This window comes from Pseudomonas sp. BW16M2, assembly GCF_014268865.1.
GTDB lineage: Bacteria > Pseudomonadota > Gammaproteobacteria > Pseudomonadales > Pseudomonadaceae > Aquipseudomonas > Aquipseudomonas peradeniyensis.
On record NZ_JABWRI010000006.1, the window covers coordinates 115,344 to 170,658 of the forward strand.

Annotated in this window: 54 protein-coding genes and 1 tRNA gene (2 of these 55 only partly in view); 32 read left to right on the plus strand and 23 right to left on the minus strand. The window is 65.7% G+C overall.

From position 1 onward, the window contains the following. Nucleotides 1–53: the beginning of a protein YgfX gene (locus HU735_RS08130; RefSeq protein WP_186713081.1), read on the minus strand. It extends 400 nt beyond the left edge of the window; the window shows 53 of its 453 coding nt (coding positions 1–53); its start codon is at nt 51–53; the stop codon falls past the left edge of the window. Beyond that, on the minus strand, nt 37–291 hold the full coding sequence (locus HU735_RS08135; RefSeq protein ID WP_186713082.1) for a succinate dehydrogenase assembly factor 2: 255 nt from the start codon (nt 289–291) through the stop codon (nt 37–39). The genes HU735_RS08130 and HU735_RS08135 overlap by 17 nt, the downstream gene beginning before the upstream one ends. 133 nt (nt 292–424) lie before the next feature. Here HU735_RS08135 and HU735_RS08140 point away from each other — a divergent pair, with 133 nt between their 5' ends. After that, nucleotides 425–1,366 (plus strand): folate-binding protein YgfZ, encoded by a 942-nt coding sequence (locus HU735_RS08140; RefSeq protein ID WP_186713083.1) that lies wholly within the window; start codon nt 425–427, stop codon nt 1,364–1,366. A gap of 55 nt (nt 1,367–1,421) precedes the next feature. Further along, on the plus strand, nt 1,422–2,228 hold the full coding sequence (locus HU735_RS08145; RefSeq protein ID WP_050703963.1) for an HDOD domain-containing protein: 807 nt from the start codon (nt 1,422–1,424) through the stop codon (nt 2,226–2,228). A gap of 65 nt (nt 2,229–2,293) precedes the next feature. On the opposite strand, the gene HU735_RS08150 is transcribed toward HU735_RS08145, so the two are convergent. Both HU735_RS08150 and HU735_RS08155 read right to left on the minus strand, forming a co-directional pair. Continuing rightward, on the minus strand, nt 2,294–3,673 hold the full coding sequence (locus HU735_RS08150; RefSeq protein WP_096048587.1) for a sensor histidine kinase: 1,380 nt from the start codon (nt 3,671–3,673) through the stop codon (nt 2,294–2,296). Further along, nucleotides 3,666–4,337, minus strand: a complete 672-nt coding sequence (locus tag HU735_RS08155) for a response regulator (RefSeq protein WP_028690163.1) — start codon at nt 4,335–4,337, stop codon at nt 3,666–3,668. The genes HU735_RS08150 and HU735_RS08155 overlap by 8 nt, the downstream gene beginning before the upstream one ends. A gap of 199 nt (nt 4,338–4,536) precedes the next feature. Between HU735_RS08155 and HU735_RS08160 the strand changes: the two genes are divergently transcribed. From HU735_RS08160 to HU735_RS08180, 5 genes are all read left to right on the plus strand, one after another. Continuing rightward, nucleotides 4,537–5,826 (plus strand): OprD family porin, encoded by a 1,290-nt coding sequence (locus HU735_RS08160; protein WP_186713084.1) that lies wholly within the window; start codon nt 4,537–4,539, stop codon nt 5,824–5,826. Between the two features lie 31 nt (nt 5,827–5,857). After that, complete coding sequence (locus tag HU735_RS08165; protein ID WP_028690165.1) at nt 5,858–6,838, plus strand: tripartite tricarboxylate transporter substrate binding protein; 981 nt, start codon at nt 5,858–5,860, stop codon at nt 6,836–6,838. A 176-nt stretch (nt 6,839–7,014) separates the two neighbouring features. Next, nucleotides 7,015–7,473, plus strand: coding sequence for a tripartite tricarboxylate transporter TctB family protein (locus HU735_RS08170; protein WP_186713085.1), 459 nt, complete (start codon nt 7,015–7,017; stop codon nt 7,471–7,473). 3 nt (nt 7,474–7,476) lie between these two features. Further along, nucleotides 7,477–8,991: a tripartite tricarboxylate transporter permease gene (locus HU735_RS08175; protein WP_186713086.1), complete on the plus strand. Its 1,515-nt coding sequence runs from the start codon at nt 7,477–7,479 to the stop codon at nt 8,989–8,991. Then, entirely contained in the window at nt 8,984–10,009 is a 1,026-nt protein-coding gene (locus tag HU735_RS08180; RefSeq protein WP_186713087.1) for an AbrB family transcriptional regulator, read from the plus strand. Before HU735_RS08175 ends, HU735_RS08180 begins: the two co-directional genes overlap by 8 nt. Nucleotides 10,010–10,045: 36 nt before the next feature. Here HU735_RS08180 and ung read toward each other — a convergent pair whose 3' ends face one another. Further along, nucleotides 10,046–10,738: a uracil-DNA glycosylase gene (ung, locus tag HU735_RS08185; protein WP_050703957.1), complete on the minus strand. Its 693-nt coding sequence runs from the start codon at nt 10,736–10,738 to the stop codon at nt 10,046–10,048. A 128-nt stretch (nt 10,739–10,866) separates the two neighbouring features. Between ung and HU735_RS08190 the strand changes: the two genes are divergently transcribed. Continuing rightward, nucleotides 10,867–11,973 (plus strand): enoyl-CoA hydratase/isomerase family protein, encoded by a 1,107-nt coding sequence (locus HU735_RS08190; protein WP_186713088.1) that lies wholly within the window; start codon nt 10,867–10,869, stop codon nt 11,971–11,973. A gap of 13 nt (nt 11,974–11,986) precedes the next feature. Here HU735_RS08190 and HU735_RS08195 read toward each other — a convergent pair whose 3' ends face one another. Further along, on the minus strand, nt 11,987–12,424 hold the full coding sequence (locus tag HU735_RS08195; RefSeq protein ID WP_186713089.1) for a hypothetical protein: 438 nt from the start codon (nt 12,422–12,424) through the stop codon (nt 11,987–11,989). Nucleotides 12,425–12,636: 212 nt separating this feature from the next. Here HU735_RS08195 and HU735_RS08200 point away from each other — a divergent pair, with 212 nt between their 5' ends. From HU735_RS08200 to nadS, 8 genes are all read left to right on the plus strand, one after another. Next, nucleotides 12,637–14,127 carry a diguanylate cyclase gene (locus tag HU735_RS08200; RefSeq protein ID WP_186713090.1) on the plus strand — a complete coding sequence of 497 codons (1,491 nt, stop codon included), beginning with the start codon at nt 12,637–12,639 and terminating at the stop codon, nt 14,125–14,127. After that, nucleotides 14,120–14,341, plus strand: coding sequence for a cysteine-rich CWC family protein (locus tag HU735_RS08205; protein ID WP_186713091.1), 222 nt, complete (start codon nt 14,120–14,122; stop codon nt 14,339–14,341). The genes HU735_RS08200 and HU735_RS08205 overlap by 8 nt, the downstream gene beginning before the upstream one ends. Before the next feature lie 34 nt (nt 14,342–14,375). Further along, a complete protein-coding gene (locus HU735_RS08210) occupies nt 14,376–15,068 on the plus strand; it encodes a pseudouridine synthase (protein ID WP_186713092.1) in 693 nt (230 codons plus the stop codon). 379 nt (nt 15,069–15,447) lie between these two features. After that, on the plus strand, nt 15,448–16,332 hold the full coding sequence (locus HU735_RS08215) for an alpha/beta hydrolase (protein WP_186713093.1): 885 nt from the start codon (nt 15,448–15,450) through the stop codon (nt 16,330–16,332). Nucleotides 16,333–16,447: 115 nt separating this feature from the next. After that, a tRNA-Gly gene (locus tag HU735_RS08220) sits at nt 16,448–16,521 on the plus strand. Nucleotides 16,522–16,709: 188 nt separating this feature from the next. Further along, nucleotides 16,710–18,410, plus strand: a complete 1,701-nt coding sequence (locus HU735_RS08225) for a SulP family inorganic anion transporter (RefSeq protein ID WP_186713094.1) — start codon at nt 16,710–16,712, stop codon at nt 18,408–18,410. A gap of 131 nt (nt 18,411–18,541) precedes the next feature. Next, on the plus strand, nt 18,542–18,862 hold the full coding sequence (locus HU735_RS08230; protein ID WP_186713095.1) for a type II toxin-antitoxin system RelE/ParE family toxin: 321 nt from the start codon (nt 18,542–18,544) through the stop codon (nt 18,860–18,862). Continuing rightward, on the plus strand, nt 18,859–19,146 hold the full coding sequence (nadS, locus tag HU735_RS08235) for a NadS family protein (RefSeq protein WP_186713096.1): 288 nt from the start codon (nt 18,859–18,861) through the stop codon (nt 19,144–19,146). Before HU735_RS08230 ends, nadS begins: the two co-directional genes overlap by 4 nt. A gap of 38 nt (nt 19,147–19,184) precedes the next feature. Here nadS and HU735_RS08240 read toward each other — a convergent pair whose 3' ends face one another. The 5 genes from HU735_RS08240 to HU735_RS08260 form a co-directional block, all read right to left on the minus strand. Further along, the gene (locus HU735_RS08240) at nt 19,185–20,780 is read right to left on the minus strand and encodes an alpha/beta hydrolase-fold protein (RefSeq protein WP_186713097.1); all 1,596 of its coding nucleotides are present in this window, start codon (nt 20,778–20,780) and stop codon (nt 19,185–19,187) included. 7 nt (nt 20,781–20,787) lie between these two features. Next, nucleotides 20,788–23,151, minus strand: a complete 2,364-nt coding sequence (locus tag HU735_RS08245; RefSeq protein ID WP_186713098.1) for a TonB-dependent receptor — start codon at nt 23,149–23,151, stop codon at nt 20,788–20,790. A gap of 79 nt (nt 23,152–23,230) precedes the next feature. Beyond that, on the minus strand, nt 23,231–24,193 hold the full coding sequence (locus tag HU735_RS08250) for a FecR domain-containing protein (protein WP_186713099.1): 963 nt from the start codon (nt 24,191–24,193) through the stop codon (nt 23,231–23,233). Further along, entirely contained in the window at nt 24,186–24,722 is a 537-nt protein-coding gene (locus HU735_RS08255) for an RNA polymerase sigma factor (protein ID WP_186713100.1), read from the minus strand. The genes HU735_RS08250 and HU735_RS08255 overlap by 8 nt, the downstream gene beginning before the upstream one ends. A 245-nt stretch (nt 24,723–24,967) precedes the next feature. After that, nucleotides 24,968–26,026, minus strand: a complete 1,059-nt coding sequence (locus tag HU735_RS08260; RefSeq protein ID WP_186713101.1) for a glycerophosphodiester phosphodiesterase family protein — start codon at nt 26,024–26,026, stop codon at nt 24,968–24,970. 142 nt (nt 26,027–26,168) lie between these two features. On the opposite strand from HU735_RS08260, the gene HU735_RS08265 reads away from it, so the two are divergent. The 4 genes from HU735_RS08265 to HU735_RS08280 all read left to right on the plus strand — a co-directional run bounded on the left by HU735_RS08265 (nt 26,169) and on the right by HU735_RS08280 (nt 31,399). Then, nucleotides 26,169–27,185, plus strand: a complete 1,017-nt coding sequence (locus HU735_RS08265; RefSeq protein WP_186713102.1) for a DUF4917 family protein — start codon at nt 26,169–26,171, stop codon at nt 27,183–27,185. A gap of 76 nt (nt 27,186–27,261) precedes the next feature. Further along, a complete protein-coding gene (locus tag HU735_RS08270; protein ID WP_050703944.1) occupies nt 27,262–27,783 on the plus strand; it encodes an RNA polymerase sigma factor in 522 nt (173 codons plus the stop codon). Next, nucleotides 27,780–28,727: a FecR domain-containing protein gene (locus HU735_RS08275; protein WP_186713103.1), complete on the plus strand. Its 948-nt coding sequence runs from the start codon at nt 27,780–27,782 to the stop codon at nt 28,725–28,727. Before HU735_RS08270 ends, HU735_RS08275 begins: the two co-directional genes overlap by 4 nt. A 119-nt stretch (nt 28,728–28,846) precedes the next feature. Beyond that, the gene (locus HU735_RS08280) at nt 28,847–31,399 is read left to right on the plus strand and encodes a TonB-dependent receptor (RefSeq protein WP_186713104.1); all 2,553 of its coding nucleotides are present in this window, start codon (nt 28,847–28,849) and stop codon (nt 31,397–31,399) included. Nucleotides 31,400–31,432: 33 nt separating this feature from the next. On the opposite strand, the gene HU735_RS08285 is transcribed toward HU735_RS08280, so the two are convergent. The 4 genes from HU735_RS08285 to HU735_RS08300 form a co-directional block, all read right to left on the minus strand. Further along, nucleotides 31,433–31,927: a DNA-binding protein gene (locus tag HU735_RS08285; RefSeq protein WP_186713105.1), complete on the minus strand. Its 495-nt coding sequence runs from the start codon at nt 31,925–31,927 to the stop codon at nt 31,433–31,435. Next, nucleotides 31,927–32,199, minus strand: a complete 273-nt coding sequence (locus HU735_RS08290) for a hypothetical protein (RefSeq protein WP_028690183.1) — start codon at nt 32,197–32,199, stop codon at nt 31,927–31,929. Before HU735_RS08290 ends, HU735_RS08285 begins: the two co-directional genes overlap by 1 nt. Nucleotides 32,200–32,367: 168 nt before the next feature. Beyond that, the gene (locus HU735_RS08295) at nt 32,368–33,594 is read right to left on the minus strand and encodes an SAM-dependent methyltransferase (RefSeq protein WP_186713106.1); all 1,227 of its coding nucleotides are present in this window, start codon (nt 33,592–33,594) and stop codon (nt 32,368–32,370) included. 196 nt (nt 33,595–33,790) lie between these two features. Beyond that, nucleotides 33,791–34,399: a TPM domain-containing protein gene (locus HU735_RS08300; protein WP_186713107.1), complete on the minus strand. Its 609-nt coding sequence runs from the start codon at nt 34,397–34,399 to the stop codon at nt 33,791–33,793. A 203-nt stretch (nt 34,400–34,602) separates the two neighbouring features. Between HU735_RS08300 and bglX the strand changes: the two genes are divergently transcribed. From bglX to HU735_RS08325, 5 genes are all read left to right on the plus strand, one after another. Further along, the gene (gene bglX, locus HU735_RS08305; RefSeq protein ID WP_186713108.1) at nt 34,603–36,894 is read left to right on the plus strand and encodes a beta-glucosidase BglX; all 2,292 of its coding nucleotides are present in this window, start codon (nt 34,603–34,605) and stop codon (nt 36,892–36,894) included. Between the two features lie 118 nt (nt 36,895–37,012). Next, the gene (locus tag HU735_RS08310) at nt 37,013–38,770 is read left to right on the plus strand and encodes an ATP-binding protein (RefSeq protein WP_186713109.1); all 1,758 of its coding nucleotides are present in this window, start codon (nt 37,013–37,015) and stop codon (nt 38,768–38,770) included. Next, nucleotides 38,764–40,098 (plus strand): sigma-54 dependent transcriptional regulator, encoded by a 1,335-nt coding sequence (locus HU735_RS08315; protein WP_186713110.1) that lies wholly within the window; start codon nt 38,764–38,766, stop codon nt 40,096–40,098. Before HU735_RS08310 ends, HU735_RS08315 begins: the two co-directional genes overlap by 7 nt. Before the next feature lie 278 nt (nt 40,099–40,376). Beyond that, on the plus strand, nt 40,377–41,678 hold the full coding sequence (locus tag HU735_RS08320; protein ID WP_177330821.1) for an MFS transporter: 1,302 nt from the start codon (nt 40,377–40,379) through the stop codon (nt 41,676–41,678). A 125-nt stretch (nt 41,679–41,803) separates the two neighbouring features. Further along, the gene (locus HU735_RS08325; protein WP_186713111.1) at nt 41,804–42,955 is read left to right on the plus strand and encodes a Fic family protein; all 1,152 of its coding nucleotides are present in this window, start codon (nt 41,804–41,806) and stop codon (nt 42,953–42,955) included. Between the two features lie 10 nt (nt 42,956–42,965). Here HU735_RS08325 and HU735_RS08330 read toward each other — a convergent pair whose 3' ends face one another. Then, on the minus strand, nt 42,966–43,718 hold the full coding sequence (locus tag HU735_RS08330) for a hypothetical protein (RefSeq protein ID WP_186713112.1): 753 nt from the start codon (nt 43,716–43,718) through the stop codon (nt 42,966–42,968). Between the two features lie 344 nt (nt 43,719–44,062). Here HU735_RS08330 and HU735_RS08335 point away from each other — a divergent pair, with 344 nt between their 5' ends. Both HU735_RS08335 and HU735_RS08340 read left to right on the plus strand, forming a co-directional pair. Then, the gene (locus HU735_RS08335; protein WP_186713113.1) at nt 44,063–44,389 is read left to right on the plus strand and encodes a hypothetical protein; all 327 of its coding nucleotides are present in this window, start codon (nt 44,063–44,065) and stop codon (nt 44,387–44,389) included. A gap of 118 nt (nt 44,390–44,507) precedes the next feature. After that, entirely contained in the window at nt 44,508–45,113 is a 606-nt protein-coding gene (locus HU735_RS08340) for a flavin reductase family protein (RefSeq protein WP_186713114.1), read from the plus strand. Here the strand turns inward: HU735_RS08340 and HU735_RS08345 are convergent, their stop codons facing one another. Continuing rightward, entirely contained in the window at nt 45,114–45,347 is a 234-nt protein-coding gene (locus HU735_RS08345) for a hypothetical protein (protein WP_186713115.1), read from the minus strand. It abuts the gene before it with no gap. Between the two features lie 42 nt (nt 45,348–45,389). Next, nucleotides 45,390–45,683 carry an antibiotic biosynthesis monooxygenase family protein gene (locus HU735_RS08350; protein ID WP_050703928.1) on the minus strand — a complete coding sequence of 98 codons (294 nt, stop codon included), beginning with the start codon at nt 45,681–45,683 and terminating at the stop codon, nt 45,390–45,392. Nucleotides 45,684–45,885: 202 nt separating this feature from the next. Here HU735_RS08350 and HU735_RS08355 point away from each other — a divergent pair, with 202 nt between their 5' ends. Further along, nucleotides 45,886–46,806: an AraC family transcriptional regulator gene (locus tag HU735_RS08355; protein ID WP_050703927.1), complete on the plus strand. Its 921-nt coding sequence runs from the start codon at nt 45,886–45,888 to the stop codon at nt 46,804–46,806. 72 nt (nt 46,807–46,878) lie between these two features. Here HU735_RS08355 and HU735_RS08360 read toward each other — a convergent pair whose 3' ends face one another. Next, nucleotides 46,879–48,516, minus strand: a complete 1,638-nt coding sequence (locus HU735_RS08360) for a 5-guanidino-2-oxopentanoate decarboxylase (RefSeq protein WP_186713161.1) — start codon at nt 48,514–48,516, stop codon at nt 46,879–46,881. Nucleotides 48,517–48,628: 112 nt separating this feature from the next. Here HU735_RS08360 and HU735_RS08365 point away from each other — a divergent pair, with 112 nt between their 5' ends. Then, nucleotides 48,629–49,510: a LysR substrate-binding domain-containing protein gene (locus HU735_RS08365; RefSeq protein WP_186713116.1), complete on the plus strand. Its 882-nt coding sequence runs from the start codon at nt 48,629–48,631 to the stop codon at nt 49,508–49,510. Nucleotides 49,511–49,635: 125 nt separating this feature from the next. On the opposite strand, the gene HU735_RS08370 is transcribed toward HU735_RS08365, so the two are convergent. Both HU735_RS08370 and HU735_RS08375 read right to left on the minus strand, forming a co-directional pair. Beyond that, nucleotides 49,636–50,250, minus strand: a complete 615-nt coding sequence (locus tag HU735_RS08370; protein ID WP_186713117.1) for an NAD(P)-dependent oxidoreductase — start codon at nt 50,248–50,250, stop codon at nt 49,636–49,638. Nucleotides 50,251–50,278: 28 nt separating this feature from the next. After that, entirely contained in the window at nt 50,279–51,154 is an 876-nt protein-coding gene (locus HU735_RS08375; RefSeq protein ID WP_186713118.1) for an MBL fold metallo-hydrolase, read from the minus strand. Nucleotides 51,155–51,257: 103 nt separating this feature from the next. Between HU735_RS08375 and HU735_RS08380 the strand changes: the two genes are divergently transcribed. Together HU735_RS08380 and HU735_RS08385 are read left to right on the plus strand one after the other, a co-directional pair. Further along, nucleotides 51,258–52,166: a LysR family transcriptional regulator gene (locus tag HU735_RS08380; RefSeq protein WP_186713119.1), complete on the plus strand. Its 909-nt coding sequence runs from the start codon at nt 51,258–51,260 to the stop codon at nt 52,164–52,166. Between the two features lie 76 nt (nt 52,167–52,242). Continuing rightward, a complete protein-coding gene (locus HU735_RS08385; protein ID WP_177330819.1) occupies nt 52,243–52,416 on the plus strand; it encodes a hypothetical protein in 174 nt (57 codons plus the stop codon). Between the two features lie 6 nt (nt 52,417–52,422). Here HU735_RS08385 and HU735_RS08390 read toward each other — a convergent pair whose 3' ends face one another. Beyond that, nucleotides 52,423–53,292, minus strand: coding sequence for an oxaloacetate decarboxylase (locus HU735_RS08390; protein ID WP_023630223.1), 870 nt, complete (start codon nt 53,290–53,292; stop codon nt 52,423–52,425). 363 nt (nt 53,293–53,655) lie between these two features. Between HU735_RS08390 and HU735_RS08395 the strand changes: the two genes are divergently transcribed. Next, nucleotides 53,656–55,149, plus strand: a complete 1,494-nt coding sequence (locus HU735_RS08395) for an MDR family MFS transporter (RefSeq protein WP_186713120.1) — start codon at nt 53,656–53,658, stop codon at nt 55,147–55,149. A 92-nt stretch (nt 55,150–55,241) separates the two neighbouring features. On the opposite strand, the gene ttgR is transcribed toward HU735_RS08395, so the two are convergent. Continuing rightward, nucleotides 55,242–55,315, minus strand: partial view of an efflux transport transcriptional regulator TtgR gene (ttgR, locus tag HU735_RS08400; RefSeq protein WP_186713121.1) — the final stretch only. Its footprint extends 559 nt past the window's final position; only the last 74 of its 633 coding nucleotides appear in the window; its start codon lies off the right edge, out of view — the gene reads right to left on this strand; its stop codon occupies nt 55,242–55,244.

Below are 55,315 nucleotides of genomic sequence, written 5' to 3' on the forward strand. Positions count from 1 at the left end.
AGCAGGCGCGAGCCTTGCCAACGGCACTCGAAGCATTCACTTGGGCTGGACACGGTCCAGGATGATGCGGACCATGCGCTGCAGCTCCGGGTCTTCGGACTCGCTACGCTCCATGAACCAGCCGAACATGTCCTGATCCTCGCAGGTCAGCAGGCGACGATACAGCTCGCGGTCCGCTTCGCTCAGGCTCGGGTAGACATCCTGGGTGAAAGGTACCAGCAGCACGTCCAGTTCCAGCATGCCGCGGCGGCTGTGCCAGAAAAGCCGGTTGAGTTCAGTTTGTTCGACCATGGGGCCCTCCTCGAGTGGTCGCGCAGTATACCGCGCAGCGAACGAAGCGGCACAAGGCGTTGGTCTAGTCACCTACCTATTTTGTTACCGGCGTTCTATGATGGCCGCCAGTCTTTAGCTACCGCGATGACCCATGGCCGATTCCGCTTTCTTCTGTACCCTCTCCCATGAGGGCATCCTCGCCGTCCGCGGCTCCGACGCCGGCAAGTTCCTGCAAGGTCAACTGACCTGCAACATCGGTTACCTCAGTGACCAGCATGCGAGCCTTGGCGCCCGCTGCATGGTCAAGGGCCGCATGCAGTCGAGCTTCCGTATCCTGCCCGAGGGCAATGGCTACCTGCTGGCCATGGCCAGCGAGCTGCTCGAGGCGCAACTGGCCGACCTGAAGAAGTACGCGGTGTTCTCCAAGGCCACGCTGAGCGACGACAGCGCCGCCTGGACGCGCTTCGGCCTGCAGCAGGGCGACGCCACCCTGCAGGCGCTCGGCCTGTCCGTGGCGGACGAGGCCGGCGCGACCGCCCGTCATGATGGCCTGATCGCCGTCCGCGCTTCGGCCGGCCGGGTCGAACTGTGGGTACCCGCCGATCAGGCTGGCGCCATTCGCGAAAAACTCGCCGCCACACTGCCCGAGGGCACGCTCAACGACTGGCTGCTGGGCCAGGTCCGCGCCGGCATCGGCCAGGTCATGGGCCCGACCCGCGAGCTGTTCATCCCGCAGATGATCAACCTGCAGGCCGTCGATGGCGTGAGCTTCAAGAAAGGCTGCTACACCGGCCAGGAAATCGTCGCCCGCATGCAGTACCTCGGCAAGCTCAAGCGCCGCCAATATCGCCTGGCGCTGGCCGAGACAGCGGTACCCCAGCCGGGTGCCGAGATCTTCTCGCCGACCCACGGCTCGTCGGTCGGCGAAGTGGTGATCGGGGCCAGCACCGGCAGCGCCGTCGAACTGCTGGCCGTGCTCAGCGCCGAGGCGGTGGCGGACGACAACCTGCACCTGGGCAGCCTGGAAGGCCCGCGCCTGACGCTGCTCGACCTGCCTTACGAACTGGACCGCGACCGGGAAATCCAGCGCTGACCAGCCCGCCCCGGCGGCATGCCGGGGCTGCACCACCTTTGCCGTAGAGAAGTCCATGAACAAGCTGGCCGAGAAGGTCCAAGCGCAACTGCTCGCCGCCATCGACCGGGACGACCTGGTCCTGCCGACGCTGCCGGAAGTCGCCCTGAGCATCCGCGAAGCCGCCGAAGACAGCGAGATCAGCGTTTCCGCCCTGAGCAAGGTGATCGGCCGCGACGCCGCGCTGTCGGCCCGCCTGATCAAGGTGGTCAACAGCCCGCTGATGCGCGCCGCCGTCGAAGTCACCGACCTGCACACCGCCATCACCCGCCTGGGCATCAACTACAGCTGCAACCTGGCCATCGGCCTGGTGATCGAGCAGATCTTCCATGCCCGCGCACCGGCGGTGGAACACAAGCTGCGGGATATCTGGGCCAACAGTCTGGAAGTCGCGGGCATCAGCTATGAACTGTGCCGACGCTACACCCAGCTCAAGCCCGACCAGGCCACCCTCGGCGGCCTGGTGCACCAGATCGGCGCCTTGCCGGTACTGATCTATGCCGAGGAGCACAATGAGCTGCTGTCCGATCCGATCTGCCTGCATTTCGTGATCGAGCAGATCCAGCCGGTGCTGGGCGACAAGATCCTCAGCGCCTGGGAATTCCCCGAGCAGTTGGTCAACGTGCCCAGCCAGGTGCAGGACCTGGACCGGCGCACCGACCAGATCGACTACATCGACATCGTGCAGATCGCCCGCTGCATCAGCCAGCGCGAGCGCAGCCGGCCCTTGGCCGCCCTGCCCGCCTACCGCCACCTGGGGCTGCCCTATGGCACCGAGCTGGATATCGCCGAGCTGCTGGATGCGCGGAGCATGCTGCGCTGATCAAGCCCCGTCTGCGCCGCCCCCTTCGCGGGTTTACCCGCGAATAGGGCTGTAGGGACAACCCGTCAATCCGCGATAAAACTTACCCGCACCTTCAGCCCGCCCCGCTCGCCGTCGTGCAGGCTGATCTGCGCCAGGTGCGCCCGGCAGATCTCGCCGACGATGGCCAGCCCCAGCCCACTGCCCTGGGCGCTGCGTCGGTAGAAACGCTCGAACACCCGCTCACGCTCGTCCTCGGGAATCCCCGGCCCGTCGTCCTCGACTTCGAGCACGGCCGGCGCCAGTACCCGCAGGACCACATCGCCACCGGGCGGGGTGTGCGCCAGGGCGTTGTCCACCAGGTTGCTGAGCAGCTCGTTGAGCAGGGTCGGCTCGCCCTTGAGCCACACCGGCGCCTCGGCCTCCAGCGCCAGGGCGACACCGCGGGCATGGGCCAGGGGCGCCATGGCCATGCCCAGTTCACGGGCCAGCTGGCTCAGGTCCAGGCGCTGGGCACCGCCCTCGGCGATGGCGCGGGCGCCGTTCTCCACCCGCGCCAACGACAGCAGCTGATTGGCCAGGTGGGTCAGCCGGTCGGTGCCCTGGGCCGCTGCCTCCAAGGTCTTGCGCCATTCATCCGGCTCCCGTGAGCGCAGCCCCAGTTCGACACGTGCCTTGAGCGCCGCCAGCGGCGTGCGCAGCTCGTGGGCGGCGTCGGCGATGAACTGCGCCTGGCGCTCAAACTGCCCCCGCAAGCGCTCGGTGAAGTGATTGAGGCCGCGCACCAGCGGCCCCAGCTCGCGCTGCACCTGGACCACCGGCAGGGCGCGCAGGTCGTCCGGCTGGCGCTCCTCCACCGCCGTGCGCAAGCGCTCCAGCGGGCGCAGCGCGGCACTCACCGCGAACCACACCATCACCAGTGCGCCAAAGGCCAGCATGCCCAGGCGCAGCAGGGTGTCGGCCATCAGCCCGCGGGCCATGCGCACCCGTGCCTCCTCGGTCTCGGCCACGCGGATCTCGGCCATGCCGTTCATGTTCGGTTCACTCACTGCCTTGAGCAGGCTGACCACACGCACGTCCTGGCCCAGGTAGGTGGCGTTGTAGAAGCGCGCCAGCGCCGGATAATCGTCGGTGCGCGGCGTGCCCGGTGGCGGGGGCGGCAGGTTCTCGTAGCCGGAAATCAGCTTCTGGTGGATGTCCAGCACCTGGTAGTAGATGCGCCCGGCGCTGTCGTAGGCAAAGGTGTCCAGGGCCACGTAGGGCACATCGGCGCTGAGGGTGCCGTCGCGCTGTGACAGGCCGGCGGCGATGGTCCGCGCCGACGCCAGCAGGGTCCGGTCATAGGCGGTGTCGGCGGCTTCGCGACCGTTCCAGTAGGCGCTCAGGCCGCTGGCCAGCATCAGCACCACCAGCAGCAGCGCCAGGTTGCCCAGCAAGCGCCCGCGCAGGCTGCCGTTGTCACGCATCACGGTGCTCGAGCAGGTAGCCCAGGCCACGGAAGGTGACGATGGCCACCGGGTGGCCGTCGAGCTTCTTGCGCAGGCGGTGGATGTAGATCTCGATGGCGTCGGGGCTGGCTTCCTCGTCGAGGCCGAACACCTGGGCCGCCAGTTGCTCCTTGCTCATCACCCGGCCGGGACGGGCGATCAGTGCCTCGAGCACGCTCTGCTCGCGCTGGGTCAGGGTCAGCGGTTCGCTGCCCAGGCTGAAGCGCCGGGTATCCAGGTCGTAGACCAGCGGGCCGCAGCGCTGCTGGCGCTCGCCACCGAGCACGCTGCGGCGCAGCAGGGCCTTGACCCGCGCCTCCAGCTCGGTCAGCTCGAAGGGCTTGGCCAGGTAGTCGTCGGCGCCCAGGTTCAGGCCATGCACGCGGTCCTTCACATCACTGCGGGCGGTGAGCATCAGCACCGGCAGGGTCTTGCCGCGCCCGCGCAGGCGCGCCAGCACCTCGAAGCCGTCCAGCCGCGGCAGGCCGACATCCAGCACCGCCACGGCGTAGTCCTCGCTGGCCAGGGCCAGGTCGGCGGCCACGCCGTCATGCAGCACGTCCACGGTCAGGCCCTGGCTCTTGAGGGCCTGGGCCACGCTTTCGGCCAGTTGCAGATGGTCTTCGACCAGCAGCACACGCATCGGATTCTCCCTGTTCGGCTGGGCTTTTTGCGCGGAGTGTAACGCCGTGGCGGGAGCTGTGAAGCCCTCGCCGGAAACCTTTCACGCTGAAAGGTTAGCGAAAGGTTGGTTGCCTAGCATCGCACCACGGTCGCCCCGCGCGCCGCAAAAAGCACCAGCAAGGTGCAACACATAAGAACAATAATTGGAGTCACCGACGATGCTGTCCATGCAGCCGCAGGCGTTCGCGCCTACCCGTTCGTTCGCCGCCAGACCTTCCGCCCTCGCCAGCGCCTTCGCCCTTGCCGGTGTCGCGCCCATGAGCCAGGCCGCCTTCTTCGAAGACAGCACGGCCACCTTCGAAACCCGCAACATGTACTTCAACCGCGACTTCCGCGACGGCACCAGCGCGCAGCAATCCAAGCGCGACGAATGGGCCCAGGGGTTCATGCTCAATTTCGAGTCCGGCTACACCGAGGGCACCGTGGGCTTCGGCCTGGACGCGCTGGGCATGGTCGGGGTCAAGCTCGACTCCAGCAAGGACCGCACGGGCACCGGCCTGCTGCCCACCCACGACAACGGCAAGGCAGCCGACGAGTACTCCAAGCTGGGCCTCACCGGCAAGGTCAAGGTCTCGCAGACCGAGCTGAAGATCGGCACGCTGATCCCCGAATTGCCCACCTTGCAGCCCAACGACGGGCGCATCCTGCCGCAGACCTTCGAAGGCGGCCTGGTCACCTCGAAGGAGATCAAGGGCCTGACCTTCACCGGCGGGCGCCTGGAAAAGGCCAAGGACCGCGACGACAGCAACTGGGAAGACCTGGCCCTGAACAACAAGAACGGCCGCTTCGGCGGCACCTTCAGCGCCGACAACTTCGACATGGGCGGCCTGGATTACCAGTTCACCGACCGCATCACCGGCAGCTACCACTTCGCCCAGCTCGACGACATCTACCGCCAGCACTTCATCGGCCTGCTCGCCACCCAGCCCTGGGGCCCGGGCACCTTCGGCGCCGACCTGCGCCTGGCGATCAGCGACGACGCCGGCGCGGCCAAGGCCGGCAAGATCGACAACACCACCGTCAACGGCATGCTCAGCTACACCCTGGGCGGGCACAAGGTCAGCGGCGCCTGGCAGCAGTTGTCCGGCGACAGCGCCTTCCCCTACGTCGATGGCGCCGACCCGTACCTGGTCAACTTCGTCCAGATCAACGACTTCGCAGGCGCCGACGAACGCTCCTGGCAGGCACGCTACGACTACAACTTCGCCGCCCTCGGCATCCCCGGCCTGACCTTCATGACCCGCTACATCAGCGGCGACAACGTCAGCCGCGCCGCCGGTGGCGAGGGCAAGGAGTGGGAACGCAACACCGAACTGAAGTACGTGGTACAAAGCGGCCCGTTGAAGAACGTCGCCGTGCGCCTGCGCAACGCCACCTTCCGCTCCAACTTCACCCGCGACGCGGACGAGGTGCGGCTGCTGGTGAGCTACAGCGTGGCTCTGTGGTAACCCATAACAACAACGCTCACGGAGATAGACGATGACCTTTTCACTGCGCCGCCTCGTCCTGGCCACCGGTTGCCTGCTGCTGGCCGGCAACGCCCTGGCCGCCGAACCGAAACGCCCCGAATGCATCGCCCCGGCCTCGCCCGGCGGCGGTTTCGACCTGACCTGCAAGCTGGTGCAGAGCGCCCTGGTCAACGAGAAGATCCTCAGCAAGCCCATGCGCGTGACCTACATGCCCGGCGGCGTCGGCGCGGTGGCCTACAACGCCGTGGTCGCCCAGCGCCCGGCCGACGCCGGCACGCTGGTGGCCTGGTCCAGCGGCTCGCTGCTGAACCTGGCCCAGGGCAAGTTCGGCCGCTTCGACGAGAACGCGGTGAAGTGGCTGGCGGCGGTCGGCACCAGTTATGGCGCCATCGCGGTGAAGAGCGACTCGCCCTACAAGACCCTCGACGACCTGGTCGCGGCGTTGAAGAAAGACCCGAGCAAGGTGGTGATCGGCTCCGGCGGCACCGTCGGCAGCCAGGACTGGATGCAGACCGCGCTGATCGCCAAGGCCGCCGGGATCAACCCGCGCGACCTGCGCTACGTGGCACTCGAGGGCGGCGGCGAGATCGCCACCGCGCTGCTGGGCGGGCACATCCAGGTCGGCTCCACCGATATTTCCGACTCCATGCCGCACATCCAGAGCGGCAACATGCGCATCCTCGCGGTGTTCTCCGACAAGCGCCTGGACGAGCCGGAGATGAAGGACATCCCCACCGCCAAGGAACAGGGCTACGACATCGTCTGGCCGGTGGTGCGCGGCTTCTACCTGGGGCCAAAGGTCAGCGACGAGGACTATGCCTGGTGGAAGGCTTCGTTCGACAAGCTGCTGGCCTCGGAAGACTTCGCCAAGCTGCGTGACCAGCGCGAGCTGTTCCCGTTCGCCATGACCGGCGAGGAGCTGGACGGCTATGTGAAGAAGCAGGTGGCGGACTACAAGGCGCTGGCCCGTGAGTTCGGGCTGATCCAGTAAGCCACTCACACAGCTCCCTCTGGAGGAGCGGCCTTGTGCCGCGAAAGGGCTGCGAAGCGGCCCCAGGTTCTGAGCGTCAACGCATGAATCGCTGGGGCTGCTGCGCAGCCCTTTCGCGGCACAAGGCCGCTCCTACAAGGGGCCGCGCCGTGTCGAACATTACCGAGGATTCTCCCATGATCCTGCAACGCCTCTTCGCCCTGGCCCTGCTGGCGCTGTGCGCCGTGCTGGCCGTGATGGCCTGGCCCTACCAGGCCGCCTTCTCCTATGAACCGGTGGGCCCGCGCGCCTACCCGCTGCTGATGCTCGGCCTGATGAGCCTGGGCCTGCTGTACCTGGCGATCCGCCCCACGCCCATCGTGCGCAAGGACGACGAACCGGAACTGGACCGTGAAAGCCTGATCAAGATCGTCGCCTGCGTCGGCCTGCTGCTCGTCTTCGCCAGCACCTTCGAAGCCCTGGGCTTCATCCTCAGCGCCATCCTGGTCGGCGTGCCCATGGCCCGCCTGTACGGTGGCCGCTGGCTGCACAGCGCCCTGGTGGTGGTGGGCATGAGCCTGTTCCTCTACTGGCTGTTCGACCGCGTGATGGACGTGCCCCTGCCCCTCGGCCTGCTCGACGTACTGGAGAACTGACACATGGATACCTTGAGCTACCTGGGCCAGGGCTTCGGCGTCGCCCTGAGCCCATACAACCTGGTCACCGCCCTGACCGGCACCCTGATCGGCACCGTGGTCGGCCTGCTGCCGGGCCTGGGCCCGATCAACGGCGTGGCCCTGCTGATCCCCATCGCCTTCGCCCTCGGCCTGCCGCCTGAGTCGGCGCTGATCCTGCTGGCCGCGGTATACCTGGGCTGCGAATACGGCGGGCGGATCAGCTCGATCCTGCTGAACATCCCCGGCGAGGCCTCCACCGTGATGACCACCCTCGACGGCTACCCCATGGCTCGCCAGGGCCTGGCCGGCGTGGCCCTGTCGCTGTCGGCCTGGAGTTCGTTCATCGGCGCCTTCATCGCCACCTGCGGCATGGTGCTGTTCGCCCCGTTGCTGGCGAAATGGGCGATTGCCTTCGGGCCGGCGGAGTACTTCGTGCTGATGGTGTTCGCCATCGTCGCCCTCGGCGGCATGGCCGGCGACAAGCCACTGAAGACCTTCATCGCGGCGCTGATCGGCCTGTTCCTCTCGGCGGTGGGCATCGACGCCAACAGCGGCGTATACCGCTTCACCGGTGACAGCGTGCACCTGGCAGACGGCATCCAGTTCGTGGTGCTGGTGCTGGGCCTGTTCTCCATCAGCGAGATCCTCTTGCTGCTGGAAAAGACCCACCACGGTCACGTGGCGGTCAAGGCCACCGGACGCATGCTGTTCAACTTCAAGGAAGCGGCCTCGGTGTTCTTCGTCAACATCCGTTGCGGCCTGCTGGGCTTCTTCATGGGCGTATTGCCGGGTGCCGGCGCGACCCTGGCCAGTGCCGTGGCCTACATGACCGAAAAACGCATCGCCGGCGACAAAGGCAAGTTCGGCAAGGGCGACGCTCGTGGCCTGGCCGCGCCGGAAACCGCCATCGGCGCCTCCTGCTGCGGCGCCCTGGTACCGATGCTGACCCTCGGCGTGCCAGGCTCGGGCACCACCGCGGTGATGATCGGCGCGCTGACCCTGTACAACATCACCCCCGGCCCGCTGCTGTTCGAACAACAGCCGGACATCGTCTGGGGCCTGATCGCCTCGCTGTTCATCGCCAACCTGATGCTGATCATCCTCAACGTGCCGATGATCCGTGTCTTCACCCGCATCCTCGCCGTGCCGAACTGGGCGCTGGTGCCGGTGATCGCGATCATCACCGCGATCGGCGTGTACGCGGTGCATGCCACCACCTTCGACCTGTTCCTGATGGTCGGCATCGGCATCATGGGCTACATCCTGCGCAAGCTGGACTTCCCGCTGTCGCCGATCCTGCTGGGATTCATCCTCGGCGGGCTGATGGAACAGAACCTGCGCCGCGCGCTGTCGATCTCCAACGGTGAACTGGGCATCCTCTGGTCGAGCCCGATCAGCATGGGCGTGTGGGTGCTGGTGGTGTGCATGCTGAGCCTGCCGCTGCTGCGCATCTGGCGCAAACGTGCCCTGCAGCGCCGGGCCATGGCCGATGCCTGATCGGTCGTTGCCTCTGTTCTGGGCCACCGGGCTGGTCGGTCTTGCCGGCGGATTTCTCGCCAGCAAGGTCGGCTGGCCCTTGCCGTGGATGGTCGGCTCGTTGCTGGCGATCATCCTGGTGCGCTGCCTGACCCCCTGGCAGCTCAGCGAAATCCCCAATGGTCGCAAATGCGGGCAATGGATCATCGGCATCGGCATCGGCCTGCACTTCACCCCGGCGGTGATCGAGCAGGTGGCCAGCCACTTCGCGCTGATCTTCTTCGGCGCGCTGTTCACCACCCTCTCCAGCGTGATCAGCGTGTGGCTACTGCGGCGCACCGGTGAAGATCGCGCCACGGCGTTCTTCGCCAGCATGCCGGGCGGCTCGGGCGAGATGGTCAATCTTGGCGCGCGCAACGGCGCGGTGCTCAGCCAGGTGGCCGCGGCGCAGAGCCTGCGGGTGCTGGCGGTGGTGCTGTGCGTGCCGGCGCTGTTCAAGTTCTTGCTCGGCGATGGCGTGCCGCTGAACCATGCCGGCAGCGTGAGCTGGGGCTGGCTGGCGTTGATCGCGCCGCTGGGGGTGCTGGTGGCGCTGCTCTGGCAGCGCCTGCGCCAGCCCAATCCCTGGTTGTTCGGGCCGTTGCTGGTGGCAGCCAGCGTGAGCCTGGTGGGCAACCTGCAGATCGGCTTGCCCAATGGCGCCAGCCAGATCGGCCAGTGGCTGATCGGTAGCGGCCTGGCCTGTCACTTCAATCGTGCGTTCTTCCGCCGGGCGCCGTCGTTCCTTGGCCGGACCTTGCTCGCCACGGCACTGTGCATGCTGATCGCGGCAGGCGCGGCCTGGGCGTTGAGCCTGCTGACGCACCTGGACCTGCGCTCGCTGACGCTGGGGATGATGCCCGGGGGCATCGCCGAGATGAGCCTGACGGCGGAGACCTTGCAACTGTCCGTGCCGCTGGTGACGGCGTTGCAGGTGATGAGGCTGTTGTTCGTGCTGTTCCTGGCCGAGCCGTTGTTCAGGCGCTGGGCGAGGTCATGAAATCAAAGGGCCGCGAAGCGGCCCTTTGATTTCATATCACAACGGTGGCAACGCCCAATCGATCGGCGCCATCCCGCGTTGCTCCAGGAAGCTGTTGGTACGGCTGAAATGCCCGCAACCAAAGAACCCACGGTAGGCCGACAGCGGTGACGGATGCACCGATTTGAGCACCAGGTGCTTGCTGGCATCGATCAGCTTCTGCTTGCTCTGCGCATGGGCGCCCCACAGCAGGAACACCACGTTCGGGCACTGCTCGCTGACCACCTGGATGATCCGGTCGGTGAAGAACTCCCAGCCTTTCTTCGCGTGGGACGCGGCATTGGCGCGCTCCACGGTCATGGTGGTGTTGAGCAGCAGCACGCCCTGCTCGGCCCAGCTCTGCAGGTAGCCATGCGCGGGGATCGGCAGGTTGAGGTCGCGCTGCAGCTCCTTGTAGATATTGACCAGCGACGGCGGCGTGGGGATGCCCGGCTGCACCGAGAAGCACAGGCCATGGGCCTGGCCCGGACCGTGGTACGGGTCCTGGCCAAGGATGACCACCTTGACCTGCTCCAGCGGCGTGGAATTCAGGGCGTTGAAGATCAGCGGCCCAGGTGGGTAGATCTCCTTGCCGGCGGCGTACTCCGCACGCAGGAACTCGCGCAGCTGCTGCATGTAGGGCTGGTCGAACTCGGCGCGCAGCGCGGCTTTCCAGCTGGGTTCGAGTTTGATGCGATCGTCGTCGGTCATGGGGGCATCCAAAAGCAAAGTGCCGCGACACTAGGAAAGCCGGGCCGGCTTGTCAATCGATCCGACCGACGACCGGCAGCTTCGCCGCGGCAGGCCATACTGAGGGGATGACCTGCGCGAGGTAGTCCATGTCCATTCAATGCGAGGTACTGACCGGCGCCGACGGCGCCCGTATCGGCATCGCCACCCTGGACGCGCCCAAGGCGCTCAACGCCCTGACGCTGCCCATGATCGAAGTGCTCGACGAACGGCTGCACGCCTGGGCCAGCGACCCCGGGATCGTCTGCGTGCTGCTGCGCGGCAATGGGCCGAAGGCCTTCTGTGCCGGCGGCGATGTCCGCGCCCTGGTCGAGGCCTGCCGCGAACATCCCGGTAGTGTGCCACCGCTGGCCGCTACCTTCTTCGCCAGCGAGTACCGCCTCGACCATCGCCTGCACACCTACCCCAAACCCTTGCTGTGCTGGGGCCACGGCCATGTACTGGGCGGCGGCATGGGCCTGCTGCAAGGCGCCGCAGTACGCATCGTCACCCCCAGCAGCCGCCTGGCGATGCCGGAAATCAGCATCGGCCTGTACCCGGATGTCGGCGCCAGCTGGTTCCTCGCCCGCCTGCCGGGCAAGCTCGGCCTGTTCCTGGGGCTGACCGGGGCCCCGCTCAACGCCCGCGACGCGCTGGACCTGGACTTGGCCGATCGTTTCCTGGGCGAGCACCAGCAGGAGGCGCTGATCGAAGAACTGCTGCAATTGAACTGGCAGGAGCAGACCGCCCTGCAGCTCAACAGCCTGCTCAAGGCCGAGCAGCACCGCGCCTGCGCCGAACTGCCGCAAGGCCAGTGGCTGGCGCGCCGTGCGGTGATCGACGAAGTGCTCGACGTGGCCGATCCGGTGGCGGCCTGGCGGGCCCTGGCCGGTCTGGCCACGCACGCCGATCCCTTGCTGGCGGCGGCGGGCCAGCGCCTGCACGAGGGCTGCCCGCTGACCGCGCACCTGGTGTGGGAGCAGATCCGTCGGGCGCGGCACCTTTCGCTGGCGCAGGTATTCCAGATGGAATACACCCTGAGCCTGAACTGCTGCCGTCACCCGGAGTTCAGCGAAGGGGTGCGCGCCCGCCTGCTGGACAAGGACAACACTCCCCGCTGGCACTGGCCGGATGTGGCGCAGGTGCCAGCGGCGGTGGTGGAGGCGCACTTCAGCAAGGTCTGGGAGGGGCGGCATCCGTTGGCGGAACTGGGATGACGTCAGTGCCCTGTCACCGCGACCAGCCCCGCTCGCCACCCCGGCCCCCATCGGGTCGACGGTCACGGTTGCCCTGCCCGTTGGAATGCCAGCGATCGCCCCGGCGATCGTCATTGCGGTAGTCGTGGCGGTCGCGATCCCGACCGTAGTCGTAGCGCTGGCGGTTGCCATAGTCGTAACGCGGATTCCCGTGCCAGCGCGGTTGCATGCCGGGCGCCGGATAAGGTCGGTACTGCGGCACCGGCGCCGGCCTGTAGTAACGCGGCGCAGGCTGGTAGTAGTAACGGGTCTGCGGCACTACATAGTAGCGGTCCTGACGGTAGTAGCCTGGGTAAACGTAGCGATCGCTGGTGTAGTAGTCGCTGCGGTAGTAGCCGCCGCTTTCGTAGTAAGGCGCGCAGCCGGAAATGAGCAGTCCAAGCAGGACGACGAGCAGGATTCGTGGGTACATGGCGGCCTCCTGGACCGCAGGGGTGCCCGGCACAGCGGCGCTGGCGGGCGTCGACGACAAGCTGTTGGTCGACACTGGATAAGACCGTCGCGACAGGGTTCAGTGCCATTTGCGCAACAAATTGAAACAGGTCCTATACCCCTGAAAAACATGCAGTCATTTTTCAGTCATCTCACTAGAATGTGGCCACCGGCACACCTCACGGGACGATCATGCCCTCGCCTTCCGCCCTGTTCTCGCAACGCTCGCTGATCTTCGCCCTGCTGCTGTTGCTGGCCGGCGGCTTCCTGGCCACCTCGTTGCTCGGCTACTACGCCTCGCGCGGGGCGATCCGCGACGGCATCATCAATACCGAGCTGCCGCTGACCTCCGACAGCGTCTACTCGGAAATCCAGAAGGACCTGATCCGCCCGGTGCTGATCGCCTCGATGATGGCCCAGGACACCTTCCTGCGCGACTGGGTGCTGGCCGGCGAGCAGGACACCGGGCGCATCACCCGCTACCTGGGCGCGGTGATGGGCAGCCAGGCCACCTGTACCAGCTTCTTCGTCTCCGACCGCAGCCTCACCTACTACCAGGCCAAGGGCGTGCTCAAGCAGGTGCGGGCCGACGCCTGGCGCGACGCCTGGTACTTTCGCTTGCGCCAGTCGAGCAAGCCCTACGAGATCAACGTCGACCTGGACATGGCCAACCAGGACAAGCTCACCGTGTTCATCAACCACCGCGTGCTCGACTACCAGCAGCGTTTCATCGGCGCCGCCGGCGTGGGCTTGAGCGTGGAATCGGTGGTCCGCCTGATCGACGACTACCAACGGCGCTACCAGCGCTCGGTGCTGTTCACCGACGCCCGGGGCAAGGTCCTGCTGACCGGCTCCGACGGCGGCCCTCATGGCCTGCGCGCCGGACAGCAACTGGCCGACAGCAGCCAGTGGCAGGACCTGCTGGCACGCATGCCGACACCGGCCAGCGGCAGCCACGAGTACACCGACAACGACGGCCACAGCCATTTCCTCAATGTGCGTCTGCTGCCGGAACTGGACTGGTACCTGCTGGTGGACAAGCGCGAAACCGGCGCCCTGGACCGCATCCGCCAGTCGCTGTACCTGAACCTGGTGATCTGCGCCATGATCACCCTGGTGGTCCTGTCGCTGCTCAATGCCATGATCAAGCGGCACCAGGACAACGCCGAGGCACTGGCCACCCTCGACAGCCTCACCGGCCTGCCCAATCGACGCAGTTTCGACCTGCTGGCCGGCCAGGCGCTCATCGAAGCCCAGCGCGACAGCGCGCCGCTGGTCGCCCTGCTGATCGACCTCGACCACTTCAAGACCCTCAACGACACCCATGGCCACCTGGCCGGCGACGAAGTGCTGCGCCAGTTCGCCAATGTGCTGCAGAGCAGCCTGCGCCAGTCCGATATACTCTGCCGCTGGGGTGGCGAGGAGTTCGTCGTGCTGCTGCGCGAAGCCGAAGGCCGCCAGGCCATCGAGGTGGCGGAAAAGATCCGCCGGCGCACCGAGCAACTGACCTTCAGCCATGCCGACCAGCCACTGCGCCTGACCGTGAGCATCGGTCTATCCGCCCTGCAGCGCGACGACAGCCTGCACAGCCTGCTGACCCGCGCCGACCACGCGCTCTATCGTGCCAAACAAGGCGGACGCAACCGCGTCTGCAGCGAAATGCCCGGACCCGACCATGCCTGATCCTCAATGCTGCCCCGCCTGCGGCGCCCTCAACCAGTGCGGCCTGGCCGACCCGCGCAACGCCGCGCAAGGCTGCTGGTGCTTCGAAGTGGCCATCGACCCGGCGCTGATCGAGGCCCTGCCTGCCGAGCTGCGCGACAAGGCCTGCCTGTGCCCGCGCTGCGCGCAGGTCGATGAGCAGCTCAAGGCAGCACCAGCGCGTACGATCCGCTAGACTGCGCGCCGATTTCCCGCAAGCGACCCGTCCCATGCGCCTCGACCGATTCCTCGGCAACCTGCCCTGCTACAACCGCCAGCAAGTGCGCCTGCTGCTGGCGCAGCGGCGCGTGCGCGTGGATGGCCTGCCGACCGGCGACCCGCTGCTGGAGGTGCGCGAGTTCAACCGCGTCGAGGTCGACGAGCAGCTGCACCAGGCCGGGCGTCCGGCGCGCTACCTGATGCTGCACAAGCCCGCCGGGTGCGTCAGCGCCACCCAGGACCCGCAGCACCGCACCGTGCTCGACCTGCTGCCGGCGGAGCTGCGCGATGACCTGCACATCGCCGGGCGCCTGGACTACAACACCACCGGGCTGATGATCCTGACCAACGATGGCCAGTGGTCGCGGCGTCTGACCCAGCCACGGACCAAGCAGCCCAAGACCTATCTGGTGCACACCGAGGACGAAATCGGTGCACATTACATCGATCGGTTCCGCGAAGGGTTCTACTTCGCCTTCGAAGATCTCACCACCCTGCCCGCGCAGCTGGACATCCTCGGCCCGCGCAGCGCGCGCCTGGCCATCGTCGAGGGCCGCTATCACCAAGTGAAACGGATGTTCGGACACTTCCAGAACAAGGTGGTGGGACTGCACCGGGAAAGCATGGGGTCGATCACACTGGACCCGATATTGCATCCGGGAGCGTTCAGGGCGCTGACCGCCGAGGAAATCGCCTCGGTCTGAGCGGACCCGCCATTCGGCGGTTTCCCACGAAAGATTGCCTGAACGGCACTTGCGCGATCCCGCCCTCCCTGCTTGACTGCTAACTCGTCGGTCTGCATGTGACTTATCAGTCACAAGCGCAGTCCAAGACGCCCTTTACCGGCCACCCGGGGTCTCGATGCCCAGGGGCACGGTAATCGCCCGCACAACAATACCGTCGTCTACAAGCGTCAAGGATCGACACAAGGGCCCACCGGTTTCAGTTCCAGGCGAATGCCTACCTGTCATAAAGCACGTGCACCCTAATGGCCTGTCCGGTCGATTCGGCGCCCAACCCGCCTGCCGATCGCACACGCCACCAGGTGACGCGAATACCCTTTTTGCGCCAGGAGTCGATGACATGAGGCCAGAAATCGCTGTACTTGATATCCAAGGGCAGTACCGGGTTTACACGGAGTTCCATCGCGCGGAAGGCGCCGAGAAGACGATCATCCTGATCAATGGCTCATTGGCCACCACGGCGTCCTTTGCACAGACAGTGCGCAACCTGCACCCACAGTTCAACGTGGTGCTGTACGACCAGCCGTACGCCGGCAAGTCCAAACCCCACAACCGCCATGAACGGCTGCTGACCAAGGAAGCCGAGGCACACATCCTGCTCGAGCTGATCGAACACTTCCGTGCCGATCACGTGATGTCGTTCTCCTGGGGCGGCGCCTGCACCTTGCTGGCGCTGGCGCACCAGCCGCGGCTGGTGAAGAAGGCCATCGTCAGCTCGTTCTCGCCGGTGATCAACGAACCGATGCGCGACTACCTGGAGCGCGGTTGCCAGTACCTGGCCGCCTGCGACCGCTACCAGGTGGGCAACCTGGTCAACGACACCATCGGCAAGCACCTGCCGTCGCTGTTCAAGCGCTTCAACTACCGGCATGTCAGCAGCCTGGACAGCCACGAGTACGCGCAGATGCATTTCCACATCAACCAGGTGCTAGAGCATGACCTGGAGCGGGCGCTGAAGGCCGCGCGCAACATCGACATCCCGGTGCTGTTCATCAACGGCGACCGCGACGAGTACACCACCGTCGAGGATGCCCGCCAGTTCAGCCGCCATGTCGGACGCAGCCAGTTCAGTGTGATCCGTGACGCCGGCCACTTCCTCGACATGGAGCACAAGGCCGCCTGCGAGGACACCCGCAGCGCAATGCTCGGTTTCCTCAAGCCGGCGCTGCGCGAAACCCGCCACCGCTACACACAGGAAGCGGGGCAGCATGCACTGGCCATCTGAGCGCATCGGCGTCCTGTAGCCCTCGAAAACCGCAGGCTACGGGCCGCCGACTGGCTTTTTTACAGCCTTGGGCTTCTCATTCGGGGAGGGTTCTGGTAAAAAGTCGTGCTTCGAAGCGGGTATAGTTTATTGGTAAAACTATAGCTTCCCAAGCTATTGAGGAGGGTTCGATTCCCTCTACCCGCTCCAACTCGCATTCCCCGCACGACGTTCCAACAACGTCGTCGCTGTCAAAAGGAGCCTCGGCTCCTTTTTTCGTGTCCAGCGTTCCTTTCTTGATCTGGCCCATGACCATTGCCGCGCCGATTGGCTTGAATGCCCAGTGATTCGCGGTGCATAACCGCTACGCTTTCTGAAACATCTCCAAAGGATTGCACATGTTTCTCTCCCGCTGGCTACCAGGCCTGGCCAACCTGTTGCACTACCGCCGCGAGTGGTTCCACGCTGACCTGCAGGCCGGCCTGTCGGTGGCCGCGATCCAGATCCCCATCGCCATCGCCTATGCGCAGATCGTCGGCCTGCCGCCGCAGTACGGTTTGTACGCCTGCGTGCTGCCGATGATGGTCTATGCCCTGATCGGCAGCTCACGCCAGTTGATGGTCGGCCCGGACGCCGCCACCTGCGCCATGATCGGCGGGGCCGTGGCGCCGCTGGCCATGGGTGATGCGCACCGCATCGCCGAGCTGTCGGTGATCGTCACCGTGCTGGTGGGCGTGATGCTGATCGCCGCCGGGGTGGCTCGGGCCGGCTTCATCGCCAGCTTCTTCTCGCGGCCGATCCTCATCGGCTACCTCAACGGCATCGGCCTGAGCCTGCTCGCCGGGCAGTTGTCGAAGGTGGTGGGCTTCAAGATCGAAGGCGACGGCTTCATCCTCAGCCTGGTCAATTTTCTCCAGCGCCTGGGCGAGATCCACTGGCTGACCCTGGCCATCGGCCTGGCCGGGTTGGGCCTGCTGATCTGGCTGCCACGACGCTATCCGCGACTGCCGGCGGCACTGGTGACCGTGGTGGTGTTCACCGCCCTGGCCGGGCTGTTCGGTCTTGACCGTTATGGGGTAGCGATCCTCGGCCCGGTGCCGGCGGGCATCCCGGAACTGGCCTGGCCGCAGAGCAGCCTGGCGGAAACCAAGAGCCTGCTGCGCGACGCCCTGGGTATCGCCACCATCAGTTTCTGCAGCGCCATGCTCACTGCCCGCAGCTTTGCCGCCCGCCACGGCTACGCGATCAACGCCAACCACGAGTTCCTCGCCCTGGGCGTGAGCAACCTGGCCGCCGGCATATCCCAGGGCTTCGCCATCAGCGGCGCCGACTCACGCACCGCGGTCAACGACATGGTCGGCGGCAAGAGCCAGCTGGTGGGCATCATCGCCGCCCTGGTGATCGCCCTGATCCTGCTGTTCTTCACCGCGCCCATGGCCTGGATTCCCCAGGCCGCGCTGGGCGCGGTGCTGCTGATGGCCGGCTGGGGGCTGATCGACGTGAAGTCGCTCAAGACCATCCGCAAGCTCAGCCGTTTCGAGTTCTGGCTGTGCCTGCTGACCACGGTCGGCGTGCTCGGCCTGGGCGTGTTGCCGGGCATCGTGTTCGCCGTGACCCTTGCCATCCTGCGCCTGCTCTACAGCATCTACCAGCCCACCGACGCCGTGCTGGGCTGGGTGCCGGGCATCGAGGGCCAGGTGGACGTGCGCCAGCACAAGGACGCCCGCACCGTGCCAGGCCTGGTGGTGTACCGCTTCGACGACGCGATCCTGTTCTTCAATGCCGACTACTTCAAGATGCGCCTGCTCGAAGCCGTGCAGGGCGTGGAGAAACCACAGGTGGTGCTGTTCGACGCCGAAGCCGTGACCAGCATCGACGTCAGTGGCGTGGCGGCCCTGCGCGAAGTGCGCGACACCCTCGCCGCCCAGGGCATCCACTTCGCCATCGCCCGCGCCCGTGGCACCTTCCTGCGCATGCTGGTGCGTTCCGGGATGGCGCGGGAGATGGAGGAGAAGCTGCTGTTCGGCTCGGTACGGGCGGGGATTCGGGCGTATCGGGTGTGGCGCAACAGGGCTCGACGGGAGGGAGCAAGCGAGTAAAGGAAAGGTACTACGCCATCACCAGAAGAGAATGATGCAGCGCCACAGTCACCACTCTGTAGCCTTGCCATTCATCTTCAACTCGTAGCATTGATCCCAAGATCAGCTACGCCAATGGCGTACCTTCTGCTATGATCTTCACCGAAACAGCCATCTTTACCAAACGCGTCAGAGAGTTGCTCGATGATGAGGCCTACCGAATGCTTCAAGTCCGTCTCATGATGTGCCCCGACGCGGGAGAGCTTGTTGAGGGAACCGGTGGCCTGCGCAAGATCCGCGTCCCGGCAAATGGACATGGAAAGCGTGGTGGCGCCAGGGTCATCTACTACCACTTCGTCGCCGCATCCCAAATTGCCATGCTGTATATCTATCCCAAGAATGAACAGTCAGACCTCTGCGCCACGCAGCGCAAGGCACTGAAAGCTGTTATCGAACACTGGAGCCAGCCATGAGCCGTTTCTTCGACGAACTGATGGAAAGCGTTGAACAAATGGATGAGATCATCCAAGGTCAACGCCCTCCCTCCCGCCAGTTCGAAATCGACGCCCTCCAGGTCAGGAGCATCCGCAAGGCGACCGGGCTATCTCAGGCACGCTTTGCCGAGATGATCGACGTGCAGGTGGCCACCTTGCGTAACTGGGAGCAGGGACGTCGAGAACCTACAGGGCCGGCCAAAGCCCTCCTGAGGGCCATCCACAACGATCCTGATCATGTTCTGAAAGCACTTTCCCACTGAGCACGCACGACATCCCTTGAACGGGACGTCTACTCGATTTACGGCACACAAGCCCGCGCAACAGCCTGTGTCCCCTGCCCAAGCAAGCTGATCAACCCACAGGGCAGGCTCCCCCGCCACTGCAGGTAGTCATGGCCGGCAGGAAACTCCACCTGTTCCACCCGGTACCCCTTGGCCAGCAGCACATCGCGCAGATGGCGGTTGGTATCGAGGATCCTCGGCCCCTCGAACAGCCCCGCCTGCAGGTAGAACCGCAACGGCTGACGCGGCGCCTTGACGTACTCGCGGGTCAACCAGCCGGGCTCATCGCCGGCCATCGGCCACCAGTAGGAACCGGACATGCTCAGCACATTGCCGAACAATTCCGGGTGCCTGAGGCCCATGTAGGCCGACGCCAGGCCGCCGTAACTGGACCCCGCGACCACGGTGCGCGAAGCCGGTGCCGCCAATCCCTGGCGGCTGGCCCAGGGCATCAGCTCCTCGGCCATGAACCGGGCGAACAGTGGGTTGGGCGGCAACTCCCGCTCGCGGCTTTCGCTGCTGGGGTTGGCGATGATCAGTGCCGCGGTGGGCGGGATCAGGCCGTCGGCCATCAGGTTGTCGAGTATCGTCGGGGTCGGCACCTGACGGGTGTAGGCATGGGCATCGAACAGTACCAGCAAGGCCTGGTCAGCCTTGCCCGGGCGCCAGCCCGCCGGGCGGTAGAGGTAGATATCGCGCTCGTTGCCCAGCACCTCGCTGGCCAGGCGCTTGCGCTCCAGGCTGCCACGCGCCACCCCGGCACGCTCGGCCACCCACGGCTGGGGCGCCGCATCCACAAGCTCCAGCCGTGAGCGCGACAACCAGGCATCGCCGCTGGCGTCGGCGAAGCTGTTCGGGTTGAGCGGGTCGCGCCGGGTGCTGGCGAGGATCACCCGGCGGTCGTCGGACACCGGCACATCCGGCGCCATCTGATAACTCAGGCGGGTGGCCGCGGGCACCTCGAAGCTGTGGAACCAGACATCGCTCGCGCCCAGCCGGGACAGCGGTTCGTGATTGCCTGTGGGGGCGCCGAACATCCGCACGTTATCCCGCGCCCCACGCCAGAGGAAGGTGACCAGGCGCTTTCCGGGTTGCCCGGGGACAGCCTCGACCAAGGGCGTTCCCTCACTGGCACGTGCCTGCCAGAACGCTTCGCTAGTGCCACCAGTTGCCAGATGCTGCTGCAGGGCGCGCAGGGTCGGGCTGGCAAGGGGCGCGAGCGTACGGCGTTGCTCGCCGACAGGCAGGACCTGCTCCAGGCTCAGGCTGAAGCGCGCCGCCGGGCGGATCGCCAGGGGTTCGGCGCGCACCGCGTAGTGACCATCCTGCGGCGCGACGAAGAGAAACTCGCGGGGCTGGTCCAGGCCGTCGATCAGCAGGCGCAACGGCCGCCCTTCAGCGTCCAGCAGGCGCAGGCTGACGTCTCCGTCGACCCGCCCCCGCACCAGGTCCCCGGCCTTGAGGGCCAACTGCCAGACTGGCGGATGCGCAGCACCCACCTGGCCGGCGACCGGTTTTCCAACCTCGAGATCGGCGGGCGCGGCCGCCAGGGCCGTATTCGAACAGAGCACGGCCAGCAGCCATGCACCGCCCAAGCGCTTGAATCTCTGCATACCCACCTCAGAAGTCGACGCTGGCGGAGAGTTTGAGCGTGCGCGGTTCACTGACGGTGGCGTAGCCATCGTTGAATACACCGGCCCAGTAGGCGCGGTTCTCGACGTTCTCCAGGCTGGCGCGCAGGGTCACCTCCTTGCTCAGCACCTTGGTCGCGTAGCGGGCACCGAGGTCGTAGCGGGTCCACTGCGGGATCTTCAACTGGTTGGCGGAATCGAGGTACTGGGAGCTGCTGTGGATACCCAGGGCGGTCAGGGTCAGGCCCTCGACCCCAGGCAGGTCCCACTCGGCGCCAAGGTTGGCCGACCAGGCCGGCACGCCACGGGCGGTGTTGCCGTCCATCGCGCCATTGGCGGTCTTGCTCAGCACCGCACGGGTGTAGGTCACGCCACCGAGCAGGCGCACGCTGGGGACGACTTCGCCGAACATCGTCCATTCCACGCCACGGTTGCGCTGCTCGCCGTCATCGTTGTAGCGATTGCTGGGCTTGTCGTAGATCATGCTGGGCTTGTCGATCTGGAACACCGCCAGCGTGTGGGTGAAGTCGTCCAGGTCCCATTTCACCCCGGCCTCCATCTGCTTGGCAACATAGGGCGCGAACTGCTCGCCGTAGTTGGCGGCCTTCTGGTCGGTGACCATGCCGCCCTGGGTCAGGCCCTCGATGTAGTTGGCATACAACGACACCGGCGCTTCCCAGGGCTTGAGCACGATACCCACGGCCGGGGTCAGCTTTTGCTCGTCGTAAGAAGGGTTGCTCATCTTCTGCCGCACACGCTGGGAGCGGACTCCGAGGGTGAGCAGCACACGCTCGTCCATGAAGCCCAGGGTATCGGCCACGGCAAAGCTCGACAGGGTGTTGTCGCCGGTCTTGGTGCTGCTGCCGTGGTCGCCGGCAATGATCGCCTTGCCCGGGTGGTAGATGTTGGTGGGGTACTTGGCTCCGGTGACTGTCGGCGCACGGCCGATGTCCTGGTGCAGCAAGGTGGTGCTGAGCACCATCTGGTGGCTGACCGGGCCGGTCATGAAGTTGCCGCGCAGACCGGCCTCGGTAGACAGGCTGTGGGTGTATCCGGCCTGGTTGTAGGTTTCCCCCGTGGCCGTGCCGTCGGCCTTGTTCACCACCACCCGGGTGCCGTTGAGAAACCCGTCGTAGCGGGTGCGGGCGCCACCGACGCTGGCGTAGGCGGTCCAGCTGTCATCCAGCTGGTACTCGCCACGCACCACCACGGCCTTGCTGATCTGCCGGGCGTGGATGCCTTCAAGGATGTTGGTGTCCGGCTTAGGTGCACGGGTTACATGATTGAGGCCACTGAAGCCGGCCATCATCGGGCTGCCGTTCTCCAGTTTCTCGTGGTTTTCGTAGGCATCCAGTTCGAGCTTGAAGTCGTCGCCCCGATAATCCAGGGCCAGCGCCGCCAGGGTACGGTCCTTGGACTGTTCGTCGACGCCCGTGTCGCCGCTGCCATAGACGCCATTGAAGCGAATGCCAAAGCGGCCATCGGCGAAACGCCGGCCGACATCGATATGCTCGGCGACATAGCCATCGGAGACGTAGCTGCTGGTCAGGCGGGTCAGCGGCGTATCGCCGGCACGCTTGGGCACCAGGTTGACCACCCCGCCCACGCCACCGTTGGGCGCCATGCCATTGAGCAGCGCGCCCGGCCCCTTGAGCACCTCGACGCGTTCGAGGAATTCGGTCGGCACGTGGCCATCGGGCGCCAGGCCGTAGAGCCCCCCCAGCGCCAGCTCGGTGGAATCCAGGGCATAGCCACGGATCATGAAGTTCTCGTAGGCATGCCCTTCACCGGTGCTGAAGCGGATCGACGGGTCATTGCGCAACACCGCGCCGACCGTGCCGCTCTGCTGGTTCTCGATGGTCTTGGCGGTGTAGGCGGTGACGCTGAAGGGGGTGTCCATCAGGTCGCGGTTGCCCAGCATGCCGATGCGCGCGCCACGGGCCACCTGGCCACCGCTGTAGCTTTCCGGCAGGTCGCTGTTGAAGCCCGAGGCATTGATCGTGGTCGCCCCCAGGGTCAGGGCACCTTGGTCGGTCGGGCCGCGCAGGATGATCACACCGTTTTCTTCCACCGCCACCAGGTCGCTGCCGGCCAACAGCTGGCGCAGGGCCTGCAGCACCGTGTAGCGGCCCTGCAAGGCTGGCGCGCTGCGCCCGGCCAGTACTCGGCTGTCGGCGGCGATCGCCACCCCCGATGCATGGGCCAGGGCATGCACCGTGGCCTCCAGCGACTGACCCGGCAGGTCGAGGTTCAGCGGCTGGCTGTCGGCCAGGGCCAGGCCGCTGCCGCCAAGGGCGCAGGCCAGGGCCAGGCGCCGCAGGGTGCCAGGGAAGCGGGAGGTCAAAAGCGACATGATCGGTCCTTGCAGGAGGTGGGTTCACTGCTGATGACGCGGCAGCGGCGGTTTACCCCTCAAAACAATTTGCGGGATTTCAGCGCGGTGCGACCAGGCGCTGCGCCCCCTGCTCCAGCAGCCTGACCGGCAGGATCCCCGGCAACGCTTCGAGCAACACCTCGGGGCGGTCGCTCGGGAAACTGCCCGTCAAGCGCAGGTTGGCCACCCCCGGATCGACCCGGACGGTCCGCCCGACATAGGCATTGAGCTCGCCAATCACCTCGACCAGCGGCTGGTCGGTGAACGACCACCAACCCCGCTGCCAGTGCGCCAGGTCCGGACCGAACCGGCCACCGACACGCAAGCTGCCCAGCCGCCCCTGGCCATCCAGGCAGATGCGTTCGCCGGCCTGCAGCACCTGCTCGCCGCCCTGCAGGTCGCGCACCTGGACCCGCCCCCTGGCCACCGCCACCTGGACCCGGTCGCCACGGTCGCTGACCGTGAAGGAGGTGCCCAGCACCTGCACCACGCCCAGGCGCGTGCTGATCAGGAACGGTCGCCACAGCTCATGGGCGACATCGAAGAACACGTTGCCGTGCAGCAGCAGGACCTGGCGCTGGCCATGATCGAAACGCACGCGCAGGTTGCTTTCGGCCGCCACCAGCAACTGGCTGCCATCGGGCAGTGCCAGGGCCCGCGGCGCCTGCGCGTGGACCGTCTGCAGGTCGTGGTGGAACGGCGCGGTGCGCTTGTACATCCAGCCCAGCCAGCCACCTGCGGCCAGCAGCACGGCCAGCGCGCCGCCCTGGCGCAGCACCCGCCGACGACCGACATCGCAGGCCTGCGGTTGCAACGCGCCACGCAGTTGCGGCGCGAGGCGGTGAACCATCTGCCAGCGCTGCTCGGCTTCCCGCCAGGCGCGCTCATGCTCGGCGCTGCGCCCGCGCCAGCGCTGCGCCAGGCCGTGAGTCTTGCGCACGCGTTCCGGATCGTCCCCTTGCAGCGCCGCCAGGTAGACCAGCGCCTGCTGCACCTTGCGCGGCGCGGCCGACTCAGTCATGACGGCTCGCCAGGCGCAGCTCGGACAGGTCGAAGACCGCCCGGGCGATATGCAGCTCGACCGACTTGGCCGACAACGCCAGGGCCTCGCACACCTCACGATGACTGTGGCCGTGCAGGCGCACGCGGACGAACACCTCGCGACGCAGCCTGGGCATGCGTTCGATGCGGGCGATCAGGTGCTGCAGCTGTTCGCGCGCGATCATGATCTCTTCCACGCTGGGGCTGAGCCAATCGGCCCGCGCCAGCCAGTCTTCCAGCGCCGCCAGTTCGGTGCTGCGCCGGCGGTACTGGTCGATGCACAGGTTGCGCGCCGCCTGGAACAACAAGGCGCGGGCATTGATCACCGGTGCGGTGAGCGCATGGGCATAGGCCTGGGCGAAACTGGACTGGGCGATGTCGGCGGCGTCGTCAGGATTGCGCAGCCGCCCGCAGAGGTAGCGGCGCAGATCGCTGTAATGGGCGAGCAGATCGTCGACGGCCGCCTTGAGGGCCGGTCGGGCGTGCCAAACGCTGGAAAGGGAGGTCATTGCGGATGTGGCGAGGGCCGTTAATAGGAATTCCTATCATTCTCACACATGTCATTCGGCCATCGCTAGTGTCCTGTCTCGGGAATACGTTCTCTTTTGGCGAGTGGCTTGGGTGTTCGGCCAAGGCGCCGCGACGAGTCATAGCAGGGCTATGGCGAGGAGTGGCAACGCCGGCCGGGCGCCCAAGACGCCGCCAAAAGTGAACAGCTTATTTCCGAGACAGGACACTAGCATCATCTTGTCGATCAGTAACCCAGCTTGCGCAGCAACTGGCCCTCGTTCTGCGGCAACGGCCTGCCATAGAAGCGCATCAGCTCAGCGGCGCGGTTGGTGAAGATGCCATCGACGCCGGCTTTCATCGCCTTGTCGAAGTCCACCGCCTCGTCGAGGGTGTAGACGTGCACCAGCAGGCCCTTGGCATGGCTGGCCTGGTTCATCCAGGGCTGGATCAGGTCGGAATAGCTCTGCTCGCCCAGGTGGGTGCGGATCGCCGAAGGGCCGGTGCCGATGGCGCCGCCGGCCTTGGCGTAGTCGAGCCAGCGCTCGAACTCAGCGCGGTCCTTTGGTTGCTGGCGGGCGTAGAACGCCGACTTGTCCTGCTCGCCGGATTCGGCGAAGTCCTGGCCGGAGGCCGGTTCGATGCTGCCCTTGGCCACCCACAGCAAGAGGATCTTCGGCACCTGCGGCATGGCTTCGTGCAGCAGCTTGAGGCTGTTGCGGTCGAAGGTCTGCAACACCACCCGGCCCGGCTTGTCGAGCCAGCCGCGGGCCTCGAGGCGCTTCTTCAGGTCCTGCTCGATGCCGGGGAACTGGGCCGGTTCCTTGGTCTCGATGTACAGGCCGGGGTGACGCTCGGGGTTGCCTTCGGCGATGTCGATCACCTCGTCCAGGGTCAGGATGCGCTGGCCCTTGAACGCATCCCGGGCACGCTCGGGATAGGCCTTGTTGAACCAGCTGCCGGCATCCAGCGCCTTGAGCTCGGCCAGGGTGAAGGCGCTGACCGGGCTGGCCTTGCGCTCCGGGTAACGTTCGGCGACGTCGCTGGTGCGGGCCAGCACATCATCGTGGACCACTACCAGCACGCCATCGCGGGTGCGCTGCAGGTCCATTTCCAGGTAGTCGGCGCCCAGCTCTCGGGCCAGCAGGTAGGCGGGGGTGGTGGACTCGGGTGCGTCGAACGAGGCGCCGCGATGGGCGATCACGGCCGGATGAGGAATGTCCTGGGCGCTGGCGAGGGCCTTGCCGTCAGTGGCATGGGCGACAGAGCTCGCCAGCAGGGTGGCCAGGAGAAAGGTCTTGTACATGGGGAGTCCTTTGCAGATCGGGGCCGGCCTCCGGAAGACGCCGGCAAGGTCAACGGTGCAGTCCTTGAAGGCGCAAGCCTCGCACACTCTGCATGACATGCTAAAGTCCCCGGCGTTTTCCGCCACACCCAACGGACCACCCATGCCCGCTCTCGACGCCCACCTGCCCTCCTGGGCCGACCTCAACCAGCGCCACCCCAGCACGGCCCTGCTGCTGGGCAACGGCGCCAGCCGCGCGCTGTGGAAACCGTTCGGCTACTTCTCGTTGTTCGAGCAAGCCCAGCAGGTGCGACACAAGGCGCTGGGGGTGAGCGACCAGGCGCTGTTCAAGGCCCTGGGCAGCGAGCTGTTCGAGCCGGTGCTCAGCACCCTGAACACCACGGTACGGGCCAACGCCGCACTGGCGATCAACTCCACCGCGCCGCTGAACCGCTATTACTCGATCAAGGAAGCGCTGATCCACGCGGTTCGCGCGGTGCACCTGCCCTGGCCGCTGTTCCCCGACGCTACGCGCACGGCCATCAACCAGGCGCTGCGCCAGTACCGCACCGTCTACACCAGCAACTACGACCTGATCCTGCCCTGGGCCGTGGCCCAGGATGCGCAAGGTTTCTCCAGCCTGTTCGACGAGCAGGGCTTCTTCGATGTGCGCCGCAGCCAGGTCGAAGGCATTCGTGTGCTGCACCTGCATGGCGGCATGCACCTGCTCAAGTTACCCGATGGCAGCACCCGCCAGCGTGGCGCGGAGCAGGCCGAACTGCTCGAAGGCTTCGCCGTCAACATCCCTGGCGAAGTGCCGCTGTTCGTCAACGAGAGCCGCAGCGACGACAAGCTGCGCGCCATCCGCCACTCGGACTACCTGTCCTGGAGCCTGGGCCAGCTGGCCCGCGAACAGGGTGGCCTGTGCCTGTTCGGCCAGCATCTGGACGCCAGCGACCAGCACCTGCTCGAGGCCATCCGCCAGGCACGGCCCCGGCACCTGGCCATCGCCATCCGGCCATTGAGCGAGGCCTCGATCATCAACCAGAAGCAGCACTTTATCGACCGTTTCGCCGATCTTGACCAAATTCCCCTGCATTTCTTCGATTCAGCCAGTCATCCCCTGGGGTTGGCCGAACTGGCGATTACTGTGCCCGCCAGTCACGCTCGTCGACATTGAATCGGCAACTTTGCAAATGTAAATAATTCTCGATAAGATCCGCACCCTTTCCTCCACGCCAGCCCGGAAAGCGTGCATGCAGCGCCCCAAGCCCGACCCTGTCGCCCACGGTTTCTATGCCGACATCCTGCATTTCCTGCGCAAGCGCATGGACAATGCCAGCGATGCCGCTGACATGACCCAGGATGTGTTCGCCCAGTGGCTGGGCTACCGGGACCGGGCCAAGGTGGAGCAGCCCCGCGCGTTCCTGTTCCAGGTGGCGCGCAACCTGCTGAGCGACCATTGGCGACGGCAGAAAGTCCGCCACGCGGTGCTGGCCGACGACAACCTGCCCGAAGCACATGAACCACCGGCCAATGACCCGCTGGACCATGCCCAACAGCAACAACGGCTGAATCAATTGCGCCAGGTGCTCAGCGAACTCTCGCCGCGACGCCGCGAAGCCCTTATGCTGCACCGTTTCGAAGGCCTGACCCAGGCCCAGATCGCCGAACGCATGAACATTTCCGTCAGCATGGTCGAGAAGCACATCGCCGCCGCCCTGCTGCAATGTAAGCAACGCCTGGACAGTGACAACGGCACGGAGCAGTTCCCATGACCCCCACCGACGAGCTCGACCCGCGCCCGATCGACGCCCAGGCGGCGAGCTGGTTCAGCCGCAACCGCAACCAGCCGTCGCGCCAGGAGCGCAAGGCGTTCGCCCTGTGGATGCAGACGCCCGAGCACACCCGCGCCTACCGCCAGTTCGAACAGTTGTGGGATGACCTGGCCGCGCTCAAGCAGGCCAACCGCCCCGTGCCCTTGCCGGTGCGCCGCACGCCACGCTGGCGTCCGGCCCTGGCAACCGCAGCGGCCTTGGTCTGCGCGATGCTGGCGGGCAACCTGGGGGCGGGCAGCACCGCCTTCAGCCAGCGCATCGCCGCCAGCCAGGCCTTGCAGACCCTGCAACTGCCCGACGGCAGCCAGCTCTTCGTCAACGCCCAGACCCGCCTGCGCCTGGACTTCAGCGCCGAGCGCCGGCTGATCCATCTCGACCACGGCCAGCTGTACATCGAGGTGGCGCCGGACAAGGAGCGCCCCCTGTTCGTCGATGCCGGCAGCGGCCGGGTGCGCGTGGTCGGCACCGGCTTCGACCTGCGCCGTGGCGAGCGCGAACTGGTGGTGGCGGTCGCCCACGGCCAGGTGGCGTTCGATACGCCGGGCGAGCGACACCCGCCCGTGCTGCTCGGTGCCCGTCAGGGCGCCACCTACGACCTGGCGCGTGGCAGCCTGACCCGTCACGAACTCGGCGAGCAGCAGGTTGCCGATTGGCGCGAGGGCCATGTGAGCTTCCGCAACCGCGAACTGGCCAGCCTGGTCGACGAGCTCGGCCTGTATCGCCAGCACCCGGTGGTGCTGGCCGATCCGGCACTTGGCCGCTACAAGGTGTCCGGCAACCTCGACGTGCACGATCCGGACGCCCTGCTCAATGCCCTGCCCGCGCTGTTGCCGGTCAAGACCACCTTGCTCGCCGACGGGCGTCTGCGCATCGAGCGACGCTAAAAAATAATTTGAGAATTTTTATCATTCGCAGGTGAGGTTTTGTCGCAACGCCGCGTCTTCCTCCCCGCCTGCCGCGTGATGGCGGGCTTTTTCCGGCCTTTTGCCGTTTGGGGGAATCCATGTTGTCCGCGTTGCGTCCTTTGCACTGCCTGCCTGTCCGACCCACCCTGCTGGCCCTGTGCCTGGCCATGAGCCTGGCCGCCGAAGCCGCGCCGGTACCCTTTGACCTGCCGGCGCAACCGCTGGCCCGTTCGCTGAGCCAGTTGGCCCAGCAGGCCAAGGTCCAGTTGCTGTTCGACGAGGCCCTGCTCGGCAGCGCCCAGGCACCGGCGCTCAAGGGCGACTTCGAGGCCGAGGCGGCCATCGGGCGCCTGCTGCAGGGCAGCCGCTTCAGTGTCGTGCGCATGGGCAACACCTACGTGGTGCGCCTGCGCGAGGACGACCCGACTGCCGATAACAGCCTGCAACTTGGGGCCGTGAGCATCGTCGGTGACGGCCAGCAAGTCGACGCAGGCAACGTCGGGCGCTCGACCCTCGACCAGGAGCAGATTGACCGCTACCAGCCCAGCAACATTCCAAGCGTGCTGGCGACCCTGCCGGGAGTGAACATGGGCGGCTCGTCCAAGCCCGGCGGCCAGACCATCAACATCTGGGGCTTCGGCGACGCCGAGGACGTGCCAATGACCCTCGACGGTGCGCCCAAAAGCGGCTTCGAGCGCTATCAACAAGGCACCATATTCATCGAGCCCGAGCTGATCAAACACATCGAGGTCGAAAAAGGACCGCACTCGGTCAAGACCGGCAATGGCGGTTTCGGCGGCAGCGTCAACATGGAGACCAAGGACGCCGGCGACCTGCTGCAGGAGGGTCGCAACAGCGGTGCGATGCTCAAATACGGTTATGGCAGCAACGACCACCAGCAGATCTACAGCTCGGCATTGTTCGGCCGTACCGACGACGGTCGCATCGACGGCCTGGTGTATTACACCAAGCGCGACGGCGGCAACCTGAAGATGGCCGATAGCCTGCCCGACCCCACCGGCAAATGGCCGATCAACCCTCAGCGCATCCCCTACAGTGCCCTGGACCTGGATGGCGCCCTGCTCAAGACCAACATCCATTTCACCGACGAGCACAGCCTGGGACTGTCCTGGGCACAATCGGAAAGCCAGCGCTGGACCACGTTCTCATCGACCGCCTTCAGCACACCGCCCACCGCGGCGGATATCCAGAAATACGGATACGAAGCTGCCCTCAAACGTTTCCTAGCCAACCGCCGCACCATCGACACCACCTGGTCGGCCACCTACAAGTACCAACCGATCGAGAACCCGTGGGTGGACCTGCAGGTGAAGTACTCCGAATCGGACACCAAGCAGACCGATGAGCGCGACGCTACGGCGTTCTTCCAGCCCGCCACCGGTGGGCGCAAGATGGATACCGAGTACAAGGACCGCATGCTCGATGTGAAGAACACCAGCACCTTCCTCAGCGGCCCCCTGGAACATGCTTTTACCGCTGGCGTGCAGGTGCGCCGCCATGACCGGGACACGCAGATGTGGATGCCCGGCAAGACCTACGAAGTACCCAAGTACAACTATGGCCACTACCAGCCGTACTTCATGCCCAGCGGCCAGGTCGACAGCCAAGGTTACTACCTGCAGGACGCCATCACCTTCGGCGACCTGACCATCACCCCGTCGTTGCGCTACGACCACGTGACCAACGAGGGCAAGCCCAACCAGGCGCCGTACTACAACAACCCGGCGGCTGGCCACGACTACAGCGACAAGACCTACAGCGGTTGGTCGCCACGTCTGTCGCTGTTCTGGAAAATGAACGAGCAGACCGCGCTGTTCGCCGACTACAGCAAGACCTGGCGCGCCCCGGTGCTTGATGAACAGTATGAAGTGCAGGGTGTCGGCAGCCGCACCGCCACCAGTCGCAACCTCGACCCCGAGCGCATTACCGGTGTGCGGGTGGGGAGCATCAGCACCTTCACCAACGTGTTCAGCCAGGGTGACAGCGCGCAGATTCGCACCATGGCATTCCACAACAAGGTCACTGACGAGATCTTCAAGGCCACCGGCATCGGCTGCCAGGAACAGCTGGTAAACGGCGGCACCATCGCCAACACCTGCGGCGACGGACTGATGGGCAACTACCGCAATATCGGTGACGTAACCTACAAGGGCTTCGAGATCGAGACCTTCTACGACGCCACCTATTGGTTCGGGGCGGTTTCGTACTCGTGGATGGAAGGTCGCCACGAGGGCGCCTACACCAATCCTTGGGGCCCCGACGTGTGGGCCAAGGATGTGCCGGCGCCGAAATGGATCACCACCCTGGGGGTCAAGATTCCGTCCTGGGACGCCCGTGTCGGCTGGACCGCACAGTTCGTCGGCGCCACCCACCACCTGCCCAGTGACAAATACTTCGAGGGCCCGGCCAGTGCCCTGGGCGACCGCTACTACGACAACTTCGGCAACGAGAAGTACGAGATTCACGGCCTGTTCGCCAACTGGAAACCCCAGCAGCCGTACCTCAAGGGCACCGAGGTCAACCTGACCGTGGACAACCTGTTCAACAAGGCCATCCGGCCGGAGCTGTCAGGCGAGAACGCCTACACCCAGGGGCGCAATGCCAAGATCAGCGTGACCCGGTTCTTCTGATCCTGCGCAACGGCGATGATGCAATGGACTGCATCACCTGCCGCTCGCCACCCGCTCCTGTGCCCTGGCGACATTCACCTGCATCGCCACGACAGCCAGTTCATGGAGCGCCTGGGCAACGGCGTGGGTACCCCGCTCCTGCATCCAGGCCAGGATGTCGGCCAGGTGCCAGAGCGAAAGGCTGCCGTCATGCACCGGGGCCGGGAAGGTGCGGTGATGCGTGAGCATGAGCTTGCGCATGTTCTGCCGGGACACCCCCACCAGCGCCGCCACATCGGTCAGGCCGACCAGGTCGGGACTGGCCTCGATCAGGCGGGCCTCCGGCAAGACCTGCCGGACATTCTCCAGGGCGCTGTGCATCGCCTCCCATGCAGACTTGCCCTCGCGGGCAAAGGCCAGGGCCAGGCGGCCGGGCTGACCGCTACCGACCACCGCGTCATCGCAACCGGCCTCTCCCAGAAGCTCGATCAGTGCATCGACGTCCACGCCGTCGTGCAATTGGTACTTGAGGGTGAATTCGTACTCCATCACTTTCGCTCCACTGGCTGTTTGACGATCCCGCGCATCGACGTGCAGTTGTCCACGACCCGGCGTAACTGGCGAGCGAAGGTGCCCGGATTTCTGGGCGTGCTCCACACGCTGGTGATGCAGAACTCGCCACAGCGGCACTCGCGGTCGTTGTTGGGGCAATAGATCCGCCCCCAGCAATGGCCGCCCCGCACCGTGACTTTCCAGCCCTGCGCCTCAGCGTGTGCCAGGGACTGCTCGACTTCCTTGTTTGGATGGAGAGGACGGGCCATCGATTGAGCTCCAGTATGGGCATGGAAGAAAGGTTGTCAAGTGACAACCAGGCGACGCCGACGGACGTCACCACAAGCCAGACTAGGTGCCAGGAAGGCTGCAACAGGCTCAGAAGGGCTCTTTCGGAAACGGCCTAACCGAAACTGGGAAGGTGCTGTAGGTTTCAATCACCCAGCAATCAGGCCATCCGCCTGCAGCAGGGTTTCCAGGCAATGCTCGCGTACCCCATAGAACGCCTTGAGCTCGGCGATCTTCTCCAGCAGCGCGGCATTGTCCTGGGGCTGTCGGCGCTTGACCGCAAGAATCATCTTGTTCTTGTTGGTGTGCTCGAGCGAGATGAACTCGAACACCTTGGTCTCGTAGCCACAGGCCTCAAGATAGAGCGCCCGCAAGCTGTCGGTGAGCATTTCGGCCTGCTGCCCCAGGTGCAGCCCGTACTGCAGCATGGGCTGCAACAGGCCGGGGCTGCGCAATTGCGGACGAACCTGCTTGTGGCAGCACGGCGAGCACATGATGATCGCGGCGTTGCAACGAATGCCGGTGTGGATGGCGTAGTCGGTGGCAATGTCGCAGGCATGCAGGGCGATCATCACGTCGATGGCCTCAGGCACTACGCTACGCACATCACCGCACTCGAACACCAGGCCCGGATGCTCCAGGCGCGCGGCGGCGGCGTTGCACAGCTCGACCATGTCCGCACGCAACTCGACACCGGTGACCTGCGCCTCACGCCCGAGAGTATTGCGCAAGTAATCGTGCATGGCGAAGGTCAGGTAGCCCTTGCCCGAGCCGAAGTCGGCGACTTTCAGGCACTGCTGTTCGTCCACCGGCGCGCCGCTCAAGGCATGATCGAAGACTTCGATGAACTTGTTGATCTGCTTCCACTTGCGCGACATCGACGGGATCAGCGCGCCTTGCGCATCGGTCACTCCCAGGTCGCGCAGGAAGGGTCGCGACAGTTCCAGGTAGCGTTTCTTCTCGCGGTCGTGCCCGCCAGCCCCCGTCTCGCGTGGCGCCGGCTGGGCCTGGGCCAGGTGGCGGCGTAGCATCGGCTTGCCCTTCTTGCTGAACTCCAGCTGCACCTCGCCGGTGGCGGTGAACAGGTGCGCATTGCGAAAGCTCTCCGGCAGCAGCTCGGCCACAAGCGCCAACGCCGGGGCCAGCTCCAGGTTGCGGGTGATGTCGCGAGTCTGGTGACGGTAGACCATCGACAGACAGGCCTGGCCCTTGATCTGTACCGCTTTGGCGATGATCCGCTGCAGGGTCTGGTCGGCGCCGACATGACGGGCCAGCACCAGCTTGCTCAGGCTGCCATCGGCCAGGGCATCGGCGAGCAGGCTCAGGAACTGGGCACGCGCGTCCGGCGCGGTGGGGGCGGAGGAAGGGGACGACATGGGAACGGGTGCCTCGGAATGCGGGGGGCGCTATGCGCAATGCCAGGCATTCTACGTTGATGTCCGGCCATCGCGAACCCCTGTGGGAGCGGGCTTGCCCGCGAAACCGATAACTCGATGCATGACACCGGCTTCGCCGGTGTTCGCGGGGCAAGCCCGCTCCCACAACAACAGGCATTGATTCAGACCACAAGAATCAGTCGAGAATCACCAAGCGGTTAGGCAGCTCATTGCGCGCATGGGTGGGTGGCACGTGTTCGCTGAGCAGCTCACCGCAGGCCTCGATGCATTCGACGAACCCCTGCAGGGTATGGCCCTGGCGCACCTGGTCGGTGAAGCGGGCGACGATCGCCTCGCGCGCCTGCTCCGGCAGGTGCCGGGCAATGCCTTCGTCGACCAGGATCTCGACATGACGCTCGGCTTCGCTGACGAAGATCAGCACCCCCGTGGCACCAGCGGTACGCTGCAGGTTGAGTTCGAGAAACTGCTGGCGGGCCAGCCCCGATGCACGCCTGCGCCGCAGCACCGACGGCACCACCCAGGCCGCCAGGCGCGGGTGGCGCAGCAGCAGACACAGGCTGATGAAGGTCAGCATCTGCGCCAATAGCAGGCCGTTGACGCCGATACCGCCCAGCCACAAATGCAACGCGCCGGGGATCAGCAAGGCCAACAGGGCGGCCCAGAGCAACGGCAAATAGGGGAAGTCGTCGGCGCGGCGGGCCAGCACGGTCACCAGTTCCGCATCGGTACGCCGCTCGGCACGGGCGATCGCCTCGGCGATCTGGCGCTGTTCGTATTCGGTCATGCCTTCGTCTCTCGAGCGTTCTTATCGTTGTTATCCCGGCAATCGGGTGGGCGAGAGTGTATCTCAACAAACGCCTCATATAAGGCATAATCCGCGACTGCGCCGGATCATGGATGAATGATCCACAGAACCGCCAGCGGACGCGACAACAACAGGCGTACGAAACGTCTCGGCCAGCCGCTTATCACTCGACAACGGAATTGATGATGAAACTGTCTTTGCTGGGCCTGGCCATGGGCCTTGCCAGTCAGGCGGCCCTTGCCGCCCCTACCGCCGCGCCCCTGCAAGACAAGCAGGCGTTCATCGACCATCTGGTCGGCCAGATGACCGAGGCCGAGAAGATCGGCCAGTTGCGCCTGATCAGCATCGGCCCCGAGATGCCCCGCGACAAGATCCGCGAGGAAATCGCTGCCGGACGCATCGGTGGCACCTTCAACTCGCGTACCGCTCCCGAGAACCGGCCGATGCAGGACGCGGCCATGCGCAGCCGCCTGAAGATCCCGATGTTCTTCGCCTACGACACCATCCACGGCGAGCGCACCATCTTCCCGATCGGCCTTGGCCTGGCCTCGTCCTGGGACATGGACGCCATCGCCAAGGTCGGCCGCACCTCGGCCATCGAGGCCGCCGCCGACTCGCTGGACATGACCTTCGCGCCGATGGTCGACATCGCCCGCGACCCGCGCTGGGGGCGCACCAGCGAAGGCTTCGGCGAGGACACCTACCTGACCTCGAAGATCGGCCAGGTGATGGTCAAGTCGTTCCAGGGCTCGAGCCCGGCCAACGCCGACAGCATCATGGCCATCGTCAAGCACTTCGCCCTGTACGGCGCGGTGGAGGGCGGGCGCGACTACAACACGGTCGATATGAGCCTGCCGAAGATGTACAACGACTACCTGCCGCCCTACCGCGCCGCGCTCGACGCCGGTGCAGGCGGGGTGATGGTGGCGCTGAACTCGATCAACGGCGTGCCGGCCACCTCCAACACCTGGCTGATGAACGACCTGCTGCGCAAGGAGTGGGGCTTCAAGGGCGTGACCATCAGCGACCACGGCGCCATCCAGGAACTGATCCGCCATGGCGTGGCCCGCGACGGCCGGGAAGCGGCCAAGCTGGCGATCAAGGCCGGCATCGACATGAGCATGAACGACACCCTCTACGGCGAGGAACTGCCTGGGCTGCTGAAGTCCGGCGAAGTCAGCCAGGCCGAGCTGGACCAGGCGGTGCGTGAAGTACTGGGCGCCAAGTACGACATGGGACTGTTCAAGGACCCCTATGTACGTATTCCCAAGGCCGAAACCGACCTGAAGGACTACTACGCCGAAGACCGCCTGCACCGTGACGCCGCTCGCGACGTGGCACGCCGTGGCCTGGTGCTGCTGGAAAACCGCGAGCAGACACTGCCGCTGAAGAAGTCCGGCACCATCGCCCTGGTCGGCCCGCTGGCCGACGCGCCGATCGACATGATGGGCAGCTGGGCCGCCGACGGCAAACCGCAGCACTCGGTTACCGTGCGCGAGGGCCTGCGCCGCGCCGTCGAAGGCAAGGCCAAGCTGGTCTACGCCAAGGGCTCGAACGTGACTGGCGACAAGGCCATGTTCGACTACCTGAACTTCCTCAACTTCGACGCCCCGGAAATCGTCGACGACCTACGTCCGGCCGCCGTGCTGATCGATGAAGCAGTCAAGGCCGCCAGGCAGTCGGATGTAGTGGTGGCCGTGGTCGGCGAATCCCGTGGCATGTCCCACGAATCGTCGAGCCGTACCACCCTCGAGATCCCGGCGGTGCAACGTGACCTGATCAAGGCGCTGAAGGCCACCGGCAAGCCCCTGGTGCTGGTGCTGATGAACGGCCGTCCGCTGTCGATCGCCTGGGAGCGCGAGCAGGCCGACGCCATCCTCGAGACCTGGTTCAGCGGCACCGAGGGCGGCAACGCCATCGCCGACGTACTGTTCGGCGACTACAACCCGTCCGGTCGCCTGGCCATCACCTTCCCGCGCTCGGTCGGGCAGATCCCGATGTACTACAACCACATGCGCATCGGCCGCCCGTTCACCCCGGGCAAGCCGGGCAACTACACCTCGCAGTACTTCGAGGAGCCCAACGGCCCGCTGTACCCGTTCGGCTACGGCCTGAGCTACACCAGCTTCGAGCTTTCGGGGCTGGCGCTGTCGCAGAAGGAACTCAAGCGTGGCGGCACCCTGCAGGCCAGGGTGACGGTGAAGAACACCGGCAAGCGCGATGGCGAGACCGTGGTGCAGCTGTATATCCAGGACCAGAGCGCGTCGATGAGCCGCCCGGTCAAGGAGCTGAAGAACTTCCAGAAAGTCATGCTCAAGGCCGGCGAAGCGCGAACCTTGACCTTCGACATCAGTGAGCAGGACCTGAAGTTCTACAATGGCCAACTACAGCACGTTGCCGAAGCCGGCCAGTTCAATGTGCAGATCGGCCTCGACTCGCAGGCGGTACAGCAGCAGAGCTTCGAGTTGCGTTAAGCAGGTTCGGCCCCTTCGCGGTCAAGCCCGCTCCCACAGGATTGTGCATGTCCCCTGTGGGAGCGGGCTTTCCCCATGATGAGGCCGGCACAGACAACCGAGATCCCGGATCCGCCCCATGCCCTCATCCTTCCGCGCCCTGCGCCTGGGTTTGATCATCCTGCTGATCCTGGTCGGCACCACCCTCAGCGCCGGCTGGGCCATGCACCAGGCCAAGCGCCAGGCCATGGAAACCGACGCCCGTCGGGCCAGCGAGCAACTGGGCCTGTACGCCAATGCCCTGCATACCCTGATCGAGCGCTACCGCGCCCTGCCCGCGGTGCTGGCGCTGGACCCAGAACTGATCGCCGCCCTGCGCGGCCCGGTCACCGAGCCGGTGCAGGACGCCCTGAACCACAAGCTCGAACGCATCAATGGCGCCGCCAACTCCTCCACCCTGGAGCTGCTCGACCGCACGGGCCTGGCCATCGCCGCCAGCAACTGGCGCCTGCCGACCACCTATGTCGGTTCCAACTACGGCTTTCGCCCCTACTTCAAGCAGACCCGCAGCCAGGGCAGCGGCCGCTTCTACGCCGTCGGCGTGACCAGCGGCGTGCCGGGCTACTTCCTGTCCAACGCGGTGAACGACGAACACGGCCGCTTCCTCGGCGCCATGGTGGTCAAGCTGGAGTTCCCGGAGCTCGAGCGCGAGTGGCGCCAGGGCAGCGACATCCTGCTGGTCAGCGATGCCCGCGGGATCACCTTCATCGCCAACCAGGACGGCTGGCGCTACCGCGAGCTGCAACCGCTGTCCGGCGCCGACCGCGCCGAACTGGCCGAAACCCGCCAGTACGACAAGCAGCCGCTGGTGCCCCTGCAGCACCAGGCCCTGACCCGCTTCACCGACACCAGCCACCTGACCCGCGTCCAGGGCCCGGATGGCACCGCCGAGTACCTGTGGGAGCGCCTGCCCCTGGAGGCCGAAGGCTGGACCCTGCACCTGCTGCGCAAGCCGCAGGTCGCCGAGGACGGGCGCAACGCCGCCCTCGCCGCCGCGGCAATCTGGCTGAGCCTGGTGTTCGCCGTGCTGTTCGTCAGCCAGCGCCTGCGCCTGGCCCGCCTGCGCCAACGCAGCCGCGAAGAGCTCAAGCGCCTGGTCGAGGAGCGCACCCGCGAACTGCATACCGCCCAGGAAGGCCTGGTGCAATCGGCCAAACTGGCGGCACTGGGGCAGATGTCGGCAGCCCTGGCCCACGAAATCAATCAGCCGCTGACCACCCAGCGCATGCAGCTGGAAACCCTGCGCCTGCTGCTCGATCATGGTCGCCATGACGAGGCGCGCCAGGCCCTGGAGCCGCTGGAGCAGATGCTGACCCGCATGGCCGCGCTCACCGGCCACCTGAAGACCTTCGCCCGCAACAGCCCCGGCGGCCTGCGCGAGCGCCTGGACCTGGCCACCGTGGTCGACCAGGCGCTGCACCTGCTGGACACCCGCATCCGCGCCGAAGGCGTCGAAGTGGCGCTGTACCTGGCGCGCCCGGCCTGGGTACGCGGTGACGCGATCCGCCTGGAGCAGGTGCTGATCAACCTGCTGCGCAACGCCATCGACGCCATGGCCGACAAGCGTTACAAACGCCTGGAGATCCGCATCGAGGCCGACGATGCGCAGTGGCGCCTGAGCGTGCTCGATTCCGGTGGCGGCATCCTCGACTGCGACCTGGACCGGGTCTTCGATCCGTTCTTCACCACCAAGCCGGTCGGCGAAGGGCTGGGCCTGGGCCTGGCCATCTCCTATGGCATCGTCATCGACGCCGGTGGCCGCCTGCAGGTCGAGAACCTGCCGGGCGGTGCCCGCTTCAGCCTCACCCTGCCCCGCGACCTGGAGCCTGTATGTTGAATTCGGTGATCGTCGTCGACGACGAAGCGAGCATCCGCACCGCGGTGGAACAATGGCTGAGCCTGTCAGGCTTCAGCGTGCAGCTGTTCGCCCGCGCCGAGGACTGCCTGGACAGGCTCGAGCCGCACTTCCCCGGGGTGATCCTCAGCGACGTGCGCATGCCCGGCATGTCCGGCCTGCAGCTGCTCGAACGGTTGCAGGCGAGCGACCCCGACCTGCCGGTGATCCTGCTCACCGGCCATGGCGACGTGCCCATGGCCGTGGAAGCGATGCGCAATGGCGCCTATGACTTCCTGGAAAAACCCTTCACCCCGCAACACCTGATGGGCAGCCTGCGCCGCGCCCTGGAAAAGCGCCAGCTGGTCCTGGAGAACCGCCGCCTGCATGAACAGGCCGACTTCAAGGCGCAGCTGGAGAACACCCTGCTGGGCATGTCCCAGGGCCTGCAGCAACTGCGCCGCCAGGTGTTGGAGCTGGCCGGCCTGCCGGTCAACGTGCTGATTCGTGGCGAAACCGGCAGCGGCAAGGAGCGCGTGGCGCGTTGCCTGCACGACTTCGGCCCGCGCGCCGACAAGCCCTTCGTCGCCCTCAACTGCGCGGCCATTCCCGAGACGTTGTTCGAGGCCGAGCTGTTCGGCCATGAGAGCGGCGCGTTCACCGGTGCCCAGGGCAAGCGTATCGGCAAACTGGAGTACGCCAATGGCGGCACCGTGTTCCTCGACGAAATCGAGAGCATGCCCCTGGCCCAGCAGGCCAAACTGCTGCGGGTGATCCAGGAGCAAAAGCTCGAGCGGCTGGGCGCCAACCAGAGCATCAGCGTCGACCTGCGCATCATTGCCGCGACCAAGCCGGACTTGCTCGAGGAAGCCCGCGCCGGGCGCTTTCGCGAAGACCTGGCCTACCGCCTGAACGTCGCCGAGCTGCGCTTGGCGCCGCTGCGCGAACGGCGTGAGGACATCCCGCTGCTGTTCGAGCATTTCGCCCGCGCCGCCACCGAACGCCTCGGGCGCAGCGCCCCGCCGCTGAGCGGCGTGCAGCTGGCGCGCCTGCTGGCCCACGATTGGCCGGGCAATGTGCGCGAGCTGGCCAATGCCGCCGAACGACATGCCTTGGGGCTGGGCTCGCCGGCCCTGGAGATCGAGTCCGGCGGGCAATCCCTGGTCGAGCAGATGGAAGCGTTCGAAGCCCAGTGCCTGCGCGCAGCACTGCGCCAGCACAAGGGCGAGATCAAGGGCGTGATGGAGGCATTGCAACTGCCGCGACGCACACTCAATGAAAAGATGCAGCGCCATGGGTTGTTAAGAGAGGACTTTCTTGAGCGCGAATGAGCGGATTATTGCTCAGTAAATCAGGCCAACAAGCGGAAAACCGCCTATCCGGTGCCGTTGTTTCACACCTCATCGCGGGACAAGCCCGCTCCCACGAAGGTCTCTGAAACGCAGGCGGCACAGGCTTTGCGTGGAAGCAGGCTTTCCCCCGCGACGCCCTCGAATGGATCACCACGCACTCATCTGGCACACCTCCTGCAAAACCCTTCTCAAGCTGCGCCTCGAGCGCGCTCCACAAAAACAACGAGAAGGTATCCCTGATGGATAACGCCAGCACTCTGCCCACCGGGGCGGCCGTTGCGCCCGCCGCGCAAAAGTCCACCGCCAGCCGCCTCAAATCGATCTTCAGTGGTTCCATCGGCAACATGGTCGAATGGTACGACTGGTACGTCTACGCCGCATTCTCGCTGTACTTCGCCAAGGCCTTCTTCCCCGCCGGCGACACCACCGCCCAACTGCTCAACACCGCCGCGATCTTCGCCGTGGGCTTCCTCATGCGCCCGATCGGTGGCTGGCTGATGGGCCTGTACGCCGACCGCAAGGGCCGCAAGGCGGCACTGATGGCCTCGGTGCTGCTGATGTGCGCAGGCTCCCTGGTCATCGCCCTGACGCCTGGCTACGAGACCATCGGCGTCGCCGCGCCGATCCTGCTGGTCGTCGCCCGCCTGATGCAGGGCCTGTCGGTAGGTGGTGAGTACGGTACCTCGGCCACTTATCTCAGCGAGATGGCCAGCAAGGAACGCCGTGGCTTCTTCTCCAGCTTCCAGTACGTCACCCTGATCTCGGGCCAGCTCATCGCCCTGGCGGTGCTGATCGTCCTGCAGAACACCCTGACCACCGAGGAGCTGTATGCCTGGGGCTGGCGCGTACCGTTCGTGATCGGCGCGCTGTGCGCGGTGGTCGCCCTGTACCTGCGCCGTGGCATGGAAGAGACCGCCTCCTTCACCAAGAAGGAGAAGTCCAAGGAAAACCTGATGCGCACCCTGCTGCGCCATCCCAAGGAACTGATGACCGTGGTCGGCCTGACCATGGGCGGTACCCTGGCCTTCTACACCTACACCACCTACATGCAGAAGTACCTGGTCAACACCGTGGGCATGAGCATCAGCGACTCGACCACCATCTCGGCGGCCACGCTGTTCCTGTTCATGTGCCTGCAGCCGGTGATCGGCGGGCTGTCCGACAAGATCGGCCGACGTCCGATCCTGATCGCCTTCGGCGTGCTCGGCACCCTCTTCACCGTGCCGATCCTCAGCACCCTGCACACCATCCAGACCTGGTGGGGCGCGTTCTTCCTGATCATGGCCGCGCTGATCATCGTCAGCGGCTACACCTCGATCAACGCCGTGGTCAAGGCCGAACTGTTCCCGACCGAAATCCGCGCCCTGGGCGTCGGCCTGCCGTACGCCCTGACCGTCTCGATCTTCGGCGGCACCGCCGAGTACGTGGCCCTGTGGTTCAAGAGCATCGGCATGGAGACCGGCTTCTACTGGTACGTCACCGCCTGCATCGCCTGTTCGTTGCTGGTGTACGCGACCATGAAGGACACCAAGCAGCATTCGCGGATCACCACCGACTGATCCCTCCTCGCAGAACTGAAAGGGGCGCTCCGGATGACCGGGCGCCCCTTTTTTAATGGACCGTGAGCCGAATAATAGCGTCATTCGGCTCACAAAATGAGCCGAATGGCGCTATTATTTGGCTCATGACTCCAAAAGCGCACACGGCTGCAGACACCGTCTGGGTCTGGCAGCAGGCCGACTGGCCCGACTTTCGTTGGGACGCGGCACAACTGGCAACCTTGCTCAGGGACTGCGTCCAGACGCAGGGTTGCCTGCTGGGCAGAGCGGGGGCGGTGACCGAGGCCAATGCCAACCTCGATACGCTCGATACCCTGCTGCAGAACATTGTCACGTCCTCGGCCATTGAGGGCGAGCAGCTCAATGTGGAGTCCGTTCGCTCTTCCTTGGCCCGCCGGCTCGGCATCGCTGAGCCGGGGACGACCACAACACGCAGCGAGGGCCTGGCCGAACTGATGGTGGACGCGGCCATGGGCTATGTTCGGCCTCTGGATCAGCAACGCCTGTTCCTGTGGCACTGCTGGCTGTTCCCCGAGCATGACACCAAGCTCGCACCACCCATGCCAGTCGGCGCATGGCGCGACGATGCCCCGATGCAGGTGGTGTCGGGGCGTATCGACAAACCCAGGGTGCATTTCGAAGCACCGCCGCGTGCTGGCCTGGAGCAGCAGGTGCAGCAGTTTCTCGACTGGTTCGAGTACAGCCGCAGCGATCGGCAACTCGACCCCCTGCTGCGCGCGGGGCTCGCCCATTTCTGGTTCGTCACCTTGCACCCCTTCGCCGATGGCAATGGCCGCCTGGCCCGCGCCATCACAGACCTGGCATTGGCCCAGGGCGAGCAACGGGCGGTCCGTTTCTACGCCATGTCCAGCAGCATCCTGGAAGACCGGGCCGGCTACTACGCAGTCCTTGAAAGCAGCCAGCGCGGTGGGCTGGACGTCACACAGTGGCTGGCCTGGTTCCTTGCCACCTTGCTGCGCAGCCTCCAGCAAGCGCTGGTGCGCATCGACCGGGTGCTGGCCAAGGCACGCTTCTGGCTGATCCATCGTGGCGACGGCTTGTTGCCCGAACAGGTCAAGGTGCTCAACCGCCTGCTCGATGGTGGGCCTCGCGGGTTCGAGGCCGGTATCAGCGCCAGCCAGTACCAGGCGGTGGCCAAGGTATCCAAGGCCACGGCCACCCGGCACCTTGCCGACCTGCTGGATAAGCACTGCCTGGTTCGCCTGCCCGGCGGTGGGCGAAGTACCCGCTACAGGATTGATACCCGAGAGACCTGAACAAGACCGGTTACGACAACTCGGCCACCCGCTGTGGCTCGCGACGCTGGTAATAGGTGGCCATCAGCACCAGTACCAGCAGCACGCCGCCAAGCACCAGCGATGAGCCGACTGTGCCGAAGTCCAGCCCGCCTTTCTCGTGTGACTTGGTCAGCACGTCGCCCAGCGTGGCACCGAACGGACGGGTGAGGACGAAGGCGATCCAGAACAGCACGACGCCCGAGATCTTCGTCCAGTAGCGGGCTGCGGCCACCAGCGCGATCGCCGAGCCGATCAGCAGCGCGCCACCCGCGAAGCCCAGGCCGGAATCATCGGCCAGGTAATCGCCCAGGGCGGTGCCCAGGGTGTTGGAGAACAGGATCGCTACCCAATAGTACAGCTCGCCACCACGATTGCGGATGCGGCTGACGTCCAGCGGGTTGCCGCTCAGGCGCCACAGGGCAAAGGTCAGCAGGAGAATGCCGATCAGCAGTGCCGAGCCCATGGCGTAGCCCATGCCCAGGGTCCGGTCCATGAAATCGGACATGGTGGTACCGGCGGTACTGGTGGAAAGGATCACCAGCCAATACAGCATCGGGTGATATCGGCGCGAGTAGAGCTGGGTGACCAGGGTCACCAGGAACACGCTGATAAGCAACAGCGAACTCATGGCGTAGCCGATGTCCAGGGTCATCGACAGCAGGTCGCCGGCCGTCTCGCCGAGGGTGGTGGCGCAGATCTTCATGACCCAGAAGGCCAAGGTGATTTGCGGGAGTTTGTTCATGGGTGTGCCGCTCCAGGGGTTCAAGTGCGGCGATGGTGGCGAGCGAAGCCTGAAAAATCGGTTTGAGCCGCATGAAAAATCCGTTGATTGCTTAATCCCCAGGCTCGCGTGCCCTTAACTCCCCATTAATTTCCGCCTTTCATCTTTGTCGAACTGGAAAATTCATTGGCGGTCGTGCTGCACGCCACAGGCGATGCCCACTGCAAGCCAGGGATAGCCGCACCCTTAGCAATCGAATAAACAGATTTTTATGCGCTATTTTTTGCGCTTTTTTATCGATTTTATAGGCGTAGCATTGAACCCATAGAAACAACAACCCCTAGCAACTCACCGGAGCAACGACCATGAAAAACAAACTGATCCTCACCCTCGCCCTCTCTGTTCTGACCACTGGTGCCTTTGCCGAAGACGGCTTCGATCGTACCGGCGCCCACACCTTCGCTGCCGTGCAGAGCCAGTCGGCCACCTACGCAGAAGATGGCTTTGATCGTACCGGCGGCCAGCGCTTCGCCGAAGACGGCTTCGACCGCACCGGTGGCCAACGCTTCGCCGAAGACGGCTTCGATCGCACCGGCGGCCAACGCTTCGCAGAGGACGGCTTCGACCGCACCGGCGGCCAACGCTTCGCCGAAGACGGCTTCGACCGCACCAACGGCCACCGCATCAGCTGATCGCTGATGCGCGCAACCAGCCCGGCTTCGGCCGGGCTTGATCATTTGCAGCCGAGCCAAGCCTTGGCACACTAGGCGCCTTGTCCCCCACCAGGAAGGGCCTCGCGGCCTTGCGCAGATGTACTACTACGAACCCGCCAAAGGCCACGGCCTGCCCCACGACCCGTTCAACGCCATCGTCGGCCCACGGCCCATCGGCTGGATCTCCAGCCACGACCGCGAAGGCCGTCTGAACCTGGCGCCCTACAGCTTCTTCAACGCCTTCAACTACATCCCTCCGATCATCGGTTTCTGCAGCGTCGGGCGCAAAGACAGCCTGAACAACATCGAGCAGACCGGTGAGTTCGTCTGGAACCTGGCCACCCGTCCGCTGGCGGAACGAATGAACCAGAGCTGCGCCGCCGTGGCGGCGGATGTCGACGAGTTCGTGCTCAGCGGCCTCACCCCGACCGCCTCGAATGTGGTCAAGGTGCCGCGTGTCGGCGAAAGCCCGGTGAGTTTCGAATGCAAGGTCAGCCAGATCGTCCAGCTCAAGCGTGCGGACCAGGAAGTGGTGCCCAGCTGGCTGATCCTCGGCGAGGTGGTGGCGGTGCACATTGCCGAGCACCTGCTGAAGGACGGCATCTACGATACCGCCGCCGCCGAGCCCATCCTGCGCGGCGGCGGCCCGGCCGACTACTTTGCGCTGGGCGAGTTGTTCAAGATGGCACGCCCACAGGTCTGATCAGAAGATCAGTTCACCTTCCTCGCCCACGCCCTGCAGGCGTTCGAGTTCGGCACAAGCGGCCTCGTCGGCCGCGATCGCCGACTGGAACACCTGCCCGTCCAGCACTTTGTGAAAGCGCGGCGCGCCACCCATGCCCAGGGCCTTCACGGCGATCGCCGCGTGGTAGCCGCCGCCTTGCACCGGAACCATTGCCGAAACCGCTTCGAAGTGGGGGAATTCTCTACGTGCCATGTCGCTCTGCGCCTGTGTGATCGAGGGGCGGCATTCTACACGCTAGGCGAACGTATGCAGGTCGAGGCTGCTGACCACCTGCTCCTGCACCAGCTCCCCGAACACATCGAGGGTGGGCGAGGCGAAATAGCCACTCATCGCCTGCTGGTCGCACCAGCTGCCGCTGAGCAGCCACAGGTCGGCATCGACCTGCGAGCGCTGCACGCTGAAGCTCAGGCAGCCCGGCGCACGTCGCGACGGCTCGAGCAGGTCGCGCAGGCGCACGCCGAGTTCCGCAGAACGACCGTTGCTGGCGCGGATGAAAGCCAGGTGTGTGACCGGTTGCTGCTGGGTCATGAACGATCTCCTTGAAGCGCTACGGACGGGAAAACCAGGCTGCCAAGGTTAGGGGTTCGCCCGCGCGGGCCGTTAGGCCATTACTGCCGGCCGATTGCCTGATCCTGCAGCGCGGCAGGATCAGGCAATCGATCTGCAGCTTTCGACTAGCATCTGCCATTGCCCAAACCTATGCTGCGTCGGTCAGCAGAGGAATCCCGCCATGACTTCATCCACGCCCCTTGATCCGCTTCTGGAGCAGCAACGCCAGGAGCTGGCCGGGCTGATCCGGCGTCACGCCCAAGGCCCCCATGGCTCGGTGTCGGCCATCGAAGACCTGTACCTGACGCGCTACGAAGAGGATGTGCGCGGCATGCCGGCCCTGGCGCAACCGGCCTTGTGCATTCTGGCCCAGGGCAGCAAGACATTGTTCCTGGGCGACGAACGCTATACCTACGACCCACTGCATTACATGGTGGTCTCGGTGACGCTGCCCATCACCGGCGCCCTCCTCGAAGCCAGCCCAGAGAATCCCTGTCTGGGCCTGCGCCTGGACATCGATCCGGCGCAGATCAGCCAGTTGATAGCCGAGAGCGGGCCGATACTGGTCCCTGGCCAGGCTTCCGGCCGTGGACTGTTCGTGGAGAAAAGCGATCCGCAACTGCTCGACACGCTGCTGCGCCTGGTGCGCCTGCTCGACAGCCCACGGGACATCGCCGTGCTCGCCCCACTGGTGCGCCGCGAACTGATGTACCGTGTGCTGCGCGGCCCCCAGGGCTGGCGCCTGTGCGAGATCGCCCTGTCCAGCAGCCAGACCCACCGGGTATGCCAAGCCATCGCCTGGCTCAACCGGCATTACCAGGAGCCGTTGCGCATCGAAGACCTGGCACGCGAGGTCAACCTCAGCACCTCGACCCTGCACCACCGTTTCAAGGCGGTGACCTCGATGAGCCCGTTGCAGTACCAGAAGCAGCTGCGCCTGCAGGAGGCGCGGCGACTGATGCTCAACGACGGACTGGAGGCTGCGGTGGCCGGCTACCGGGTGGGCTATGAAAGTCCGTCACAGTTCAGCCGCGAGTACAGCCGCTTGTACGGTGCGCCGCCAATTCGCGACGTGGCGCGCCTGCGCGCCAGCGCCAGCTGAAGAGCGACGAGCATCGGACGACTGTAGGAGTGGGCTTGCCCCGCGATCGAGGGCAAAGCCCTCGCTACAGCTTCAGCCCTGAACCGCCCGCTGCCACTGACCTTGATCCACCTGGATCAAGGTCGGTCCCTGACGCTCCACTGCCCGGCCCAACGCCGCCTGCAACTGCCCCACATCGCCCACGTTCTCGGCTTCAGCCCCCAACGCCCGCGCCACGCCAATGAAGTCCGGAGTATGGATGTCCACACCGACCGGCTCGATCGCCCGGTTGACCATGTACTTCTTGATTTCCTCGTACCCCTGGTTGTTCCACAGCAGCACGATCAGCGGCACCTGCGCCTCGACCGCGCTGGCCAGCTCGGGCAGGGTGAACTGCAGCCCGCCGTCACCGATCAGGCACACCGCCGGTGCGCGTACGGCGGGCGACTCGGCGCTGCCCAGCCAGGCGCCCATGGCGGCCGGCAACGCGTAGCCCAGCGTGCCGTAACCGGTCGAGGCATTGAACCAGCGACGCGGCCTGGCCATGTCCAGGGTCAGGTTGCCGGTATAGACCGGCTGGGTCGAGTCGCCCACCAGGATGGCGTCCGGCAGGGTTTGCAGGATGCTGGTCAGCAGACGGGTCTGGCTCAGGGTCGGCTGGTCCCAGCTGGCTGCGTTGTCCTGGCGCAAGCGGGCGGCCCGCGCCGCGCCCCAATCGCTATCGCGCGGCGGTTGCGCCTGCAGGTTCAGGGCCACCAACAGTGCTTCGGTAGCCTGGACGGCATCGGCCACCAGGGCCAGTTCGGGCAGGTAGTTGCGGACCGTCTGGTCCGGGTCGATATCGATCCGCAACAGGCTGCCGGGAATCTCGAAGCCGCCCTTGAAGGTCACGTCGTAGTCGGTTTCGGCCAGTTCGGTGCCGATGGCCAGCACCACGTCGGCCTCGGCCACCAGCGCACGGGTGGCCGGCAGGGTCTGGGTCGAGCCGATCTGCAGCGGATGGTTGGCGGGCAACAACCCCTTCGCGTTGATGGTCAGCGCCACCGGCGCCTGCAGGTGCTCGGCCAGCCGCGCCAGCCCGGCGCCCGCCTCCAGCGCACCGCCACCAGCGAGGATCAGCGGACGCCGCGCCTTGGCCAGGCGCACGGCCATGCGCTGCACGGTCTGTGGCGCGGCACCGGCACGGGTGGTGCGCACCACCCGGCCCGGCAACAGGTGATCGGCGGGCTCCACCAGCACATCCAGCGGGATCTCGATGTGCACCGGGCGCGGGCGGGCACCGTCGAACACGGCGAAAGCGCGGGCCAGCACCTCGGGCAGGTCATCGGCGCTCATCAGCGTGTGCGAGAACGCCGCCACCCCCGCGACCAAGCCGGCCTGGTTGAGCAGCTCGTGCAGTTTGCCGCGTCCGCCGCCCAGCTGGCTGCGCGATTGCACGCTGGAAATCACCAGCATCGGGATCGAGTCGGCGTAGGCCTGGCCCATGGCAGTGGTGATGTTGGTCATGCCCGGGCCGGTGATGATGAAGCACACCCCAGGCTTGCCCCGGGTACGCGAGTAGCCGTCGGCCATGAACCCGGCCCCCTGCTCGTGGCGCGGGGTGATGTGACGGATCGAGGAGGCGGCCAGGCCGCGGTAGAGTTCTACGGTATGCACACCGGGAATGCCGAAGACATGATCGACGCCATAGCCTTCGAGGAGTTTGACCAGCACTTCACCACAGGTTGCCATCATCGAGTACCCGATTCTTGTTGAGACCTGTGCTCATGGAACCAAGCGCCGACTACCGCCACAATGCAAAAAAACACATACTAGCCATGACCCCATATCATGGCTTGTCACGATGAAACGCCTGCCGCCCCTCCCCGCCCTGCACACCTTCCTGGTGACCGCCCAGCACTGCAACTTCACCCGCGCCGCGCAACAGCTGCATATCACCCAGGGCGCGGTCAGCCGGCAGATCGCCGGGCTCGAGGAGCACCTGGGCTACGCGCTGTTCCAGCGCCAGGCCCGGGGCCTGGCGCTGACCCGCGAAGGACAGGACTGGCTGCCCCGGGTGCAGCAGATCTTCGCCCTGATCGAACAAGGCGTGCGCGAGGTCGGCGGACGCAGCGCGACACTCCAGCTCAAGGCGCCGACCTGTGTGATGCGCTGGCTGCTGCCACGCTTGCTGGAATGGCAGGCACTGCGCCCGGATGTGCCGGTGGAGTTGACCACCACGGTGCAGCATGGCGTGGATTTTCGCCGCGAGGGCTTCGATGCGGCCGTGGTGTATGGCGCGGCGCCGAACCATGGGCTGCAGGTACACAAACTGTTCGACGAACAGCTGACGCCGGTCTGCGCGCCATCGCTATCGAGCGGCCCCTTGCAGTTGCGGGACCTGGCGCGGCAGATGCTGCTGCACCCTTCGAGGGACGAACATGACTGGCGACTGTGGTTGCAGGCGGTCAATGCCGGGTTCGAGCCCCAGGGGCCGAAGCAGCATTTCGAGACGTTGGACATGGCGATGGCCATGGCTTCCCAAGGGACGGGGATCGCCATCGGCGATTTTTCGCTGATCGGCGACGACCTGCGTGCAGGTCGGTTGTGCATGCCGTTCGAACTGAAGGTGACGACCGGGAAGGGCTATTACTTGGTGACGCCTTCGAAGACCATGCCCGCGGGGTTGGTCGAGTTGATGGAGTGGCTGCAAGCGCGTGCCTCAAGCCTTGCGAAACCTTTGTAGGAGCGGCCTTGTGCCGCGAAAGGGCCGCATAGCGGCCCCGGCAATTTCTGATTTGTCGCTGAAACCCTGGGGCTGCTATGCAGCCCTTTCGCGACACAAGGCCGCTCCTACAGGTACCGCGCGACTCAGTAGCCCACTGTGAACCGCGCCCGCGAATGCGCCGGTTTCTCCAGCTCGTCGAGCATGGCGATGGCGTAATCGGCAAAGGTGATCCAGCTCTTGCCGTCTGCACCGATCAGCAGGTGGTCCTTGCCCAGGGTATAACGCCCGCTGCGCTCACCTTCGACGAACTCCGCCGACGGCGACAGGAAGGTCCAGTCCAGGGTCGGCTCGCGGCGCAGCGTTTCGAGGAAGCGCACCCCGGCACTGGCCTCGGCCTTGTAGGCCTCGGGGAAGTCCGGGCTGTCGATCACCCGGTGCCCGGACGGCAGCAGCAGGCTGCCGGCCCCGCCCACCACCAGCAGGCGCTTGACCCCGGCCCGCTTGACCGGCTCGATGATCGCGCTCGGCTCGAGGGTGGAAAAATGCGCCGCGCTCAGCACCGCGTCGCAGCCCGCCACGGCCGCCTGCAGGGCGACACTATCCTTGGCATCCAGCGCCTTGACCGTCACGCCGTCACGCCCTTGCAGGCTGCCCGGATCCCGGGCGATGGCCACCACACTGTGACCACGACGCAGGGCCTCTTCCAGCAACTGGCTGCCGGCGCGCCCGGTGGCGCCGATGATTGCGATCTTGCTCATGGGAAACACTCCAACAGGTTGAAAGGGATTACCACTTCATCTCGCCCTTGGCGACCTTGGCCCCCAGTTCCAGGGAGCTCTCGTCGCCAAGGTTCGGGTAGCGTTGCTTCATCGCCGCGATCAGCGCGGCGGAGTCGGCGGCCTTGGCGGCTTCGGTATCGAAGTCACGAATGTAGCCGGCGGTAAAGCGCACCGCGTCCAGCGAGCGGCTGCTGTCGCCCAGGTAATGCCCAGGGATCACCGTGCGCGGGGCGAGCTGCTCGATCTTCGCCAGGGTGCTCAACCAGTCGGCGTGGGATTGCGCGGTCTGGGTGTCGGCCATCCACACGTGGATGTGCTCGGAAACCACAACGCCACCGACCACTGCCTTGATCGAGGGAATCCAGACGAAACTGCGGTCCGGCTGTGGACCGTCCAGGCCCACAACCTCCAGTGCCTGGCCTTCCAGCTCCAGGCGATTGCCCTTGAGGACCTGCGGCACCACCAGGCGTGCCGGCTTGTCCGCGCCCATCTGTGGGCCCCAGTAGGCCAGCTTGGCGTCCATGGTCTTGCGGATGTGCTCGACCGTGGCGGCCGAGGCGACCACCCGGGCCTTGGGAAACGCCTGGGTGATGGTGTCCAGGCCAAAGTAGTAGTCCGGGTCGCCATGGCTGACATAGATGGTGGTCAGTTGCTTGCCGCTGGCACGCAGGCGTTCGACCACCTGCTCAGCCTGGCCTGTGCCGAACTGCGCGTCGACCAGGATGGCATCGTGGGCGCCGCTGACGATCACCGAGCTGACCGGAAAGATCGCCGCGTGACCAGGGTTGTAGGCTTCGAGCTTGAGCGGTTCGCTGGCCATGGCCTGGCCGCCGAGGGTAAGACAGGCCAGCAGCAGGCCGCGCAGGGGGGTGAGAAGAGACATCGCAAGATCCTGTGAGTGGGACGATGCAGGCAAGCTTAGTTGCCCGAACCAATACAAAAAATGCGATGCTTCGACATAGTTTGTTTCTGAAATCGGACAGATCATGGACCGCCTCAACGCCATGCGCGTATTCGTCACCGTCGTCGACCTGGGCAGCCAGTCCGCCGCGGCGGATCATCTGGAGCTTTCCAGGCCCGTGGTCTCACGCTACCTGGCAGAGCTGGAGGACTGGGTCGGCGCGCGCCTGATGCAGCGCACCACGCGCAAGCTCAGCCTGACGGCGGCGGGCCTCGAGACCCTGCCCCGCTGCCGCCAGTTGCTGGAGCTGGCCGGCGACCTGCAGAACGCCGTGCGCCAGCCGGACGACGCCCCCCGCGGTGAACTGCGCATCAGCGTCAGCACTTCGTTCGGCCAGGCCCAGCTGGTGGATGCGCTGGCCGCCTATGTCAAACGCTACCCTGGGGTGAAGGTGGAACTGCAGATGCTCGACCGCACCGTCAACCTGGTGGACGAGCGCATCGACCTGGCCATCCGCACCAGCAACGATGTCGACCCCAACCTCATCGCCCGGCGCCTGAGCGTGTGCCGCTCGGTGGTCTGCGCCAGCCCCGCCTACCTGCGCGAGCACGGCACGCCGCGCCAGGTCGAGGAACTGAGCCGGCACAACTGCCTGACCCACGCCTACTTTGGTCACAACCTGTGGCATTTCGAGGTGGATGGGCAGAACGTCGCCGTGCCGGTGCAGGGCAATATCAGCGCCAACGAGGCCATGACCCTGCAGAAAGCCGCCCTGGCCCACGCCGGCATCGCCATGTTGCCCACCTACCAGGCGGCGGCCGCGTTGCGCAGTGGCGAGCTGGTGCGGCTGTTGCCGCACGCCAGTCCACGGGAGCTGACCCTGAATGCGGTGTACACCTCGCGCAAGCACATGCCGGCGACGCTGCGCAGCATGCTGGACTTCCTGGCGCAGCGGTTCGGCGACGAGCCGGAGTGGGACAAGGGATTGAGCTGAGTCCAGGCCATGCAGATCCGCGCACAAGGCCTATGCTTGAAGGTATCACCTGTTGCACCAACAGGAGGTCCGCACCATGAGCATCAAATCCAGGCGTTGCGCCCTCGTCTTCGCCCTGGTCGCGGTGGCCGGGCTCTATGGCTCGGCCTGCTGGCGGGTCGAGCTGCTGCGCAGCCAGCCCAATGCGGCCGCCAGCTGCGTCCACGAGCACTGCGTTCCCCACAGCGCCACGCTGAGCGCCGTCAGGTAGAGCGCATCACTCCTCGACGCTCATGTACTCCTTGGCCCAGCGGATGTAGTCCTCGGGCTGGGTGTAGGTGTGCGAAAGCTCGGTGGCGCCGAGGCTGTCCGACTTGTGCTGCAGGCCACGCTGCTGGCGCAGGCAGTCGTAGGTGGCCTTGATCGCGGCGAAGTACGCGGCATGGCCATCGACCACGATGCGCACGCCCAGGCGCGCCAGGCGCTCGTCGTCGCGCAGGTTCGGGTTGGCGTAGGTAACCAGCATCAGCGGCACGCTCAGGTGCTCGGCGATCTGCTCCAACTGCTCGAAGTCCTTCACCCCCACCATGCAGATGCCGTCGGCGCCAGCCTTCTGGTAGCTCTGGGTGCGGACGATGATTTCCTCGGTGGTGAGCACGCCGGCATTGGTCCTGGCGATGATCGCCAGCGCCGAGTCGACTCGCGCCTCCAGCGCCGCGCGGATCTTGCCCACGCCCTCCTCCACCGAGATCAGGTCGGTGGACTTGCGGCCGAACTGGGCCGGCAGCAAGGTGTCCTCGATGGTCAGCGCGGCCACGCCGGCGCGCTCCAGCTCGATGACCGTGCGCATCACGTTGAGCGCATTGCCATAGCCGTGGTCGGCGTCGGCGAGCACCGGCAACTGGGCGACGCGACCGATACGGGTGGCCTGCTCGACGAACTCGCTGAGGGTGATCAGGGCGAAGTCCGGCGCGGCCAGGACCTGCAACGAGGCGACCGAGCCGCCGAGGATGCCGACTTCGAAGCCCAGGTCCGCGGCGATACGGGCGGACATCGGGTCAAAGACCGAAGCGGTGTGATAGCACGAACCTGAAGCAAGCAGCTCGCGGAAGGCAAAACGCAGATCGTGGTGGGAAGCCTTGGGCATGATCACTCCGCTTGAACAATGAGAAATGGTGAACGGCTGACTACCGACCCCTGTATCGGGTCTACCTGACTGTTCCAACCGTCGCCATCTGGGCGGTCATGCTCGACATGCAGGCAGAGGAATAGAAGGTGTGGACATACAGCGACGCGAAATCCTGCGGCAAATGGCTGCACCATGCTGGTGCAGACCCCGGATTTCAGCCTCTGCGGCCCTGCCACGATATCACGCGGTCATGCAGCGCTGGATGAATGCGCCAATGCCGATCTTGCATAGGGGATGCATGGAGTACATAGGTAGCTATGTAACTCAGGTTACAATGCTCCACCATGAATGAGCCCATCGCGGGGCAAGCCCGCTCCCACGATGCCTCGCGATCGCGTCAGCGCTGACCACAAGGTATCCACTGTGACCGCCGCCCTGCCCCCCACCGTCCTGCGTAGCGTCCTGACCGCCCTGATGCTGGCAATCTTTCTCGGCGCCCTCGACCAGACCATCGTCGCCGTGTCGATGCCGGCGATTTCCGCGCAGTTCAATGATGTCGGGCTGCTGGCCTGGGTCATCTCCGGCTACATGGTGGCCATGACCATCGCCGTGCCGATCTACGGCAAGCTCGGCGACCTGTATGGCCGGCGGCGCATGATCCTCACCGGCACTGCTCTGTTCACCCTGGCCTCGGTGGCCTGCGGCCTGGCCCAGGACATGCCGCAGCTGGTGCTGGCGCGGGTGCTCCAGGGCATCGGTGCCGGCGGCATGGTGTCGGTGAGCCAGGCGATCATCGGCGACTTCGTGCCGCCCCGCGAACGTGGGCGCTACCAGGGCTATTTCAGCAGCATGTATGCCTTGGCCAGTGTCGCCGGGCCGGTGCTCGGCGGTTGGCTCACCGAGTACCTGTCCTGGCGCTGGGTGTTCTGGATCAACCTGCCGCTGGGGCTGGTCGCCCTGTGGGTGATCCACCGGGCGCTGGACGGCTTGTCGGTCAAGCGCCGCGAGGCCCGTGTGGACTACCTGGGCGCGGTGTTGATGATCCTCGGCCTGGGCAGCCTGCTGCTGGGCATCACCCTGGTCGGCCAGGGGCATGCCTGGCTGTCGTCGCAGGTGCTGGCGCTGCTGGGCTGCGCGCTGTTTGGGCTGCTGGCGTTCATCGCCCACGAGCGCCGTTGCCGCGAGCCGCTGCTGCCGCTGGGCCTGTTTGGCAACCGGGTCGCGGTGCTGTGCTGGTGCGTGATCTTCTTCGCCAGCTTCCAGTCGATCTCGCTGACCATGCTCATGCCCCTGCGCTTCCAGGGCATCACCGGTGCCGGCGCCGACAGCGCGGCGCTGCACCTGCTGCCGCTGGCCATGGGGCTACCCATCGGCGCCTTCACCGGCGGGCGCATGACCAGCCGCACCGGCCGCTTCAAGCCACAGATCCTCACCGGAGCACTGCTGATGCCGCTGGCCATCGCCGCCATGGCGCTGACGCCGCCGCAATCGGGGTTGCTCGGCGCGCTGTTCATGCTGCTCACCGGCATCGCCTGCGGCCTGCAGTTCCCCACCTCGCTGGTGGGCACGCAAAGCGCGGTGGACAGCCGGGACATCGGCGTGGCAACCAGCACCACCAACCTGTTCCGCTCGCTCGGCGGGGCAATGGGGGTGGCGTGCATGTCCAGCCTGCTGCTGGCGCTATTGCACCAGGGTGGTTTCGAAATGTTGGGCAATCCGCTATTGGGCAGCCTCAAAGCGGGAGAGGCGGATCCGCAGACCCAGGCGCGCTTGCTGGAAACCTTCCGCGACCTGTTGCTGGTCAGCGCCGGAGCGTCGCTGATCGGCCTGCTGGCGGCGCTGGTGTTGCCAGACAGGCAGTTGCGCGGGCGCTAAGGATTGTGGGAGCGGCGGTGCGCCGCTCCCACGTTATTAATTCTGCGTTAATCGGATGGGAGTAACACTTCCTCACAATCCTTAACAAAGTGTCATTTGCGCAAGCCTGGGCTCAAGCGCAGCATATCCAGCCCGGTGTCGACCCATTTTTCGACATCGCCCAACA

Bases quoted from the DNA above. Each gene is read 5' to 3' on its own strand.
- HU735_RS08135 (WP_186713082.1), bottom strand. From the start codon at position 291: ATGGTCGAACAAACTGAACTCAACCGGCTTTTCTGGCACAGCCGCCGC.
- HU735_RS08140 (WP_186713083.1), top strand. From the start codon at position 425: ATGGCCGATTCCGCTTTCTTCTGTACCCTCTCCCATGAGGGCATCCTC.
- HU735_RS08145 (WP_050703963.1), top strand. From the start codon at position 1,422: ATGAACAAGCTGGCCGAGAAGGTCCAAGCGCAACTGCTCGCCGCCATC.
- HU735_RS08150 (WP_096048587.1), bottom strand. From the start codon at position 3,673: ATGCGTGACAACGGCAGCCTGCGCGGGCGCTTGCTGGGCAACCTGGCG.
- HU735_RS08155 (WP_028690163.1), bottom strand. From the start codon at position 4,337: ATGCGTGTGCTGCTGGTCGAAGACCATCTGCAACTGGCCGAAAGCGTG.
- HU735_RS08160 (WP_186713084.1), top strand. From the start codon at position 4,537: ATGCTGTCCATGCAGCCGCAGGCGTTCGCGCCTACCCGTTCGTTCGCC.
- HU735_RS08165 (WP_028690165.1), top strand. From the start codon at position 5,858: ATGACCTTTTCACTGCGCCGCCTCGTCCTGGCCACCGGTTGCCTGCTG.
- HU735_RS08170 (WP_186713085.1), top strand. From the start codon at position 7,015: ATGATCCTGCAACGCCTCTTCGCCCTGGCCCTGCTGGCGCTGTGCGCC.
- HU735_RS08175 (WP_186713086.1), top strand. From the start codon at position 7,477: ATGGATACCTTGAGCTACCTGGGCCAGGGCTTCGGCGTCGCCCTGAGC.
- HU735_RS08180 (WP_186713087.1), top strand. From the start codon at position 8,984: ATGCCTGATCGGTCGTTGCCTCTGTTCTGGGCCACCGGGCTGGTCGGT.
- ung (WP_050703957.1), bottom strand. From the start codon at position 10,738: ATGACCGACGACGATCGCATCAAACTCGAACCCAGCTGGAAAGCCGCG.
- HU735_RS08190 (WP_186713088.1), top strand. From the start codon at position 10,867: ATGTCCATTCAATGCGAGGTACTGACCGGCGCCGACGGCGCCCGTATC.
- HU735_RS08195 (WP_186713089.1), bottom strand. From the start codon at position 12,424: ATGTACCCACGAATCCTGCTCGTCGTCCTGCTTGGACTGCTCATTTCC.
- HU735_RS08200 (WP_186713090.1), top strand. From the start codon at position 12,637: ATGCCCTCGCCTTCCGCCCTGTTCTCGCAACGCTCGCTGATCTTCGCC.
- HU735_RS08205 (WP_186713091.1), top strand. From the start codon at position 14,120: ATGCCTGATCCTCAATGCTGCCCCGCCTGCGGCGCCCTCAACCAGTGC.
- HU735_RS08210 (WP_186713092.1), top strand. From the start codon at position 14,376: ATGCGCCTCGACCGATTCCTCGGCAACCTGCCCTGCTACAACCGCCAG.
- HU735_RS08215 (WP_186713093.1), top strand. From the start codon at position 15,448: ATGAGGCCAGAAATCGCTGTACTTGATATCCAAGGGCAGTACCGGGTT.
- HU735_RS08225 (WP_186713094.1), top strand. From the start codon at position 16,710: ATGTTTCTCTCCCGCTGGCTACCAGGCCTGGCCAACCTGTTGCACTAC.
- HU735_RS08230 (WP_186713095.1), top strand. From the start codon at position 18,542: ATGATCTTCACCGAAACAGCCATCTTTACCAAACGCGTCAGAGAGTTG.
- nadS (WP_186713096.1), top strand. From the start codon at position 18,859: ATGAGCCGTTTCTTCGACGAACTGATGGAAAGCGTTGAACAAATGGAT.
- HU735_RS08240 (WP_186713097.1), bottom strand. From the start codon at position 20,780: ATGCAGAGATTCAAGCGCTTGGGCGGTGCATGGCTGCTGGCCGTGCTC.
- HU735_RS08245 (WP_186713098.1), bottom strand. From the start codon at position 23,151: ATGTCGCTTTTGACCTCCCGCTTCCCTGGCACCCTGCGGCGCCTGGCC.
- HU735_RS08250 (WP_186713099.1), bottom strand. From the start codon at position 24,193: ATGACTGAGTCGGCCGCGCCGCGCAAGGTGCAGCAGGCGCTGGTCTAC.
- HU735_RS08255 (WP_186713100.1), bottom strand. From the start codon at position 24,722: ATGACCTCCCTTTCCAGCGTTTGGCACGCCCGACCGGCCCTCAAGGCG.
- HU735_RS08260 (WP_186713101.1), bottom strand. From the start codon at position 26,026: ATGTACAAGACCTTTCTCCTGGCCACCCTGCTGGCGAGCTCTGTCGCC.
- HU735_RS08265 (WP_186713102.1), top strand. From the start codon at position 26,169: ATGCCCGCTCTCGACGCCCACCTGCCCTCCTGGGCCGACCTCAACCAG.
- HU735_RS08270 (WP_050703944.1), top strand. From the start codon at position 27,262: ATGCAGCGCCCCAAGCCCGACCCTGTCGCCCACGGTTTCTATGCCGAC.
- HU735_RS08275 (WP_186713103.1), top strand. From the start codon at position 27,780: ATGACCCCCACCGACGAGCTCGACCCGCGCCCGATCGACGCCCAGGCG.
- HU735_RS08280 (WP_186713104.1), top strand. From the start codon at position 28,847: ATGTTGTCCGCGTTGCGTCCTTTGCACTGCCTGCCTGTCCGACCCACC.
- HU735_RS08285 (WP_186713105.1), bottom strand. From the start codon at position 31,927: ATGGAGTACGAATTCACCCTCAAGTACCAATTGCACGACGGCGTGGAC.
- HU735_RS08290 (WP_028690183.1), bottom strand. From the start codon at position 32,199: ATGGCCCGTCCTCTCCATCCAAACAAGGAAGTCGAGCAGTCCCTGGCA.
- HU735_RS08295 (WP_186713106.1), bottom strand. From the start codon at position 33,594: ATGTCGTCCCCTTCCTCCGCCCCCACCGCGCCGGACGCGCGTGCCCAG.
- HU735_RS08300 (WP_186713107.1), bottom strand. From the start codon at position 34,399: ATGACCGAATACGAACAGCGCCAGATCGCCGAGGCGATCGCCCGTGCC.
- bglX (WP_186713108.1), top strand. From the start codon at position 34,603: ATGATGAAACTGTCTTTGCTGGGCCTGGCCATGGGCCTTGCCAGTCAG.
- HU735_RS08310 (WP_186713109.1), top strand. From the start codon at position 37,013: ATGCCCTCATCCTTCCGCGCCCTGCGCCTGGGTTTGATCATCCTGCTG.
- HU735_RS08315 (WP_186713110.1), top strand. From the start codon at position 38,764: ATGTTGAATTCGGTGATCGTCGTCGACGACGAAGCGAGCATCCGCACC.
- HU735_RS08325 (WP_186713111.1), top strand. From the start codon at position 41,804: ATGACTCCAAAAGCGCACACGGCTGCAGACACCGTCTGGGTCTGGCAG.
- HU735_RS08330 (WP_186713112.1), bottom strand. From the start codon at position 43,718: ATGAACAAACTCCCGCAAATCACCTTGGCCTTCTGGGTCATGAAGATC.
- HU735_RS08335 (WP_186713113.1), top strand. From the start codon at position 44,063: ATGAAAAACAAACTGATCCTCACCCTCGCCCTCTCTGTTCTGACCACT.
- HU735_RS08340 (WP_186713114.1), top strand. From the start codon at position 44,508: ATGTACTACTACGAACCCGCCAAAGGCCACGGCCTGCCCCACGACCCG.
- HU735_RS08345 (WP_186713115.1), bottom strand. From the start codon at position 45,347: ATGGCACGTAGAGAATTCCCCCACTTCGAAGCGGTTTCGGCAATGGTT.
- HU735_RS08350 (WP_050703928.1), bottom strand. From the start codon at position 45,683: ATGACCCAGCAGCAACCGGTCACACACCTGGCTTTCATCCGCGCCAGC.
- HU735_RS08355 (WP_050703927.1), top strand. From the start codon at position 45,886: ATGACTTCATCCACGCCCCTTGATCCGCTTCTGGAGCAGCAACGCCAG.
- HU735_RS08360 (WP_186713161.1), bottom strand. From the start codon at position 48,516: ATGGCAACCTGTGGTGAAGTGCTGGTCAAACTCCTCGAAGGCTATGGC.
- HU735_RS08365 (WP_186713116.1), top strand. From the start codon at position 48,629: ATGAAACGCCTGCCGCCCCTCCCCGCCCTGCACACCTTCCTGGTGACC.
- HU735_RS08370 (WP_186713117.1), bottom strand. From the start codon at position 50,250: ATGAGCAAGATCGCAATCATCGGCGCCACCGGGCGCGCCGGCAGCCAG.
- HU735_RS08375 (WP_186713118.1), bottom strand. From the start codon at position 51,154: ATGTCTCTTCTCACCCCCCTGCGCGGCCTGCTGCTGGCCTGTCTTACC.
- HU735_RS08380 (WP_186713119.1), top strand. From the start codon at position 51,258: ATGGACCGCCTCAACGCCATGCGCGTATTCGTCACCGTCGTCGACCTG.
- HU735_RS08385 (WP_177330819.1), top strand. From the start codon at position 52,243: ATGAGCATCAAATCCAGGCGTTGCGCCCTCGTCTTCGCCCTGGTCGCG.
- HU735_RS08390 (WP_023630223.1), bottom strand. From the start codon at position 53,292: ATGCCCAAGGCTTCCCACCACGATCTGCGTTTTGCCTTCCGCGAGCTG.
- HU735_RS08395 (WP_186713120.1), top strand. From the start codon at position 53,656: ATGCCTCGCGATCGCGTCAGCGCTGACCACAAGGTATCCACTGTGACC.